The sequence below is a fragment of the Micromonospora sp. URMC 106 genome, from assembly GCF_051386395.1.
Lineage (GTDB): Bacteria > Actinomycetota > Actinomycetes > Mycobacteriales > Micromonosporaceae > Micromonospora.
In genome coordinates, this window is record NZ_JBPQTP010000041.1 from 1 (window position 1) to 50,923 (window position 50,923).

A 50,923-nucleotide genomic window follows, 5' to 3' on the forward strand; every position below is an offset into this window, starting at 1 on the left:
GTGCCGGTGCTCGCCTGGTTCATCCGGGAGATCCCGCTGCGCACCGCGAACGACCTCCCGCCCCAGGCCGCCGGCGCGGAGCCTCCGGAACGTCCGGCGGATCGTGGCGGCGAATCAGGGAGTGGGGGCCTTGGCCAGGGCGGTCTCGGCCTGCTCCTCGCCGGCGGCCTGGGGCGGGAGGTCGTTCGCGGTGCGCAGCGGGATCTCCCGGATGAACCAGGCGAGCACCGGCACGGCGACGCTGAAGAGCACCGCCCACCAGAAGACGTGCGAGACCGCGTCGGCGAGGCCGCCCAGCACCAGCTCACGGGCCTGCGCCGGCAGGTCCTTGAGCATCTCCAGGTCCATCGCGGCGCCGGCCTCCCCGCCGCCGCCGAACGCGCCACCGGCCGGCGAGTCCGCCAGTCGGTTGGCGAAGATCGCCCCGAACAGCGAGATGCCGAACGAGCCGCCGATCGACCGGAAGAAGGTGGCCGCGCCGCTCGCCGCGCCCAGGTCCTTCTGCTCCACGCTGTTCTGCGCGATCAGCATCGACGTCTGCATGAGGAAGCCCATGCCGACGCCCAGCACGATCATGTAGAGCGACGACTCGGTCTTGCTGGTGTCGACGTCCAGCCGGGTCAGCAGCGCCATGCCGGCGGCCATCACCACGCCGCCGACGATCGGGTACGCCCGGTAGCGCCCGGTCTTGGTGATCGACCGGCCCACGACCAGCGAGACCACGAGCATGCCGAACATCAGTGGCAGCAGCAGCAGGCCGGAGTTGGTGGCCGAGGCGCCCTGCACGGTCTGCTGGTAGAGCGGCAGGAAGTTCATCGCGCCGAACATGGCGAAGCCGAGCAGGAAGCCGATCACCGAGATCAGGGCGAAGTTGCGGTTGGCGAAGAGCCCCAGCGGCAGGATCGGCTCGACGGCGCGCCGCTCGACGAGGCCGAACGCCACCAGGGTGACCAGCGCGAGGGCGGCGAGGCCGAGGATCTGCCCCGAGGCCCAGTCGTACTCGTTGCCGCCCCAGGTGGTGACCAGCACGATCGCGGTGATGGCGACCGAGAGCAGCGCCGCGCCGAGCCAGTCGATGCGGTGCTCGGTGCGGTGCTTCGGCAGGCGCAGGGTGGCGACCAGCAGCGCCAGCGCGACCCCGCCCAGCGGCAGGTTGACGTAGAACGCCCAACGCCAGGAGAGGTGGTCGGTGATGAAGCCGCCGACCAGCGGGCCGGCCACCATGGCGAGGGCCATGATGCCGGCGATCATCCCCTGGTAGCGTCCCCGCTCCCGCGGCGGGACCAGGTCGCCGATGATGGCCATCACGCCGACCATCAGGCCGCCCGCGCCGAGGCCCTGCACCGCGCGGAAGGCGATCAGCTCGGCCATGCCGTCGCCCGGGCCGCCGAGCAGGTCGGAGCCGGCCATGCCGCAGAGCGCCGAGCCGACCAGGAAGACGACCACCGAGGTGAGGAAGACGGACTTGCGCCCGTAGAGGTCGCCGAGCTTGCCCCAGATCGGGGTGGAGACCGTGGTCCCCAGCACGTAGGCCGTGACGACCCACGTGAAGTGGTCCAGCCCGCCGAACTCGCCCACGATCCGGGGCAACGCCGTGCTGACGATCATGTTGTCGAGCATCGCCAGCATCATGGCGATCATCAGGCCGAAGAGCACGACCCGCACGTTGGGTCGCGCCGGAGCCTGGGTTGCCTGCGTCATGGGTAAGCTCCCCCCGAGATGTGCCGCACTTACTTGCCGGCCGGCTAGCTACCTTACTAGCCGGACGGTAAGTTTGGGGCCAGGGTCGGTCAAGCGAATTGGGTGGTGCGGGTGAGGGAGAGCACAGGCGGCACGCGGGAACGCATCAAGGCCGTCGCGCTGGAGCTCTTCACCGAGCAGGGGTACGAGAAGACCTCGCTGCGGGAGATCGCCGAGCGGCTGAACGTGACGAAGGCCGCGCTCTACTACCACTTCAAGAGCAAGGACGAGATCGTCACCAGCGTCGTCGAGGACCGGCTGGAGCGGTTGGACGCCCTCATCGCCTGGGCCGAGTCGCAGCCGGTCGGCCTGGCCACCCGGCGCGCCGTGATCGGCCGGTACGCCGAGGCCATGTTCGCCGGCGACCAGCCCTCGGTGATGCGGTTCTTCGAGCAGAACCAGACCGTGCTGAAGAGCCTCTCCGCCGGGCAGCAGATGCGCGGCCGGATGCTGCGGCTGGCCGACGTGCTGTGCCGGGACGACGACTCGCCGGCCGCCCAGCTCCGCGCCGTGCTGTCGATCTTCGCCGTGCACAGCAGCTGGTTCGCGGTCCGCGCCCCGGAGCTCACCGACGCGCAGCGGATGCGACTCGCGCTGGCGATGGCCGACGAGCTGCTCGCCCCCATCGGCGCGCAGCCCGACGCCGCCGCGCCCGGAGCACCCTGACGCCTGCCGGGTCCCCGCCGGAACGGGCCCGGCGAGCGCCGGGCCAGGCGCCCGCCACGAGGGCCGGCCGGGCCAGGCGCCCGTCACGAGGGCGGGGTCAGGCGCCCGTGAGATCCAGCCGGAGGCCGAGCAGCTCCACGCCGGCGAGGGGCGACCAGTCCAGCTCCGGCACGCGCACGAAGCCCCGCCGCCGGTAGAGCCGCTGGGCGGACGCGGCGAAGCCGCCGCGGACGCAGATCACCACCGCCGAGCAGCCCAGCTCGGCGGCCCGCGACACGCACGCCTCGACGAGGGCCGCGCCGACGCCCCGGCCCTGCGCGGCCGGGTCCACCGCCAGCATCCGGAACTCCGCCTCGCCGGCCCGGGACAGCTCGGCGTACCGGGTGCCGGGCAGGACGAACGTCACCGAGCCGAGCACCTCGCCGGTGGCCGGGTCGACGGCGACCAGCACCTCGCCGTGCTCCGCGCGGGCCGCCACGTCGGCGAGCACGGCGGCGTAGCCGTGCTCGCCCTTGAGCTGGCCGTCGGCCTCGTAGGCGGCGACCGTCAGCCGGGCCACCGCCGCGAAGTCGGCCGGGCCGGCCCGCCGTACCGAGACGCCGGTCAATCGATCACCGCGATGAGGTCACCGTCCTGCACGACGTCGCCCTCGTTGACCGCGAGCTGCTTGACGACACCGTCGGACTCGGCGACGACCGGGATCTCCATCTTCATCGACTCCAGGATCACCAGCGTGTCCCCCTCGGACACGGTGTCCCCGGCCGACGCGACGACCTTCCAGACGTTCGCCACCATCTCGGCGCGGATCTCCTCGGCCATCTCCACGGCCCCTTCTCTCGCGGTTGCCTGCCGACGTATCCAATCATGCGGGCCCCCCACGAGGGGCGTGGAGCGCCCCCGGGCGTCCGGATGATCCACCACCGGGTCGGACGCGCGGCGGCGTTCCTTGCCCGCCGGGCGCGGCGACGCCGGTGGTGGCCGGCGTGTGGGGTGGTGACGTCGCGGCGGCCGGCGTGAGGGGCGGCGCGGCCACGTCACCGCCGCCCCGGAGCACGGCGGGGCGGGGGGAGACGGCCGGCGTGTCGCGCGGCGCGGCGTACGGCGGGCCGCCCCGCCGCACGACGGGGGGTGCCGGCCGCACTAGCATCAGCGGGTCGGACCCGGCGCCGGGGCGACCGGTGCGCGCACCGGAGCCGAGGTCGTGCGCGGGCGGATCCGACCATCACGAGGAGGTCACCATGGCGAAGAAGGCCCGGAAGAAGAAGGCCCGGAAGAAGAGCGGCGCGAACCACGGCAAGCGCCCCAACTCCTGAGCGGCGGCCGGGCCTGCGGCCCGGCGTCGATCAGTCAGCGGAACGCAGGTGGCCCGGGTCGGAGACGACCCGGGCCACCTGCTTCACGTCGGTGCCGCCGACCTCAGTCGGCCAGCTCCCTCGACTCGCTGCTCTCGAAGACGACCAGCTCGGTGAGGCGCAGCCTCAGCCGCTCGCGCAACTGGTCCGGCGCGGTCTCGTTGCCGCAGCAGCGGGCGACCAGCGCCTTCACCTCCTGCTCGATGCCGTACTCGCGCAGGCACGGCCCGCACTCGTCGAGGTGGTGCCGGATCAGCGTCCGCCGCTCCTCCGCGCACTCCAGGTCCAGGTACAGGTAGACCTCGGCGAGGACCTCACGGCAGTCCGTCTCGTGCGGATCTCCACAGCTCACGTCACACCTCCCGGCCGGCCGCAGCGGTTGAGCCCTTCTTCGACGACGCGGGGGTGAAGCCCCGCTCCGCGGCGTACTGCTCGAGCAGCTTGCGCAGATTACGTCGGCCCCGGTGCAGTCGCGACATCACCGTGCCGATCGGCGTGCCCATGATGTCGGCGACCTCCTTGTAGGAGAAGCCCTCGACGTCGGTGAGGTAGACGGCCAGGCGGAACTCCTCCGGCAGCTGCTGGAGGGCCTCCTTGACGTCGCTGTCCGGCAGCCGGTCCAGCGCCTCGGTCTCGGCGGAGCGCAGCCCGCTGGAGGTGTGCGACTCGGCCTCGGCGAGCTGCCAGTCGGTGATCTCGTCGGTCGGCGCCTGGATGGGCTGGCGCTGCCGGCGACGGTAGGAGTTGATGTAGGTGTTGGTCAGGATCCGGTAGAGCCAGGCCTTCAGGTTCGTGCCCTGCTCGAACTGGTGGAAGGCGGCGTACGCCTTCAGGTAGGTCTCCTGGACCAGGTCCTCGGCATCCGCCGGGTTGCGGGTCATCCGCAGACCGGCAGCGTAGAGCTGATCGACGAAGGGCATCGCGTCCCGCTCGAAGCGGGCCCTGCGCTCGTCCGTCTTCTCCGTGGTCAACCGCACATCCCCTCGCGTCGGATGCTTTCCCGCCGAGGATACGCGCACGGACCTGCCCACAGATTCACTTCCGGCGGGTGTGCTCGTGCTCACCGCCGCCGCGCCGACCGGCGACGCCGTCGCGGGCCACTCCGGAGCGCCCAGCAACTGCCGTAGCTGCCGCGCTCCCCGCTCGTCCCGTTCCCGGGCCTGCGTCTCGATCGGCACCCGGTCACCCCCCCTCGCCAGAAATGTCGTCCCGGGGGGTGCAACGCGCACGGATGGGCACGGCATTCCGGCTGCGCCTCCCGTTCCTGGTCCCGGCCCCGGCGGAAGCCGACGCTGGGACCAGGAAGGGCCTGGGAGGACCGGCGCCGCCGCCCGAACCGGGCATCCGGCACCATCCGATGCAACGACCCGCCGCGGCCACCGGACACGGCCGGTCGGAGCGCGGGCGCTCCCCCGGCGCGCGCCGGCCGGCGCGCAGGAAGCGCCCCGTTGCGCCGCGACCGGACGTCGGGCGCCGGGGGTCAGGCCCGCGCCCAGCCCCGGTCGCGCAGCCAGTCGCGCACCACCGCGGCCGTGCCGGCCGGGTCGCCCCGCAGATCGTGCCGCTCCCCGGGGCGGGTCACCACGCGCACGGCGGGCCCCGGTTCCGGCACCCCGAACGGGTCGCGGTCGCCGTTGACCACGAGGGTCGGCAGGCCGGTGGCGAGTTCCGCCGCCCGGGAGCGCTCCGGCCGCCCGGGCGGGTGCAGCGGGAACGCGAGCGCGACCACGCCGGCGGCGCCCACCGCCCGCGCGGTGCGGCAGGCCACCCGCGCGCCGCTGGAGCGCCCGCCCACCAGCAGGGGTACGCCGGGATGCCGTTCCCGCAGCACGGCGAGCACGGCGGTCCACGCCTCGTCGAGATGCCCGGCCGGGGCCGGCGCGCGCCGCCCGGCGACGCGGTACGGCTGGGTCACCCGGGCCACCACCAGGCCCGCGCCGGCCGCCGCGTCGCGCAGCGCGACCAGGTCCGGGGCGTCGACGTCGCCGCCCGCGCCGTGGCCGAGCGCCAGCAGGGCGGTCGGCGGCCCGGCCGGCAGGTCGGCGGCGACCCGGGCGGGCCCCCGCGGGGTGGAGATCTCCTCGGTGCAGGACACCAGCCCATTCTCGGGCGTCCGGGACACGGCGCGGGGCCGACCCGCGTGGTCGCGGGCCGGCCCCGGCGGCTCAGTCGACGGTCAGCTCAACGGCACCAGCGTGAGCAGCCGGTCCCGGACCGGCGGACCCGCCTCGTCGGCGGCGTCCGGATCCGGTTGCACCTCGTCGCGCCAGGCGACCAGCATCGCCCGCCGCTCGCGCGGGGTCGTGCCGCCCCAGACGCCGTGGCAGTCACCCACGTCCAGCGCCCAGGCAAGGCAGGAGCCCTGCACGTCGCAACTTCGGCAGAGCGCTACGGCCGCGTCGGCCGGCTCGTTCGGCGCCGGAAAGAATGTTTCCGGGTCGACGTTCTGGCAGGTTCCTCTGGTCCGCCACGCCTCGTCCTGTCGCCGCTCGCGCAACGCCCGCAGCAGTCGCGGATCTCGTCGTGCGGCGGCCACCTCGTGCGGGCGGGGCATACGTGCCCGTGTCATCCACCCACCTCCCCCGTGGGACCGGCAAGATCGGTGCGACGTCGTCCGCCCCGTGCGAATCGGCGCCCACTACCGGCGCTGTGTTCTATCGCACTTCCGGACACGGAGACAAGACTCTACGGCAAATACGGTTAAACGACGGGGCGACGTTTCACCCGCAACTCTGGCAAATCACACCCGACAATGTGCCGGCGCTGTCAGAAGAGCGTCATTTCCTCCGCCGCCGTCACCCGGGCCACCGGAACCCGAGCGGTCAGCTCCGGCCCGTCGTTGCGCACGTCGCCCACCGCCGGTCCCACCGGGCGGATCTCCAGCCCGGCCAGCCAGTCGGGCGGGGGCGGGACGAGCAGCCCCGCCGGCTCGTCGGTCGACGCCAGCCACGTCCCCCACCGGTCCTCGGGCAGCAGCAACGGCATGCGGTCGTGCACCTCGGCCAGCTCGCCCAGCGCGGCGGTGGTGAGCACGCTGCAGGTCAGCAGCGGCCCGCCCGGCCCCTCCCAGACCGACCAGATGCCGGCGAAGGCGAGCACCGAGCCGTCCAGCGGAGTCATGTAGTAGGGCTGCTTGCGCCCGTCGGGCGAGCGGACCCACTCGTACCAGCCGTCGGCCGGGACGAGGCAGCGGCGGCGAGCGAAGGCCCCCGCGTACGCCCGGCTGGTGGCGACCGTCTCGGCGCGGGCGTTGATCATGCGGGCGGCGCCGGCGGGCGACCGCGACCAGGCGGGCACCAGCCCCCAGCGCCCCACCGACAGCGCGCGGTGCCCCTCGGGGGTCACCCGCACCAGCGGCACCGGGTCGGTGGGCGCGACGTTGTGGTCGGGCCCGAGCCGGCCGTCGGTCTCGTCGTGGGACTCGAACAGCGCGCTCAGGTCGCCCGCGCTCCGGGTCGTCGCGTACCTCCCGCACATGTGGCACACGCTAACGCGCCGGGCGTCGCCCGGCTGTCCCGCTGGCCGGGAGTGCGGGCGGTGGTCGACATCATCCACCACCGGACACGGCAGAATGTAACCGTGGGGAACCTGACCGCGACCCGGCCGCCGCAGCCGTGGACCGCTCCGACCGCCTCCGACCCGGTCTCGGCCACGCTGCGCCTGCCCGGGTCCAAGTCGATGACCGCGCGCGCCCTGGTGCTCAGCGCGCTGGCCAGCGGTCCCTCGACGCTCGCCGGGCCGCTGCGCGCGCGGGACACCGAGCTGATGGCCGCCGGGCTGCGCGCGCTGGGCGCGCACATGTCGATCAGCGACGACGAGCGCTGGCTGGTCCGGCCCCACCCGCTGGTCGGCCCCGCGCACGTCGACGTCGGCCTGGCCGGCACGGTGATGCGCTTCGTCCCGCCCGTGGCGGGCCTGGCCGACGGGCGGATCACCTTCGACGGCGATCCGCAGGCCCGCACCCGGCCGCTCGGCCCGCTGATCGGCGCGCTGCGCTCCCTCGGCGTACGCGTGGACGCCCCTGCCACCGGCAGCCTGCCGCTGACCGTGCTCGGCGCCGGGCGGGTCACCGGCGGCGAGGTGGTGATCGACGCCTCGGCCTCCAGCCAGCTGGTCTCCGGGCTGCTGCTGGCCGCCCCGCGCTTCGACCGGGGGGTGGTGGTCCGGCACGTCGGCCCGCCGGTGCCCTCCGCGCCGCACCTGCGGATGACGGTGCAGATGCTGCGGGCCGCCGGCGCGGCGGTCGACGACAGCACGCCCGACGTGTGGGTGGTCGAGCCCGGCCCGCTGACCGGGCGCGGCTGGGAGATCGAGCCGGACCTCTCGGGCGCGGTGCCGTTCTTCGCCGCCGCCCTGGTCACCGGCGGCGAGGTGACCCTCCAGGGCTGGCCGCGCAGCAGCGCGCAGCCCGTCGAGCAGCTCCGCGCGCTGCTGCAGCGGATGGGCGGCGACGTGACCCTCTCCACCGCCGGGCTGACCGTCCGGGGCACCGGCGTGGTGCACGGCCTGGACGCCGACCTCTCCGACGTCAGCGAGCTGACCCCGGCGCTGACCGCGCTCGCCATGCTCGCCGACTCGCCGTCCCGGTTCACCGGAGTCGGCCACATCCGGGGCCACGAGACCGACCGGCTGACCGCGCTGGCGCGGGAGTTCGCCGCGCTCGGCGCGGACATCACCGAGTCCGCCGACGGGCTGGAGATCCGGCCCCGGCCGCTGCGCGGCGGGGTGTTCGAGACCTACCACGACCACCGGATGGCGCACGCCGCCGCGGTCGCCGGCCTGGCCGTTCCGGGCATCGAGTTGAGCGACGTGGCGTGCACCTCGAAGACCATGCCCGAGTTCCCGGCACTATGGTCGGCAATGGTGACCGGCAAGAGCTGACACGACGGGGGGCGGGTCCTGGCGACCAGAAGGCGGGAGTACGACGAGGACGACGTCCGGGTCCGACCCGGGAAGTCGTCGCGCCCGCGTACGCGCACCCGCCCCCTGCACTCCGACGCGGTCGACGGGCTCGTGATCGCCGTCGACCGGGGCCGCTACACCTGCGTCCTGCCCGACGCGGGGCCGGACGCGCCGCTGGTCACCGCCATGCGGGCCCGGGAGCTGGGGCGCAAGTCGGTGGTGGTCGGCGACCGGGTCGGCCTGGTCGGGGACACCTCCGGCGCGGCCGGGGCGCTGGCCCGGATCGTCCGGATCGCCGAGCGGACGTCGGTGCTGCGGCGCACCGCCGACGACGACGAGACCACCGCCGAGGGGCGGCTGGAGCGGGTGGTCGTCGCCAACGCCGACCAGCTGGTCATCGTCAGCGCGCTGGCCGACCCGCCGCCGCGCACCGGGTTCATCGACCGCTGCCTGGTGGCCGCGTACGACGCCGGCATCGAGCCGCTGCTCTGCCTGACCAAGGCCGACCTGGCCGGCCCCGAGGCGGTGCTCGGCTACTACGCCGAGCTGGAGCTGCCGTACGTGCTGGTCCGCCCGGACTCCGACCTCGACGCCCTGCGCAGTCTGCTCGCCGGCCGGATCTCGGTCCTCGTGGGGCACTCCGGGGTGGGCAAGTCGACGCTGGTCAACCGCCTGGTGCCGGACGCCGCGCGGGCGGTCGGCACGGTCAGCGCGATCGGCCGGGGCCGGCACACCTCCACGAGCGCGGTGGCGCTGCGCCTGCCGCGGCTGCCCGACCGCGACGACGGCTCACGGCAGCTCCCGTCCGGCGCGGCGCGAACCGGAGCCGACCCGGGCTGGATCGTCGACACCCCGGGGGTGCGCAGCTTCGGGCTGGCGCACGTCTCCGCCGACAGCCTGCTGCACGGCTTCCCCGACCTGGTGGAGGGCACCGTCGACTGTCCCGCCAACTGCCCGCACACCCCCGACGCCCCCGGCTGCGGGCTGGACGCGTGGGTGGCCGCCGGCAAGGCCGACCCGCGCCGGCTGGCCTCGTACCGCCGGCTGCTCGCCTCCCGCGCCGGGGAGGGTGACGCGCGGGGGGAGCCCGACCAGCGGAATCCCGGCGACCCGCTCGCCGGCTCCTGACCGGGGCATCGCTACCGTTTGCGGCATGCCCGGGTACGCCGACGACATCGCCCTCGCCCACCTGCTCGCCGACGCCGCCGACGCCGTCTCCACGGCCCGGTTCCGCGCGCTGGACCTGCGGGTCGACGCGAAGCCCGACCTGACCCCCGTCTCCGACGCGGACACCGCGGTGGAGCGGGAGATCCGCGCGCTGCTGGCCGCGCACCGGCCGGCCGACGGCCTGCTCGGCGAGGAGTACGGCGAGCAGCCGGCCGGCGGCCCGGACGGCCGGCGTTGGGTGGTCGACCCGATCGACGGCACGAAGAACTTCATCCGCGGCGTGCCGGTCTGGGCCACCCTGATCGCGCTGCTGGAGTCCGACCGCCCCGTCGTCGGGCTGGTCTCCGCGCCGGCGCTGGGCCGCCGCTGGTGGGCGGCGCTCGGCGCGGGCGCGTACGCCGGGCCGGACGCCGCCGGCGGCGCCCCGATCCGGGTCTCCGGGGTCCGGGACCTCGCGGACGCCAGCTTCTGCTACTCGTCCCTGACCGGCTGGGAGTCCGCCGGCCGGTTGGACGCGATGCTCCAGCTCATGCGGGACACCTGGCGCAGCCGGGCGTACGGCGACTTCTACGGTTACATGCTGCTCGCCGAGGGCGCGCTGGACGTGATGGTCGAGCCGGAGCTGTCGCTGTGGGACATCGCCGCGCTGGTGCCGATCGTCACCGAGGCGGGCGGCGCGTTCACCGACCTGGCCGGCCGGCCGGCCCCCTCGGGCGACGCCGGCACCGAGAGCAGCGCGGTGGCCAGCAACGGCGCGCTGCACGCTGACATCCTCGCCCGGCTGGGTCGGCCAATCGAGCACTGACCTCCGGCAGCCTCTATCCTCGCCAGGTGGTCTCCTCCGGCTGGTGTTTCCTCGCGGCGATGATCGTCGCGTACGGCGTCGCCAACCTGCTCCAGTCGGTTGCCGCCGCCCGCACCACCGTGCACCACACCTTCGATCCGGGGCTGCTGCTGCGGCTGGCCGGCCATCGCACCTACCTGGTCGGGCTGGCCTGTCAGGTGGCCGGGTTCGTGCTGGCCTTCCTGGCCCGCCGGGACCTGCCGCTCTTCCTCGTCCAGTCCAGCGTCGCGGCCGGGCTCGGGGTCACCGCCCTGCTCGGCGTGCTGGTGCTGAAGTGGCGGTTACCCGCTGCCGAGGTGGCCCTGCTGGTGCTGCTCTTCGCCGGGATCTCCGCGCTGGTGCTCTCCGCCCGGCCCGCGCCGTCCAAGCCGCTCGGCACCGCCGGCATGATCGTCCTGGCGGCGGTGCTCGGCGTGATCGCGGTGGTCGGCTTCTTCGCCGTACGCCTGCACGGGGCGCCCGGCTCGGTGGCGCTCGGCTCGCTGGCCGGGCTGGCGTTCTCCGCCGCCGCGGTGGCCGCCCGGCCGCTGGCCTCGGCCCCGACGGCGGAGGAGTTCGTCCGGAACCCGCTGCTCTACCTGTTGATCGCGCACTCGATCGTCGGCCAGCTGCTGCTCGGCCTGGCCATGCAGCGCGGCTCCACCACGGCCGCCGTCGCGGCGATGGACGCCGCCGGGGCGGTGCCCGCGGCGATCGTCGGCCTGCTGCTGCTCAACGACAAGATCTGGCCCGGCCGGGAGTGGCTCGCCGCGGCCGGGTTCCTGGTCACCCTCGGCGCGGTCATCGGCCTCACCCGGTACGCCGAGCCCCAGCACCACCACGCGGTGGCCGGGGAACGGAACCGGGCCATCGTCGGCGTCGGCGCCCCGGGCCGCCCTCTCTGAGGAACGGCACCGGCGGGCCCCCGGTCAGGCCGCCTCGACCGGCTTGCGGCGGCGCACCACCCGCTCGTAGAGGCGCTCCAGCGCGCCCGCCGTCCGTTCCCAGGTGTAGCTGCACCGCACCCGGTCCACGGCGGCGTGCCCGTACGCGAACCGCCCGGCGTTGTCGGCGAGCAGCCGGCGCAGGGTCACGCCGAGCGTGCGGACGTCGCCCGGCGGCACCAGCCGCCCGGTGACCTCGTCGACCACCGCGTCGGCGATCCCGCCCATCGCGTAGCCGACCACCGGCACGCCGCAGGCCATCGCCTCCAGCGACACCCGCCCGGCGGACGAGTAGTGCGGGGTGCAGGCGACCACGTCCGCCGAGCGGTACCAGGTGGCCATCTGTTCGTGCGGGACCGCGCCGACCAGCTTCACCTGGTCGGCCACCCCGTTCCGCTCGGCCAGCTCGCGCAGCCGGCGGGCCTCGGCGTGCTGGGCGAGCTGCTCGGCGGGCGGGCCGCCGGCGATCACCAGCTCGGCGTCGCCGACCAGCCGCATGGCCCGGATCAGGTCCTCCTGGCCGTGCCCGGGCGAGAGCCCGCCGACGGAGAGGATCCGGGCCCGCTGGTCGCGGGGGGCGGCCTCGCCGTCGGGGTGGAACTGCTCGGTGTCGACGCCGGCCGGCACCATCGCCACGGAGGCGCGCTGCAGGCCCATCCGGGTCAGCTCGTCGACCTCGTCGTTGCACTGGGCGACCGCGATGTCCACCGCCCGGGTCAGCGCCCGCTCCAGCGGGATCCGCTCCCCCGGGCCGTCGTACTGCCGGCCGAGGTGGCGTAGCTGCTCGACACCGAGGGAGTGGAAGGTCTGCACCACCGGGATGTCGGTCTCGCGGACCGCGTGCGCGGCGGCGAGCCCGCCGATCCAGTAGTGCCCGTGCACCACCTCCGGCTGCCAGCCGTCCGTCCACCGCTGCGCCAGCCACGAGCCGAACCCGGCCACGTACGGGACCAGCTCGGCGGTGGGGATCGGGACGGCCGGGCCGATCGGCACCCGCTCCACCCGGTAGCCGTCGACCGACGCCCGCTCCGGCAGGTCCGGGTCGTCGCGGCGTTCGTACACCCGGACGTCGTGGCCTCGCGCGGCCAGTTCCGCGGCGACCCTCGCGATGTGCTGGTGGGTGCCGACGGTCGGGGCGTCGGCACGCCTGGGCGGGCCGGCGTGCGCGCAGACGAGGCCGACGCGCATGGGTCACCTCCATGCGATCTTCTCAAGCGGTGGTCCTCGGTCAGAGGGTCCCATTAACCAGACTCTCGGGAGCCGAAACCTGGCAGATCGGGAAGAGCCCGGCGGGTGCTTGCGCGACGGCAAGCGTCACGCCCCGCGGCCACCGCCCGCCCACCCATGGTTATCCGACGCAAAATTCCCGCATGACCCCTGTCAGCGGGGGTACGGGCTGACAATGCCTCTCACCCGCAGCCTCGCCGACGCCACCGTGGTGATCACCGGTGCCTCCAGCGGGATCGGCACGGCCACGGCGTACGCCCTCGCCCGCCGGGGCAGCGCCGTCGTGCTGGCCGCCCGCAGCGAGCAGGCCCTGCACCGGGTCGCGCAGCAGTGCCGTGAGCTGGGCGGACGCGCGCTGGTCGTGCCGACGGACGTGACCGATCCGGCGGCGGTCGAACGGCTCGCCGCCCGCGCGGTGGCCGAGTTCGGCCGGATCGACGGTTGGGTCAACAACGCCGCGGTCAGCGCCGTCGGGCTCTTCGACGAGATCCCGGTGGAGGAGTTCCGCCGGGTGTTGGAGGTGAACCTGCTCGGCGCCGCGTACGGCACCCGGGCCGCGCTGCCCCACCTCGGCGCGGCGGGGGGCGGGGTGCTGGTCAACAACGCCTCGGTGCTGGCCGAGGTGGCGATGCCCTACCAGTCGGCGTACAACGCCACCAAGCACGGCATCCGCGGCCTCGCCGACACGGTCCGCCAGGAGCTGCGGGTGACCGGGCGGGGCAACATCTCGATCTGCACGGTGCTGCCGGCCACCATCGACACGCCGTTCTTCCGGCACGCCGCCAACCACAGCGGGCGCGAGCTGCTGCCGCCGCCCCCGGTCTACCCGCCCGAGGTGGTGGCGGAGACGATCGTCCGGATGCTGCGCCGGCCGCGCCGCGAGGCGTACGCCGGCGGGGCCGCCCGGCTGATCGGCATGCAGTGGCGGCTCGCCCCGGCGCTGGCCGAACGGGCCCTCGGCTGGTACGCCCACCGCACCCAGTTCGGGCCCGCCCCGCGGCTGGACAGCACCGGCAACGTCTTCCACGCCGACGCGGCGGCCCGGCGCGAGGGCGGCTGGCACGGCCGGCGACGGCAGCTCGTGCGGATGACCGCCGCCTTCGGGCTGGCGGCGGCGGGAACGGCCGTCGGGACGATGGCCGCGATGACCCGCCGAGCGCGGACGGACCGCTGATGCGCCGGGCCGAACGGGCCGGTGCGGGGCCCGGGCCGGGGAGGCACAATGGGACGATCATGCCGACCGACGTGCGCTGCCGGGTGGAGACCGACCGGTCGTCCGGGGTGGTCCGGCTGACCGGCGTGCTCGACCGGGCCGAGGTCGGCACGGTGCGCGACGGGTTGCTGGCCCGGCTCTGCGACCGGCCCGGCCCGGTGGTGGCCGACGTGAGCGACCTGCGGATGACCGACCCGGCGGCGCGGGACGTCTTCGCCGACGTGCGCCGGGAGGTCCTCGACTGGCCCGCCGCCGACCTGCTGCTCTGCGACCCGACCGGCACCGTCGAGGGCGTGCCCGCCTGGCCGACCCTGGGCGGGGCGATGGCCGGGCTGGCCGCCGCGCCGATGGCCGCGGTGGTCAGCGCCGACTTCCCGCCCGCCGTGGAGGCCGCCCGGCAGGCCCGGCAACTGGTCACCGACTGCTGTCGCCGCTGGGGCCTGGCCGAGCTGGCCGAGCCGGGCTGCATCGCGGTCACCGAGCTGGTGGGCAACGTGATCGCCCACGCGCACACCGCGATGACGGTGCGGCTGGCCCCCCGGGACAGCACCCTGCACCTCGCCGTGCGCGACCACTCGTCGCGGCAGCCGGCCTTCACCGGGCCGGCGCCGCTGGACACCGTCGGCGGGCGCGGCCTGCTGTTGATCGACACCGTCGCCCGCCGCTGGGGCAGCAGCCCGGTGCCGGGCGGCAAGGTCGTCTGGTGCGTCCTGTACGCCGCCGACGAGGCCGGCCTCGGCGGCTGACCACCGCCCCGTTCCTCCCCGTCCGTCCCGGAGCGTGGCGTTTCCGCCCGGATGGCCACGCCCGGCACCGGTTACGCCGGGAGGGCAGTGGGTAGTGGTCAGCCATGCGCGACGACGAGTACCCGACCCCCGTGTCCGACCCCGAGGCGGAGGGCCTGCCCGACACCGCCGACGACGACTCGACCGCCAACGACGACGTCCTGACCGGGCGCGAGGCGGACGGCCCGCAGCCGGCACAGTTGCCGGGCGACCGGACGCCGGTGGCGGTGGACCGGTACGGGACCACCGCCGAGGAACAACTCGACGGCGAGTCGCTCGACTACAAGCTCGACCGGGAGCAGCGCGAGCGCCCCGCCGACGACCCGCTGGCGGGCCCCGTCGACCCGGACATCGCCGCCGAGGCCGACAGCGAGGAGGCCGCGGCACAGGCCCAGCTCGACGCGGACGTGCTCGAACCGGGGCCGACCTCCGACCCGAAGTCGCCGGTCTCCCTCTACGACCACGGCAAGCTCGGCAGCGTCGCCGACGCCCAGGTCGGCCGGCTCGTCGAACCCGACGAGGGGGCGCACACCGACCAGGAGACCGACTCGGTCGCGTACGACGCCGGGTCGGCCGGCGGCGGGGCGAGCGCCGAGGAGCTGGCGATCCACGAGACGCGGCCGCCGCACTCGGTCTGACGCGGGCCCGGGGGCTGGCGGGGAACCCTTCGGGGGAGGTTCTCCGCCAGCCCCTCAGTCGTCCAGGCCGCGCTCGATCGCGTACCGGGTCAACTCGACCCGGTTGTGCAACTGGAGCTTGCCCAGCGTGTTCTGCACGTGGTTCTGCACCGTGCGGTGGGACAGCCCGAGCCGGTCGGCGATCTGCTTGTAGGACATCCCCTTCGCCACCAGGCGCAGCACCTCGGTCTCCCGGTCGGTGAGCCGGGGCGCCGGGCCGGCGCCCGCCGCATCCCGGCCGGCCGTCGCGGCGGCGTCCGCCGGGGCCGCCGCCAGCCGGCGGTACTCGCCGAGGACCAGCCCGGCCAGGCCGGGCGTGAAGACGGGCTCCCCCGCCGCCGTCCGGCGCACCGCTTCCAGGAACTCGGCCGGGGCGGCGGACTTCACCAGGTAGCCGGTGGCGCCCGCCTTCACCGCGTCCAGCACGCTCTGCTGCTCGCCGCTGGCCGACAGCATCAGCACCCGCACCTGCGGCAGCACGGCCCGCAGCCCTCGGATCACCTCCACTCCGGACACGTCCGGCAGTTGCAGGTCGAGGACCACCACGTCGGGCCGGGTGGCGGCGGCGACCCGGACGGCCTGCCGGCCCTCGCCGCTGGTGGCGACGACGACGTGGCCGGCCTCGGTGAGGTCCCGGGCCACCCCCTCCCGCCACATCGGGTGGTCGTCGACCACCATCACGCGCACACCGCTCACGATCTCCCCCTCCGTCGCCTCGGCCGGGTACGGCCGATCCCCGGCCTCACCGCGCCGCCTCCCTCGGGACGGTCAACTCCACCTCCGTGCCGGCGCCCGGCGCCGAGGTGATCCGCACCGTGCCGCCGAGGTCGGCGAGGCGGCCCCGGATGGACCGGGCGACGCCGAGCCGGCCCTCGGCGGCGGCCTCGTCCAGCCGGCCGGCCGGGAAGCCCGGCCCCTCGTCGCGGACGGAGACGGTCACGGTCGTCCCCTCGTCCTCGATCAGCACCCAGGCCCGCCCGTCCGCGTGCCGGGCGACGTTGTCCAGCGCGGCGGCGGTCGCCGCGGCCAGCTCGTACGCCACCGGTCCGGGCAACGGCACCGGGGTGGCCGGCGCGGACACCGAGACCGTCGCGGAGGCGTACCGGCCGACCAGCGCCCGCAGGTCCGCCGGCCCGCTGTCGGCGCGGGCGCCGACCGGCGCGGCGCCCGCGATCAGGGCGCGCAGCGCGGCCTCCTGCTCCCCGGCCAGCCGGGCCAGCTCACCGGCCTCGCCGTCCAGGTGGGCGCCGCGCCGCTGCACCAGGGCGAGCACCTGCAGGACGCCGTCGTGGATGTCCCGGGCCAGCCGCTCCCGCTCCCGGGTGGCGGCCTCCAGCTCCACCGCCCGGTGCAGCCGTTCCTCGGCGGTCACGGCCAGCCGGGCGACGTGCCCGACGACCACCCCGGCGAGCAGCAGCAGGATCACCCCGGTGAGCGAGGACTGGCCGATCCGTTCGCGGGTGGCCAGGTCCGCCGCGCCGAGCACCAGGGCGGCCACCGTGCCCCGCCGCCGCCCGCCGGAGACGGCCCACGCCAGCACCGGGCCGGCCAGCCAGGCCACCGCCAGGGTGGGCACGCCGGAGGCGAGCGCGACGCGTCCGACCACCCACGGGTTGACCAGCAGGATGCCGAGGACGACCGCGAGGTCCGCGACGAGCAGCGGCCAGCCCCGTCGGGCCGGGCGGGCGTAGCCGACGGCGGTCACGCCGGTCCAGGCCACCATCAGCAGGACCACACCGCCGGCCGCGAGCGGGTGGGCGTACCGGTCGAGGTGCCGCAGGGCCAGCACGCAGACGTACGCCAGGGAGGCAACCCGGAACACGGCGATGGCCCGCCAGAGCGGGACCTCGAAACCTCCGGGCGGCGTCGGCACGGTCGTCACGATGCCACAGCCGTGCCGGCGGCCGGCGGGCCGGCGGATGCACGCCGGAAAACACTGACGTACGGTGGAAATGCCGCAAAAAAAGCTGTGATCCGCTGTCGGGACGGGGCCATGACGAATGCAGAATCCCCGGCACCGCGTACGGTTGTGCCCATCGAACCCTCCCTCCTGATCGCCGAGGCCTTCGACCAGGCTCAGGTGACCGAGCTGCGACACTCGGTCACCTCCTGCGCGCATGCTTCCGGGCTGGCTGGCCAGCGCCTGGACGACTTCGTGCTGGCGGTCAACGAGCTGATCACGAACGCGGTCCGGCACGGCGGCGGCCGGGGCTGGCTGCGGCTGTCGCGGCAGGCGGGGCAGCTCGTCTGCGAGGTCTCCGACCACGGCCGGGGCATCAGCGCGCAGCGGTTGGGCGACCGGAGCCGTCCCGCCCCGGACACCGCCGGCGGATGGGGGCTCTGGTTGGCCCGGGAGCTGAGCGACACCATGCAGGTCGACACCGGCGCCGCCGGCACGACGGTACGCATCAGCACCGCCGTCGGCGCCCCCGAACACATCGGCCGCCACCGCCGCGACTGACCCCCTCCCCTCCCTCACCCCGCCGCGATCTTGCAGTTTCGGCCCCCGGATCGGGCGCCGTCGTCCGGTTCGTCGGGGCAGAAAGTGCAAGATCGCGGGCGCGGTGCGGGCCGGGGTCAGGCGAAGAGGGTGCTGACGGACTCGCCGTTGTGGATGCGGCGCATCGCCTCGGCCAACGCCGGTGCCACCGAGAGGACCTCCAACTTCGGCACCCGCTTGTCGGCCGGGATCGGCACCGTGTTGGTGCAGACGATCTCCAGCACGCCGTCCTGCTCGCTGAGCCGCTGCAACGCGCCGCTGGAGAACAGGCCGTGCGTGCAGGCCAGCCGGATCGAGCGGACCTTCAGCTCGCGCAGGTGCTCCATCAGCTCGATGACCGTGCTGCCCTTGGCGATCTCGTCGTCCAGCACGATCACGTCCCGGTCGGCCACGTCACCGATCACCGCGCTGATCTTGACCCGGTCGTCGCTGAACCGCTGCTTCGCCCCGGCGGCCACCGGCGTGCCGAGCCGGCGGGCGAACGCCGCCGCCTCCTTCGCGTTGCCCAGGTCGGGCGAGACCACCACCGTGTTGCTCAGGTCGTAGCGGGTGAAGTGCTCGGCCAGCTCGCGCAGCGCGTGCAGGTGGTCGACCGGCACGCTGAAGAAGCCGTGCACCTGGGGCGAGTGCAGGGTCATCGCCAGCACCCGGTCCGCGCCCGCGGAGGTGAGCAGGTCGGCCACGAGCCGCCCGCCGATGGAGATGCGCGGCGCGTCCTTCTTGTCCGACCGGGCGTACGCGTAGTGCGGCAGCACCACGGTGATCCGGCCGGCGGACGCGCCCCGGGCCGCGTCGATCATGAGCAGCAGCTCGACCAGGTTCTCCTGCACGGGCGGGACCAGCGGCTGGATCAGGAAGACGTCCCGCTCCCGGCAGTTGGCCTGCAACTGCACTTCCAGGCAGTCGTTGGCGAACCGGGACACCCGCACCGGGTGCAGGGGCACCCCGAGGTGGGCGCAGATCTCGGCGGCGAGTTCGGGATGGGCGGTTCCGCTGAAGACGGCGATGTCACGCACGTCCGCACATCGTACGGACGGCATCCCGGGCCGAGACCGACCGGGGCCGCGCCGGTCGGCGAAGCCCGACCGGTCCGGGTACGGTGCTGCCGTGACCCCCCAGTACGTCGCCGCCATCGACCAGGGCACCACCTCCTCGCGGTGCATCGTCTTCGACCGCGCCGGAGAGATCGTCTCCGTGGCGCAGCGGGAGCACCGACAGGTCTTTCCCCGGCCGGGCTGGGTGGAGCACGACGCCGAGGAGATCTGGGACAACGTGGAGCTGGTGGTCCGGGAGGCGCTGCGGGCCGCCGGGACCGACGCCGCCGGGCTCGCCGCCGTGGGCATCACCAACCAGCGGGAGACCACCGTGGTCTGGGACCGGGCCACCGGCCGGCCGGTGGCCAACGCGATCGTCTGGCAGGACACCCGGACCGGCCCGCTGCTGCGCGAGCTGGCGCAGGCGTACGGCGAGGAGCGGTTCCGCGCCCGCACCGGCCTGCCGCTGGCCACCTACTTCGCCGGGCCGAAGCTGCGCTGGCTGCTGGAGCACGTCGACGGGCTGCGCGAGCGCGCCGAGCGCGGTGAGGTGCTCTTCGGCACGATGGACAGCTGGCTGATCTGGAAGCTGACCGGCCGGCACGTCACCGACGTGACCAACGCCAGCCGCACCCTGCTGATGGACCTGACCACCCTCGACTGGGACCCGGAGCTGCTCGACGCGATGGGCGTGCCAGCCGCGATGCTGCCGGAGATCCGCAGCTCCGCGGAGGTCTACGGGGAGGCGACCGGGGTGCTGGCCGGGGTGCCGGTGGCCAGCGCGCTCGGCGACCAGCAGGCCGCCCTGTTCGGGCAGACCTGCTTCCAGCCGGGCGAGGCGAAGTGCACCTACGGCACCGGCAGCTTCCTGCTGCTCAACACCGGCGCCAGTCCGGTCCCCTCCACCCACGGCCTGCTCACCACGGTCGCCTACCGCATCGACGGCCAGCCCGCCGCGTACGCGCTGGAGGGGGCGATCGCGGTCACGGGCTCGCTGGTGCAGTGGCTGCGGGACAACCTCGGGTTGATCTCCACCGCCGGTGAGGTGGAGGAGCTGGCGGGCACCGTCGACGACAACGGCGGCTGCTACGTCGTACCGGCGTTCTCCGGGCTGTTCGCCCCGCACTGGCGCAGCGACGCGCGCGGGGTCATCGCCGGGCTGACCGGCTACATCACCAAGGGGCACCTGGCCCGGGCGGTGCTGGAGGCGTCGGCCTGGCAGACCCGCGAGGTGGTCGACGCGATGAACGCCGACTCCGACGTGGCGCTGCGCCGGCTGCGGGTGGACGGCGGGATGACCGCGAACGGGCTGCTGATGCAGTTCCTCGCCGACGTGCTCGACGTGCCGGTGGTCCGTAGCCGGATCACCGAGACCACCTGCCTCGGCGCCGCGTACGCGGCCGGCCTGGCGGTCGGTTTCTGGCCGGACCTGGCGACGCTGCGCGCCCAGTGGCGCTCCGACGCGCAGTGGGAGCCGACCATGGACGCGGCGCACCGGGACCGGGAACTGCGCAACTGGCGCAAGGCCGTGCAGCGCACCCTCGACTGGGTCGACTGAGCGCCGCTCACTCCCAGCGGTTGCCGGTGAGCTTCTCGTAGACGTCGACGTAGCGGGCCCGGGTCGCCTCGACCACCTCGGCCGGCACCTCGGGCGCCGGGGCCTGCTTGTCCCAGCCGCTCTCCACCGCCCAGTCCCGGACGTACTGCTTGTCGTAGGAGAACTGCGCCCGGCCCGGCTGGTACGACTCCGCCGGCCAGAACCGGGACGAGTCGGAGGTGAGCAGCTCGTCGCCGATCATCAGCGTGCCGTCGGGCGCCCAGCCCAGCTCGATCTTGGTGTCGGCGACCAGGATGCCCCGGTCGGCGGCCAACTCGGCGCCCCGCCGGTAGACGTCGATGGTGATCTGGCGCAGCCGCTCGGCGGTCTCGGCACCGACCTTGTCCACCACCTCGGCGAAGGTGATCGGCTCGTCGTGCTCCCCCACCGGCGCCTTGGTCGACGGGGTGAAGATCGGCTCGGGCAGGATGGACGCCTCGACCAGGCCGCGGGGCAGCGCCACGCCGGAGACCGCGCCGGTGCGCTGGTATTCCTTCAGGCCGCCGCCGGTCAGGTAGCCCCGGGCGACGCACTCCACGGGGACCATCTCCAGCCGCCGGCAGCGGATCGCCCGGCCCGCGAACTCCGCCGGCACGTCGGTGGCGGAGATGACGTGGTTCGGCACCAGGTCGGACAGCTGCTCGAACCACCACAGGGACAGCGCGGTGAGCAACTTGCCCTTGTCGGGGATCGGCGTCGGCAGCACCACGTCGTAGATCGAGATGCGGTCGGAGGCGACCAGGATCAGGTCGTCGCCGTCGGCGTAGACGTCCCGGACCTTGCCCGAGTGCAGAAGTTCCACGCGGCCTATTACACCAGGCGACCTGCGTACGGCCGGCGGCGGTGGCGACCGGCATCGACGCGTACGCCCATGGGCGCGGCGGTGTGGCCGGACGGACGTTGACACCTCCCGCGCCGCCTGCGTGAATGATCCGGCCGCCCCGCCCACCCGGTCCACCAGGAGACTCCGTGCCCACCGTCCGCTCCCCGCTGCCCCGCGCCGGGGCGGATCCGGGCCGGCGGCGGGTGCTCGCCGCGCTGCTCGGGGCACCGGTGCTCGCGGCCGGCGGGCTGACCGGGTGCAGCGAGGAGCAGGCGGCGCCGACGGAGACCGGCCCGATCGAGCTGTCGGTCTTCTGGTACGGCGGGGCGCAGCGGGCCGAGCTGACCGAGCGGGTGCTGCGGCTCTACACCGACCGCAACCCCCGCGTCGGCTTCCGGATCACCTGGCAGGGCGTCGACGGCTACTACGACCGGCTGGCCACCCAGGCCGCGGGCGGCAACGTGCCCGACCTGATCCAGCTCGACGACGGTGTGCTCGCCGAGTACGCCCGGCGCGAGATCGTCCTCGACCTCAGCGGGTACGTCGCCGACCACCGGCTGGACCTGCGCGCCCTGCCCCCGGGTCTGGTGCGCTACGGCCAGGTCGACGGGCGCACGGTGGGCGTCGCCGCGGGGCAGACGGCCGCCGCGCTGGTGCACAACCGCACGCTGCTGCGCCGGCTGGGCGTGCCCGAGCCGGACGCCGGGATGTCGTGGCCGGAGTACGTCGCCTGGGCGCGGCGGGTCACCCGGGCCAGCGACGGACGGGTGGCCGGCACGATGGACGCCTCCGGTGACTACCGCGCGTTCTGGCACTGGCTGCGCGGCCAGGGCGGTGAGCTCTACCAGGGCCGGCAGCTCGGCTTCGACGCCGACGCGCTGGTCGAGTGGTTCGAGCTGTGGCGGCGCGCCCGGTCCGACCGGGCCACCCCGAGCGCCGCCCTGGTCGAGCAGGCCGACAGCGGCGAACCCGCCCGGCAGTTGGTGGTCACCGGCGCCACGGCCGCCTCCTTCGCCTGGTCACACCAGCTCCCGGAGCTCCAGCGGCTCACCGGCGCCGAACTCGGCCTGGCCGCCCTGCCCGGTCCGCCGGCGGCGCACTGGGCGCGGGCGTCGATGTACTGGGCGGGCTTCCGCGGCACCCGGCACCCCGCCGTGGTGGCGGACGTGATCAACTTCCTCACCGGCAACGGCGAGGCGGGCACCGTGCTCGGTCACGAACGCGGGCTCAGCCCCAGCCTCGCCGTCCGCCGCTACGTCGAGGGCACCATCACCGAGCCGGCGCAGAAGCGCGCGGCGGCGTTCGGCGCCGCGCTGGCCGACCGGTTGGGGCCGGCGCCCGGCCCGCCGCCGCGGGGCCACCCCCGGGTGCGCGCGCTCCTGCTGGAGGCGGCCGAGAGCGTCCGCAGCGGGGCGGCCGGCGCCCGGGCCGCGGCGTCGCGCTTCATGGGCCGGGCGGAAGCCGCGCTCGCCGGCTGACCGCCGACCCGGTCCGGCTCCACGCCGCAGGACCGGCCGGCACACGGGCGCGAGCGGCCGGACCCGCGTCGCGGGTCAGCGCGGCGGGCCGCCGCGGCGGTTGCGCATCATCCGCAGCACCAGGAAGACGATCGCCGCGACCACGACCAGGCAGCAGAGCAGGCCGAGAAACCCGAAGCCGCCGCCGCGACGCCGCCGCGCGGCCTCCACCACCAGCTCACCCGTGCCGGTGGACGCCCAGGCCGCGACGGGCACGAACACCGACAGCACGACCGCACCGAGGACGGCGCTGAGCCGGCCCCACCACTTTCCGAATGAAGACATACAGACATCCTCGCCGACAACCGCAACCCCGGCACGTCGGTCGGCCAGGAACGCGCCGGCCGGGTTACGGGCCGGCGGGCACGCGCGGGCGGGTTCCCCCCGGCCGGGAACCCGCCGGTGGGGTTCGCCGGCCACGGTTACGGGCCGGCGGAGGGCGGCTCGTGCGATCGGGCCCGGAGATGCCGAAAGACCCCGGAGATGATCTCCGGGGTCTTTCGCGGAAGTAGCGGGGACAGGATTTGAACCTGCGACCTCTGGGTTATGAGCCCAGCGAGCTACCGAGCTGCTCCACCCCGCGTCGGCTCGTTTACTCTATCGCATCCCTCGCCCCGATGATCAGGGGCCCCCGATCCCGGCCCGGATTCCCTCCCGGGCCAGCTCAAGCCGTCGCGGCGGCCCACCGCCGCCCGGCGCGGCCGCCGCGCACAGAGCGCCGCGACCCGGAGACGCGGAACGGCCCCGAGGACATCCTCGGGGCCGTTCCGACGTGGTAGCGGGGACAGGATTTGAACCTGCGACCTCTGGGTTATGAGCCCAGCGAGCTACCGAGCTGCTCCACCCCGCGTCGGTTCGTACACCGTATCTCACCGACCCCGGTCGCCGCAAAACGACCGCCGACCGGGGCGGTCCGGGCCGCGCGCCGCCGCCCGGACCGCCGTACGAACTCAACCCAGCCAGTCCTCGATCGCGTCGACCGCCCGCCGGCTGTCGGCGTCGACCTGGGACCGCTCGGCGGAGGTGCCCTCCCAGCCCTGCTCCCACAGCACGGTCACCACGTCGCCGACCCGGACCGCCCGGATCAGCCGGACCTCCTCGCCGCCGGTCGGGTTGCCCTCGACGTCCCGGCCCGGCGTCCGGATCTCGAACAACACCGCGTCGTCGCCGAAGCCGCCGTCGGCCAGCAGCCGCACCCGTGAGGTCGACGGGTTGCCGCCGCCCACCCCCGGTTGCTCCGGGCAGCCCCGCACCGCCGCCCGCAGCTCCCGCAGGAAGTCGTCGGCGCGGCCCGGCCGGTAGACGGTGATGCTGTGCGCGTAGCTGCCGTCGGGGACATACCCCCGCGGGGTCTGCGGCAGTTTGTAGGCCAGGTTCCGGGTGCGGCGCTGCACGATCCCGGCGTCGCTGCGGTAGCGGGCGTCGCAGAGACCCGGCAGCGCGACGGTGTCCCGGAAGACCGGCTCGATGCCCGTCCGGTTCGCGGCCGCCTGGACGAAGAACGCCCGGTCCGGGACCGAGGCGGGCGTACGCGGCGGCGCCGCGCCGGTGCTCCCCGCCGTCGCCACGGGCGTACCCGTCGCCGGGGGTCGTCCCGTCGCGGGCACGCCGGTCGGCGTGCCCGTCCCGGCCGGTGACGGCGACGGGGTCGGCGCCGGGGCGGTGGCCGTCGGCGCCGGGGTGCCGGCGGGCGGCGGAAGCGGGGTGGCATCGCCGGCCAGCACCAGCCGGGTGCCGGTCGCCAGCCCGCCGACGAGCAGCGCCGTCACGAGCGCGGCGCCGGCGAACCGGACCCGGGCCCGCCGGTCGGCGCGCCGCCGCACCTGCTCGGGGACGGCCAGGCTGCGGCCGTCGGCGGCCTCGGCGAGCGACCGGTAGAGATCGGACAGTTCACGCGACATCGTTCGCCTCCAGTTCCTCCGCGGCCAGGTCGGGCAGCAGCGTGGCCAGCCGCGCCCGCCCTCGCGCCAACCAGGACTTGACGGTGCCGGTGGGCACCTGCGTCTCCCGCGCGATGTCCTGCACCGACATGTCGAAGAGGTAGTGCAGGGCCAACGCCTGCCGCTGGGCGGCCGGCAGTTGGCGCAACGCGCCCGCCAACAGCACGCCGTCCAGGCTCGGCGGTGGCACCGGCTCCGGCGGCCCCGTACGGCTCAGCATCGAACGCCAGCCCTGCAACCGGCGCCACCGGTCGGTGGCCAGCCGCGCGACCACCAGCCGCAGCCATGCCTCCGGCGCGGGGTGGGTGGTGAGCCGGCCCCACTGCCGCCAGGCGCGGGCGTACGCCTCCTGCACCAGGTCCTGCGCCTCGGTGTGGTCGCCCGCGACGGCGTAGCCGTAGCGGAGCATCCGTCGTGAGGTGCTCCGGTAGAACTCGTCGAAGCTTGTCGCGTCCCTCATGTCCCGACCACGCTCCCCCCGGCCGTTGCGGCCTCTTGCAGGAAGGACGAGGTCAGGGCGGGGTGGGTTGCGGCGGCCGGGCCGCCGGTCGGGAAAGCGACAGCGCCCCCGGCGCCGGGACCTGGTCGGTCCGCGGGCCGGGGGCGCTGCGACGGTGGGCCGGGGTCAGCCGCTCGGGGTCGGTGCGGCGCTGCCGCTGGCCGCCGGGGACGCCGGCGGACTGCCGCTGGGCGTGGCCCCGGGCGTCGGGGCGGCCGCCGCCCGCTGGGCCTGCTGGAAGGCGGTGAGCGCCTCGTCCAGCGCCTTCAACGCGCGGCCGTACCGCTCGAAGTCGCCGGACGTCTGCGCGGCCCGGACCTCCGTGATGGCGGTCTGGACCCGGTCGGCCGCCGCGGCCAGCTCACCGGTCAGCGCGGGCGGCGTGCCGCCCGGCGGAGTGCCGCCCGGCGGCGGCGCGCCCGGGGTGGCGGCCTGCTTGCCCTGCTCGATGAGCTGCTTGATGCCGTCGGCCACGTTGTTGGCCAGCACCACGTACGAACCGCCGTCGCCGTAGGACATCAGCACCCGCTGCAGCAGCGGCGGGGCGTTCTGCGCGGCGGTCTTCACGTAGACCGGCTCGACGTAGAGCATGCCGTCGCCGAACGGCAGGGAGAGCAGGTTGCCGTACTGCACCTGCGCCTGCTGGGACTGGAGCAGGTTGAGCTGCTGCCGGATGTTGGCGTTGTTGGTCATCGACTGGTGCACCTGCACCGGGCCGGAGACCCGGGTCTGGTCGGGCAGGTCGAGCACCTCCAGCTTCGGCTGCCCGTCGACGTACGACCCGGAGACCAGCGCGGCGAGGTTCTCCCGGCCGTTCGGGGTGAGCGCCGAGGTGAGCTGGAAGCGCGGCGACTCCTGGCCGGGGAACTGCGTGAACAGGTAGTACGGCGGCTGCTTCTGGCCGGTGTCGGGGGCGTCCGGCACGTTCGGCACCTGCCAGAAGTCCTGGGCGGAGTAGAAGTCGCCCGGGTCGGTCACGTGGAACCGGGTCAGCAGGTTGCGCTGCACCTTGAACAGGTCCGCCGGGTAGCGGAAGTGCTCGGCCAGCTCCACCGGGATCTCCGACTTCGGCAGGACCAGGTCGCCGCCGAACGCCTTGTTCCACGCCTTGAGCACCGGGTCGGTCTCGTCGAACTCGTAGAGCCGGACGGTGCCGTCGTACGCGTCGACCGTGGCCTTGACCGAGTTGCGGATGTAGTTGACGTTCTCCCGGGCGAGCTGGAACGTGCCCCGCCCGGTCAGCTCGTCGGCCGTCTGCTCCTGGAGGTTGATCCGCTCGGCGTACGGGTAGGTCGCCGCCGTGGTGTAGCCGTCGACGATCCACTGGATGCGGCCGTCCACCACCGCCGGGTACGGGTCGCCGTCCAGGGTCAGGAACGGGGCCACCTTCTCCACCCGGTCTCGCGGGTTGCGCACGTAGAGCAGCTTGGAGTTCTCGTTGACGGCGTCGGAGAGCAGGAAGTTCGACTCCTGCTCCTTGATCGCGTAGAGCAGCCGGCGGGTGAACGAGCCGATCTCGACGCCACCCTCGCCCGTGTAGGTGTAGGACTCGCCGCCCTCGCCCACGGGGCGGTCGAACTCCGCCTTCCGCTCCGGGTCGGTCTGGCCCACGATCGCGTAGTCGCCCTCGTCCATCCGCTCGCCGTAGTAGACCCGGGGCTGCTTCGCCGGGACCTGCTCGGTCTGCGCGGCGCACTGCTCGTTCGTCTGCGCCTGGCCTTCCTGCTTCTGCTGCTCCTGCGGGTCGCCGAGGAAGCCGGAGACGAAGAACGGCTGGCCGCCGCAGACCACCCGGTTGCCCGGCGCCGCCACCAGCCCGTAGCCGTGGGTGAAGACGGTGTGCCGGTTGATCCAGGTGTTCTGCTGCGCGGTGAGCTGCCGGTAGTTGACCTCGCGGAGGCCGACCACGTAGTCCTGCACCTTGCCGTTGACCGCGTACCGGTCGACGTCCAGCTTCTCGCCGAAGTCGTAGAACTGCCGCACCTGCTGCCGCTGGGTGTAGGTCTCGGAGACGAGCTGCGGGTCGAGCAGCCGGATGTTCGGCACCACGGAGGTGTCCGTGGCGAGGCTCGCCGGCGGGGTCAGGTTGCTGGCCGCGTACGGCCTGGTGGTGGCCGCGTCCAGCCCGAACGCCGCCCGGGTGGCCTTGATGCTGCGCTCGATGTACGGCCCCTCCTTCTCCTTGGCGCTCGGCTTGACCTCGAAGGTCTGCACCGCCCAGGGGTAGATGCCGCCGATGGCGACGGCGGAGACGCCGAGCAGGGCCAGCGAGATGCCCGGCCAGACCAGGTTCCGCATCCAGGCGTTGGAGAAGACGATGATCGCGATGGCCACCACGATGGAGATGTAGGCGAGGATCTCCTTGGCCGGCAGCAGCGCGTTGACGTCGGCGTAGCCGGCGCCGTAGACGTTGGCGCCATCGTTGTACTCCAGCAGCATCGCCCGCCGGTCCAGCACGTACGCGATGGCCTTGAGCAGCACGAAGACCGCGACCAGCGTGCTCAGGTGGGCCCGGGCGGCGTTGGTCATCCGGTCGCCGACGCCTTGGAGGCGGACGCCGCCGAAGATGTAGTGCACGGCCAGTGCGCCGATCACCGACAGCACCACCGCGGTGAAGCCGACCCCGAGCAGGTAGCGCCAGAACGGCAACTGGAAGACGTAGAACCCGACGTCCACCCCGAACTCCGGGTCCTTCACGCCGAAGTCCCCGCCGTTGCGGAAGAGCAGCCACTGGTTCCACCGGCTCTGCGCCGACAGCCCGGCGAAGAGGCCGACCACGCCGGCGACCAGCGCGATCCACAGGCCGAGCCGGGGGCCCAGCGCCATCCGGTAGCGCTCGAGGGTGGCCTGTTCCGGTGAGTGCGGGCGCATCCGGGGCCGCATCCGGTGGGCCAGCCAGAGGTTGCCGCCGACGATCACGGCCATGCCGAGGCCGACGGCGAGGAAGAGCAGCAGCCGGGTCGCCAACACCCCCGTGAAGACCTGGGTGTAGCGGACCTCGTCGAACCACAGCCAGTCCGTCCACGCCTGGACACCCCAGCCGAGCAGGGTGAAGAGCACGAACACCCCGACCAGGACACCGATCGTGACGCGACCGCGTCGGCTCATCCTCGGCAGGGGGCTGCTGCTACGCATGACCACTGTTGGCTCCGCACGCTCGATGTGATCGGCTCCGACCAGGCACCCAGAGTACGGGGTGTTCCTGAACGTGTCGGTCCAAGGTCACGCGGCGGCCACGCGGAGCCGCCCCCGTGGTCCGCGCGGCGGGGTCAGCAGCGGGTCGGCTGGCCGCCGGCGCGCAGCGTCTCCAGGGCGGTCAGCGCCTCGTCCAGCGTGCCGACCTTCAGCAGCGGCAGACCGGGCTGCGGGTTGCGGACGGCCTCGGCGCAGTTGCCCGCCGGCACCAGGAACGCCGTCGCGCCGGCCTCCTTCGCACCCACCAGCTTCTGGGCGATGCCGCCGATGGGACCGACCCGGCCGGTGTCGTCGATGGTGCCGGTGCCGGCGATGATCTTCCCGCCGGTCAGGTCCTCCGGGGTCAGCTTGTCCACGATGCCGAGCGCGAACATCAGGCCGGCGCTCGGCCCGCCGATGTCCTCCAGGTCGATGCTGAGGGTGAACGGGTGCGGCTGCTGCTGCTCGATCTCGATGCCGATGCGGGGCCGGCCGTCCTGCTCCCGACTGGTCACCTTCGCCGTGGCGGCGGCGCCGCCGCGGGTGTAGCCGATCTCCAGCGCGGTCCCGGCGGGCTTGGCCCGGATCAGCTCGGTGAGCCGGGCGGCCACCGGCACCGGCTGCCCGTCCACCGACGTCACCACGTCTCCGGGCTTCAGCACGCCGGCGGCCGGGCCGTCGGCGGTCACGGTCTTGACCACCACCTGCACCGGGTAGCCCAGCTCGCGCAGCGCCGCGGTCTCGGCGCTGGTCTGGGAGACCTTGAAGTCCTCCGCGTTGCGCTCGTCGATCTGCTCGCGGCTCTCCCCGGGCGGGTAGACCAGCTCGCGCGGCACCACCGCCTCGTCGTCGGAGAACCAGCCCTGGATCGCCGAGCGCAGCTTGACCGTGGGCTGCACCCCGACCGTGGTCAGCCGGAGCTGCCCGGCGGACGTGGACGTCTCCCGGCCGGTGACCTGGATGACCTCCTTGCCGTTCTCCTTGCCCAGCGTGTTCACGGTCGGCCCGGGGCCGAGCACCACGTACGGGATGGGCGTGCCGAGCACGCCGATGCTGAGCAGGGTGGTGAGCAGAGCACCGAGCAGGACGGTCACGCCGCGACGTCTCATGCGGCAGAGCGTACCGACCGGGGTGGGGGGCTCCGGCGGGCGAACCGCGACTTCGCCCTCAGCGCAACGCCAGCGGCGGCGACCCGGGGTGCGGCGCGCGTACCGTAGACGTCGTGCCTGATATTCCGTTCGGTTTCGCGCTCCCGGGTGGGCAGCCACCAGACCCCAACGATCCCGCGCAGATGCAGCAGTTCATGTCGCAGTTGCAGCACCTGCTGTCCGCGTCGGGCAGCGGGCCGGTCAACTGGGACCTGGCCCGGCAGGTGGCCGCCAGCCAGCTCGCCGCCGCCGGTGACCCGGCGGTCTCGCCCTACGAGCGCAACGCGGTGGAGGAGGCGCTGCGGCTCGCCGACCTGTGGCTGGAGCCGGCCTCCGCCCTGCCCTCGGGGATCCAGACCTCGGTGGCCTGGAACCGCAACGAGTGGATCTTCAAGACCCTCGACGTCTGGCGCAAGCTCTGCGACCCCGTCGCCAGCCGGATGGTCGGCGCGATGGGCGACCTGGTGCCGCCGGAGGCGCGCGCCCAGCTCGGCCCGATGCAGTCCATGGTCGCCACCCTCGGCGGCGCGCTCTTCGGCGGCCAACTCGGTCAGGCACTCGGCTCGCTCGCCGCGGAGGTGCTCTCCGCCGGTGACATCGGGCTGCCGCTCGGCCCGGCGGGCACGGCCGCGCTGGTCCCGGCCAACATCCGGGCGTACGGCGAGGGCCTGGAGCTGCCGGAGGACGAGGTCCGCCTCTACGTGGCCCTGCGCGAGGCCGCCCACCAGCGGCTCTTCCAGCACGTGCCGTGGTTGCGCGGGCACGTGCTCAGCGCCGTGGAGACGTACGCCGCGGGCATCCGGGTCAACCGGGAGGCGATCGAGGAGGCGATGGGCCGGGTCGACCCGACCGACCCGGAGTCGATGCAGGCGATCGCGCTGGAGGGCATCTTCACGCCGGAGGACAGCCCGGCGCAGAAGGCGTCGCTCGCCCGGCTGGAGACGGCCCTGGCCCTGGTCGAGGGCTGGGTCTGCCACGTGGTGGACAGCGCGGCCGGCGGCCGGCTGCCCAGCGTCGTCAGCCTCGGCGAGGCGTTCCGCCGTCGCCGGGCGGCCGGCGGTCCGGCCGAGCAGACCTTCGCGGCCCTGGTCGGCCTGGAGCTGCGCCCGCGTCGGCTGCGCGAGGCGGCGGCGCTCTGGGCGGCGCTCACCGAGCGCCGGGGCATCGCCGGCCGCGACGCCCTCTGGGGCCACCCCGACCTGCTCCCCTCGGACGCCGACTTCGCCGATCCGGTGGCCTTCGCCATGGCCGAGCTCGACCTCAGCGAGCTGGAGAACTTCGACTTCAGCGCGCCGGGCGGCCCGGAGGAGAAGGCCCCGGGCGAGCCGGAGCAGCGACCGGACGACACCGAGGGCGGCGACGCCCGCCCCTGACCCGCCCGCGGCGACGGTGCCGCCCGCCCCGGACGGGTCGGGCGGCCCGGCCGGCGCCCCTCGGGCCACCCGGTCGGCGCCCCCCTTTGGCCGGTGCCCCTCGGGCGGCGGGTCAGCGAAGCCGGCCGGTGCCGGAGAGCAGGGCGCGGGTGGTCTCCCAGCCCTCCACGGCCGGGTCGAGGAAGGCCAGGTCGGCCGGCCCGCGCAGGCGACGCCACGCCGGGGTGACCGCCAGGTCGCCGGGGCGCGGTGCCGCCGCGCGCAGGGCCGCGGGTCGCGCGGTGTCCAGGTCCAGCGCCGGCAGCCACGCCGGTACGGGCAGCCGGGCGGCCACGCCGAGCAGCCCCGGTTCGCCGCCCTCGACGGGCGCGACCGCCACCGGCCGGGTGGTGAGCGGGCGGAGCAGCTTGCCGATCGTCAGGCCCGGCACGTCGGGCGCGTCCCCGGCGACCACCGCCACCTGGTCGTGACCGGTTTCGGCGAGGGCGGTGAAGACGGCGTTCGGGGTCGCCTCCGGCACCTCGTGGACGGCCGTGTCCGGCCAGACCACCGCGTCGGCCAGCCACCGGTCCCCCGGCGTGACGGCGACCGCCGTCTCCACCTCGTTGAGCGTGGCGAACAGGTCGACCACGTCCTCGGCGAGCGCGGTCCGCCAGTCCACCGGATCGATGCCGGGCGGCGACCAGGTCACCGGTCCGAGCAACGCCACCACCACACGTCGGGCCACCCCACGACCCTAGCCGGGTGCCACGCTCGCCACCGGCCCGACACGGCGTCGAGATCTTGGTGGGAACAGGCCCCTGGAGGGGTCGTTCCGCACCAAGATCTCGTCGGCTGCGGGCGCGCAGTCAGCGTCGGTGGGTGCGGGACGGGACCCGCGGGGTGGTGTGGGCGAGGGTCAGTCCGTCAGCGGGCCGCCACCGGCCGCGGCGACGCCCTCCAGGTAGCCCCGCGCCCGCTCGGTCTTCGGGTAGCGCGCGACGAGCGCCCAGAACCGGTCGTTGTGGCTGGGCACGATGAGGTGCGCGAGCTCGTGCAGGAGCACGTAGTCGATCACCCAGTCGGGCATGTCCTGCACCCGGTGCGAGATGCGGATCGTGCCGTCGGCCGGGGTGCAGGAACCCCACCGGCCGTTCTGGTTGGTGACCCAGCGGACGCTCGTCGGCACGGCCTGCGTGCCGTGCTCGGCCAGGTAGAGCTTGATCAGCCGGGTGGCCCGGGCGAGCAGCTCGGCGTCGGAGCGCGCCAGGCGCCCCTCCCGGGCGGCGAGCCGGGCGAGCATCCGGTCGACCCACTCGCTCTCCTCGGCCCGGGAGAACTGGTCCGGAATGAGGACGACGACCCGCTCACCGTCGCGGTACGCGGACACCGTCCGTCGCCGGCGCTGGCTGCGCCGTACCTCGACGACCGGCTTGCGCGCCCCTGCCATCAGTGGGCCGCGCAGCCTCGGATTCCTGCCACGAAGGCAAGCTAATGCGTACTGACCAGGGGTCCGCAAGAGTCAACACGGCGACACGCGCCCGGAAAATGGTGATTGGTCGGCGGAGTCCCGAAAAAACTTTGACCGGGTGGCCGAGAATCGCTCTCGTCACCCTTCGTGGCGGTCGGTGACGAGGGACGGGGACCCATCCCCACCGTAGGTGATCACCGCGCGGGGCGCAGCTCGGGGGGCCCCGCACGGGGCATTCGACCGGGTTCGGTCGGCGTGTCCCCGCCAAACTGACTTATCAGACGTAATTCGCCATGCACACTCTCGACGTCGACTTGCTCACAGTGGCGAAGCACAGCTGACATGGAACTGCCCAGACCTGGGTAGGGTCCGCGGACCAGCGGTCACGACGGTGGCCGCGGAGAACGACCCAGCGCCGGCGCCCGCGTGGCCCGCCGCCGGGAACCCCGCCGGGACGGCATCGGCCGGCGGACGAGACGAGGAGGGCACCGTGGCCGACCAGGCCCAGACCTACAACGGTTACTGCGTCAAGTGCAAGGAGAAGCGGGACTTCGAGGGCCGCGTCGAGGTCTCGAAGACCGGGATGAACATGGCCAAGGGCAAGTGTCCGGTGTGCGGGACAACAGTGAACCGCATCCTGGGCAAGGCGAAGGTCTGACCCGTACGGGTGCTTCGGAGGGGGTGGCCGCCGGCCGCCCCCTCCGGCGTCACCGCACCTGATCCGCACCGCCCCGCGCCGCCCCCGCGCCGGCCAACACCGCCTCCGAGCACCCGGCCGCCACTGTCGGCTCACCGACATGGTTACCGGCCGGTTGTGGATATCGCGGGATTTTCCTGTGGACAGCCCTGGACAGGGAACCGCGCACCTGTGGACAACGATCGACGGACAGCGCGGACACGGTCACGATTCGTGGTCATGCGCCGTGCCCCCTCGCCCCGTCCCACGCTGCTGCCGGGCCTCACCCGCCTGTGGCGGGACCGGCACACCCTCCAGCTCGGCGTCGAGCCGGGTCGCGCCGTCCTGCTGGAGATCGCCAACCCCCGGGCGGCCCGGCTGCTCGACCTGCTCGACGGCACCCGCAGTGAGCGGCTGGTGCTGGAGCACGCCGCCGGTGCCGAGGTGGCGCCGGACGAGGCCCGGACCCTGCTCGACGCGCTGCGGGCCGCCGGCCTCGTCGTACCCGCGCACACGCTGCTGCCGAGGGACCTGGCCGGCCCGGTCCGGGCGCGGCTCGCCGCCGAGGCCGGGGCGCTGGCGCTGGCGGCCGCCCGACTGACCGGCACGCCCGCCCAGGTGCTGCGTCGCCGGATGGCCGCCCGGGTACTGGTCACCGGCGCCGGGCCCCTCGGCGCCCCGGTCGCCCTCGCGCTGGCCCAGGCCGGCGTCGGACACGTGCGCCCGGACCTGGCCGGCCCGGTCCACCCGGCGGACCTGGTCGGCACCGGGATCCCGGCCGCCGCGATCGGACGCCCGCTCGCCGGGGCGGTACGCGACGCCATCGAGCGCGCCGCTCCGGGCACGGGCACGGGTTCGCTCCGGCGCGGCCGGGTCGACCTGGTCGTCCAGCTCGGTACGGACCGCCCGGCCGCCCTGCTCGCGGCCGGTCACGCCCGGCGCCGCCAGCCGCACCTGCTGGTCGGCCTGCGGGAGGGCGTGCCCGCGGTCGGGCCGCTCGTCCGCCCGCCCGCCGGCCCCTGCCTGAACTGCCTGGACCTGCACCGGACGGACCTCGACCCGGACTGGCCGGCGCTGGCGGCCCAGCTCGCCACCGGCGGCGTGGAGCAGGCGTGCGCGACCGCGACCCTCCTCGCGGCGGGGGCGTACGCGGCGGCGGAGGCGCTCGCCCAGCTCGACGGGGGCACCCCGGAGACGCTCGGCTGCGCCGTGGAGATCACCGGACCCGGCCGGATCCGCCGCCGGGTGTGGCCTCCGCACCCCGCCTGCGGATGCTCCCGTGGCCGCCGATGACCGCCGGTTACCCCTGCGACGCCCGTGACGGACGCCACGGGGGCGCCGTGCCGAGGGCGCCCGCGGGCCCGGCGGCGACCCCGCAAGGGCGGGGACCACCACCCAGCCCGGCGGCAGAGCAGCCGTGGACCCCCGAAGTCGGTAACAATGGCCGGGTGACCGACATCCCGCGCCGGGCCGTGTCCCGGACCGCCAAGCTCGCCGCTCTGCCGCTCGGCTTCGCCGGTCGGACCGTCCTCGGCATGGGTAAGCGCGTCACCGGGCTCGCCTCCGACGTGATCTCCGCGGAGATCCAGCAGCGCACCGCCGAGCAGCTCTTCAGCGTGCTGGGGCAGCTCAAGGGCGGGGCGATGAAGTTCGGCCAGGCGCTGTCGGTCTTCGAGGCCGCCCTGCCCGAGGAGATCGCCGCCCCCTACCGCCAGGCGCTGACCAAGCTCCAGGAGGCCGCGCCGCCGCTGCCGGCGGCCAGCGTGCACAAGGTGCTCACCGAGCAGCTCGGCCCGGACTGGCGGGACCGGTTCGTCGAGTTCGACGACACCCCCGCCGCCGCGGCCAGCATCGGCCAGGTGCATCGCGCGGTCTGGCGGGAGCCGGGCTACGGCCCCTCCGGCGCGCCCAACACCCGCGACGTGGCTGTCAAGATCCAGTACCCGGGCGCCGGCGACGCCCTGCTCGCCGACCTCAAGCAGCTCTCCCGGCTCGGCGGGATGTTCCGGGCGATCCAGCCCGGGCTGGACGTCAAGCCGCTCCTGGCCGAGCTGCGGGAACGGATCACCGAGGAACTCGACTACGAGCTGGAGGCGGAGTCGCAGCGCGCCTTCGCCGCCGCGTACGCCGACGATCCGGAGATCCACATCCCGGCGGTGGTCTCCGCCTCGCCCCGGGTCCTGGTCACCGAGTGGGTCGAGGGCACCCCGCTGGCGGACATCATCCGCGAGGGCACGGAGGAGGAACGCGACGAGGCCGGCCGGCTGATGGCCATCCTGCACCTCTCCGCGCCGCAGCGGGCCGGGCTGCTGCACGCCGACCCGCACCCGGGCAACTTCCGGCTGCTGCCGGACGGCCGGCTCGGCGTGATCGACTTCGGCGCGGTGGCCCGGATGCCGGAGGGCACCCCCGAGCCGATCGGCCGCATCGCCGCGCTGGCGCTGCGGGGCGACGCCGACGAGGTGGTGGCGGGGCTGCGGTCGGAGGGCTTCATCGGTTCCACCGAGGAGATCGACGCCCAGGCGGTGCTGGACTTCCTCCGGCCGATGCTGGAGCCCATCGCCGCCGAGGAGTTCCGGTTCACCCGGGCCTGGCTGCGCGCCGAGGCGACCCGGCTGGCCAGCCCCCGGTCCCCCGCCTACCAGCTGAGCCGGCAGCTCAACCTGCCGCCGTCGTACCTGCTGATCCACCGGGTGACGCTCGGGTCGATCGGCGTGCTCTGCCAACTGGAGGCGAAGGCGCCCTACCGGGGCATCCTGGAGCGCTGGCTGCCGGGCTTCGCCCCGGTCCCCTGACCCGACCGCCGGGGCGGCGGCAGCGCGCGGAACGCGCCGAGGGGGGGGGGGGGGGGGGGGGGCGGTGGCCGGAACCGGCCACCGCCCCTCGGGCATCAGTGGGATCTAGAGAACGCCCAGGTCGCGCGCCGATCGGTTACGGCCGTTCATGGCGACGGTACGGGCGGAACGGGTTGCCTCAGTGCTCGTGGTGGTACGACCGGCCTGAGGCCGGCGCATTCGAGCCCGGGACAACGCTTCGTGAAGTAGTTGCATTTCGGCGACTCCGTTAAGAACGTTCAGCATGGTGGTCAGCTCTCTCGTCGCCGGTGCGACACCGGCGTGGGTGGGACGGATCGGGAACATGTCAGGCCGCCAGCCGGACCGCGTTGCGCGACTCGGACAGCCCACTGGCCGCCAGCCGCGCCTCGGCCTCGACCCGGAGCGCCGCGTCGCGGGCGAGGTCCTCCTTGCGCGGGCGACCACGGGGCCGCTTGCGCGGGACGACCGCGCCACGCTCGAAGATCTCGCCGCCCCAGACGCCCCAGGGCTCGGCCCGCTCCACCGCCCCGGCGAGGCACTCGACGCGCAGCGGGCAGTCCCCGCAGAGCGACTTGGCCAGCTCGAGCTCGGCGGGCGAGTCGGAGAACCACAGGTCGGGGTCGAACTTCCGGCAGGGCAGGTTCGCCTCCATCTCGACGCTCACGTCGAGCGGGGCCAACGCCAGACTCATCGCCCGGTCACCTCTCTCTCGTTTCGATCTCGTGGATCGCACTTCCGACGTACTTGGCGGGCAAAAAAACTGAGGCCGCGGATCCCGGTATGCGGGTTCCGCGGCCTCGAGGTGAGCCGGTGGTCTGATGATCAGACCGGTCTACCTCGAGGTGGAACTCCGCGGACGTCCATGCGCTTGCTGGCGGCATCGACACCCTTGCCCGTGAAGCCACTGGTCCCCTGGATCCCGTTCGGCGCGGTGGCGAGGATCAGCTCGGCCTGAGCCTCGACCTGGTGCACCTGCGGGACCGACGGTCGCGCAGCGGCGAGGGCCACCCGGACAGCCGACAGCGGAGCGACGGCAGCGGGCAGTGCCGCCGGACGCTCGTTGATGTAGAAGATCACCATTGGAACCACCTCCCTGACGTCTCTCTCGATGCCGACACGGTCTCGACCCCTCGTGAGCAGCCCGAATGGCGCCGCTCGCGAGGTGTGCCATGAGGCTATTCCTCGTCCGGGGGCGAGGGCAAACGAATTTACGACGAGATTTCGAAAGTTTTCTCCGGGCAGACGTCGTCGACCGCCGCGCCCGCCACCAGCGCCAGCACCGCCTCCCCGTAGAGGCCCAGCTTGCGGGGGCCGATGCCGGCGATCGCGATCAGTTCCTCCGCCCGCGCCGGACGCCGCTCGGCCAGCGCGACCAGTGTGGCGTCGGTGAAGACCACGTACGCGGGGACCCGCTGGCCGCCCGCCACCCGCAGCCGCCACTCGCGCAGCCGCTCGTGCAGCTCCTCGTCGATGTCGGACGGGCAGGTGGGGCAGCGGCCGAGCTTGCGGTCCGGCCCGGCGAGCAGGGTGGCGCCGCAGATCCGGCAGGACACGATCTGGGTCCGCCGGCGCTCCGGCCGCCGCCCGGGGCCGGCGCCGGCCCGCTCCGTGCCGCCCGAGCGGTCCAGCTGGGGCAGGAACCGCGACGGCCGCCGGGCCCGCCCGCCCGGCGAGCGGGCCGAGGCGTACGACAGCCACAGCCACTCCCGCGCCCGGGTGATGCCGACGTAGAGCAGCCGGCGCTCCTCCTCGACCTGCTCGGCGGTCTTGGCGTACGTGGTGGGGAGGGTGCCCTCGGAGAGGCCGACCAGGAAGACCGCGTCCCACTCCAGCCCCTTGGCCGAGTGCAGCGAGGCCAGCGTCACCCCGTCGACGGTCGGCACGTGCTGCGCGGCGGCCCGGCGGGCCAGCTCGTCGTTGAAGTCGGCCAGGGTGACCGGGCGCTCGACCGAGGCGGCCGGCCCGATCGGCAGCACCTGCGGGGTGGCCGCGTACTCCTCGGCGAGCTGGACCAGCGCGGCGAGCGCCTCCCAGCGCTCGCGGGCGGCGCCACCGGCCGGGGCGGCGTCGCGGGCCCAGCCGACCGCGGCGAGCGCCTCGACCACGGCGACGGGCAGCGGGGTCTCCCCCGGGATCGAGCGGGTGGCGGCCCGCAGCGCGACCATGGCCTGCCGGACCTCGGCCCGCTCGAAGAACCGCTCCGCCCCCTGCACCACGTACGGCACCTGCGCCTCGGTCAGCGCCTTCTCGTACGCCTCGGACTGCGCGTTGGTCCGGAACAGCACGGCGATCTCCTTCGCCGGGGTGCCCGCGTCGACCAGCGCGCGGCAGCGGGCGGCGACCGCGTTGGCCTCGGCCGGCTCGTCGGTGAAGATCCGCAGCTCCGGCTCGGGACCGGGCGGGCGCTGGCCGACCAGCTCCAGCCGCAGCCGCGCCTCGGCGCCCCGCGCCTGCGAGATGACCGCGTTGGCCAGCCCGACGACCTGCGGGGTGGAGCGGTAGTCGCGGACCAGCCGGACCACCGTCGCCCCCCGGTAGCGGCGCGGGAAGTCGACCAGGTAGGACGAGGTGGCCCCGGTGAACGAGTAGATCGTCTGGCTGGCGTCGCCGACCACGGTCAGGTCGTCCCGCCCGCCCAGCCACGCCTCCAGCAGCCGCTGCTGGAGCGGGTTGACGTCCTGGTACTCGTCGACCACGAAGTGCCGGTACTGGGCGCGGACCTGCTCCGCGACGTCCCGGTGCTCCTCGATCCCCCAGACCGCGGCGCGCAGCATGTCCTCGAAGTCGATCACGCCGTTGGAGCGCTTGAGGCGTTCGTACGCGGCGAAGACGTCCGCGACCTTCGCCGGCTCGTGCGGGGTGTCCCGCAGCGCCTTCGCCGCCGCCACCACGTACTCCCCCGGCTCCACCAGCGACGACTTGGCCCACTCGATCTCACCGGCCAGGTCCCGCGCGGCCGCCCGGTCGGCACGCAGGCCGGCCTTCGCCGCGGCGAGGGTGACCAGCCGGACCTTGCTGTCCAGCAGCTCGGGCATGGCCCGCCCCTCCAGGAGCCGGGGCGCGAAGTAGCGCACCTGGCGCAGGGCCGCCGCGTGGAAGGTCCGCGCCTGCACGCCCGGCACCCCGAGCACGGACAGCCGGGCTCGCATCTCGGCGGCGGCCCGGGCGGTGAAGGTCACCGCGAGCACGTGCCGGGCGGAGATCTCCCCGGACAGCACCCGGTGGGCGATGCGGGAGGTGACGGCCCGGGTCTTGCCGGTGCCGGCGCCGGCCAGGATGCAGACCGGGCCGGCGGGGGCGGTCACCGCCGACCGCTGCTCCGGATCCAGACCGGCGAGCACGCGTTCGGACGCTGAGTGAACCACCACAGCGAGGAATTGTCTCAGCTCCCCCGGGCGTTGCAGCGGTTAGCCTGGGCTTGATCGGCAAGCCACCGGGCGGAGCGTTGGAGGATCTGACCATGCTGACGATGTATTCCACCCCCTGGTGCGGCTACTGCTACCGGCTGAAGTCGCAGCTCGACCGGGAGGGCATCGGGTACGAGGTGGTCGACATCGAGCAGGACCCGAAGGCCGCGGAGTTCGTGATGAGCGTCAACGGCGGCAACCAGACCGTCCCGACGCTGCGCTTCGCCGACGGCAGCGCCCTGACCAACCCCTCGATCACGCAGGTCAAGCAGCACCTGGCCAGCCTGTCCGCCTGACCTGACGCACACCCGCCGACGAGCGGCCGACCCACCCGGGCCGGCCGCTCGTGGCGGCACCGGGGCCGCGCCGGCCCGCCACCGCCGATGATCAAGAAATCATCGGCCGCGCCGTCGGCGTGTCGCGACGACGACCTCATGGTCGACGGGGCGGCGCGGGGCCGGGACGGTGGTGGGGCGGCGCGGGGCGGACCGGCGGAGGGCCGCCGCGCGGCGGGGGGCGGGAAGGTGCGGGGCCGGGGGACGGCTGAGGGTGCGGCCGTGCCAGAGGTAGCCGCCGGCGAGCAGGGTGGCCAGGCCGATCAGGGCGAAGAGCAGGCGGTAGTCCAGCGCCCCGACGAGCAGCGCCCCGGCGCCGATGGAGAGCGCCTGCGGGCCGCTCACCACGGCCTCCGAGGCCGCGGCGACCCGGCCGAGCAGCCGGGGCGGGGTGCGCCGCTGGATGAGCGTGTGCAGTCCGACCATGGTCAGCGGCAGCGACACCCCGGCCAGCAGCACCGCCACGAAACCGAGCCAGAGGTTCGGGTACGTCAGCGCCAGCGAGGCCGGCCCGAAGAACGCCACCCCGGCCGCGAGCGTGCCCAGCTCGCCGGCCCGGCGCACCACCGCCGGGGAGAGCAGGCCACCGACCAGCCCGCCGATCCCCTGCACGGTGACCAGCACGCCGACGAACGCGGCGTCCCGGCCGAGCCCCCGGTCGACGTACGCGAAGATCAGCGACTCGCTGAAGCCCATCGCCAGCGAGCCCAGCCCGTAGCCGAGCAGCGCCCGGCGCAGCGCCGGCTCCCCGGCCAGGTGCCGCAGCCCGGCGCCCACCTCGGCGGGCCAGCGCAGCCCCGGCCCCGCCGGTGGGGTCTCCGTCGTCCGCAGCGCCCCGACCACGGCGGCCGCCGAGAGGAAGCCCACCATGCCGATCGCGGCCAGCATCCATCCGCCGACGGCGGCGTAGAGGCCCGCGCCGGCCAGCGGGCCGATCAGCCGCAGCCCCTGGCGTACGGTCTGGAGCACGCCGTTCGCCTCGGCCAGCAGGTCGAGCGGCACAAGCTGCCGGATCAGGCCGCTGAGCACGGCGCTGAGCGTGATGTACGACAGGCCGTACAGGGCCGCCACCGCGTAGATGATCCACACGTCGGCCCGGTCCCGCACGGCGAACAGCGGGGTGAGCAGCACCGCCGTCACCAGGTTCGCCACCACGAAGAACGGGCGGCGCGGGTAGCGGTCGACGAACCACCCGACCAGCGGGGCCAGCGTCATCGGCGCGATGACCGCGAAGATGGTGGCGCCGGCCAGCCCGTCCGACCCGGTCAGGTCCTTCACCCAGATGGCGAGGGCGAGCAGCAGGATCGACTCGGCCGCCATGCTGGCGAGCAGGCCGCCGAAGAGCAGGCGGAATTCCGGGCGGCGCAGGACGGTACGCATGGGTCCCTCCGGCGGGGGTGGTGCGCGTCTCGGCGCGGTCGGGGGTCGCGCGGTCGGGTCGGGACGGCGCCGTACCGGCCGCCACGCCCTTCCACGGTCCTCTTTTCTGCGAGACACGCCCCCGCCGGGACCTCCGGCGGGGGTTGCGCCGTCCATACTGACCGTGGGGGGCGAATTTCATACAGTTACCGTCGCGTCTGCGGCGGCCCACGGGAAAAGAGGACGTCGTGCCTCCTGCCTCACCCAGCCCGATCCTGCGCCGCCGCAGGTTGGGCACCGAACTGCGCCGGCTGCGCGAGGTCAGCGGTCTCACCGGGGACCAGGTCATCGAGCGGATCGGCTGGGCCTCCGCGTCCAAGTTGTCCCGCCTGGAGAACGGCCGCAGCCGTCCGGACCCGGACGACGTCCGCGTCCTGCTCGACCTCTACGGCGCCGACCGGGCGCTGCGCGAGGAGCTCCTCGGCATCACCCAGGAGGCCGGCGACATCCGCGGCTGGCTGAAGAACTTCCCGGTGATGACCCAGCAGCAGCGCGGCTTCGCCGAGCTGGAGGCGGGCTGCGCGGAGATCTCCGAGTACAACCCCGTCCTGGTCCCGGGCCTGCTCCAGACACCGGGCTACGCGTCGGTGCGGATCGCGTCGGCCCGCCAGGTCGGCGAGGAGGCCGGCGACCCGGAGGCCGGGGAGGACATCGACACCGAGGTGCGGGCCCGGCTGGCCCGCCAGTCGCTGCTGACCCGCACCCCCGACGCGCCGCGCTACACGGCGGTGCTGGAGGAGGCGGCGCTCGGCGGCCGGGCCGGGCCGCCCGAGGTGCTGCGCGAGCAGCTGGTGCAGCTCTGCGAGCTGGCGACGCTGCCGAACGTCACGCTGCACGTCCTGCTCCGCGACACCCAGATCGGCGACTGGTACCTCCCGCCGACGGCGTTCTCCGTCTACCGGTTCGCGGACCCGCTCGATCCGGAGACGCTGGCCATCGAAGGTGGCTTCACCGACGTCATGTCGACCGAGGTAAACGCACTAAATCGCTATAAAGTGGTGTTCGAGTGGTTATGCACGGCGGCACTCTCCGCATCGGACACCCTCTCCTGGCTGATCGAGGCGACGGGACGGCTGCCCGGTACGGCGGCCGCGTCCACGGTGGCGTACGGCTCGGCAACGGCGCCGACCCAGCGCCGCCGGCACTCCGGGCGTCTGACGGAACGGTGATCACGGGGGACCACCGTCGGGCCGTGCGCCGCCACTCGTTCCATCGGTGCAGTTCACCTCAGGAGTGAAACGATGAACGAGATCCGCAACACGCCGTCCCTCCGTACGCACCTCGCCGACGCCCCGTGGCGCAAGAGCACGCGCAGCCAGACCTCGAACTGCGTCGAGGTCGCGCCACTGGGGACGGGGCCGGCCGCGGTGGCCCTGCGGGACAGCAAGGACCAGGGCGGCCCGGTGCTGCTGTTCAACCGGGCGGGTTGGCTGGGCTTCATCGCCGGCGCGAAGAACGGACAGTTCGATCTGAACTGATCCCCCGACCGTCGCGGGGCCGCCGGCACGCCGCCGGCGGCCCCGTCGCGTTCCCGCCCCGACGCCCGCGCTGACCAGGCATCCGCTGATCGGACGAGGCTCCGGACCGATAGTCGCGTTTCACTTGCTGAGACCCTCGCGCGGCGTAACATGACGGCAGAGTGACGTGGAACTTCCACCCGTTCTCAACCGTCGCGGTTCATCCGGAGACCCAGATGCGTTTCCTGATCGTTCGCACCGACATCCGCGCCGCCTGCGACGTGGACATCGCCGCCGCCTGGGCGCGCGGTGGCCACCTGCGGGACGAGACCACCGCGCCCGAACCGCGCCGGCAGATCGTGCACGCCGAGGACCGCGACGCCGCGCTGCTGCTGGCCCGCGCACTGTCCACCGTGGGCTCGGTCCGCTCCGGAAAGCAGCGGGTCAAGGTGCTCCCGCTCGACGAGCCGACCCGCCGTTGGCGGGCCGCGCCCGACGACCGCGGCAGCTGACCCGCGCAGGGACGTCCGTCGTGGCCGGACCGGCTCCCCCGCCGCGTTCCATGCCCCAGCCGACCACGACGGCCCGTGTCCCCGGCCCGTGACCGTCGCGGCAACGGCGGCCACGGGCCGGGGCCGCACGACGGCCCCGGTCCACCGGCCGGGCCGGCCTGACGGCGGACGGGTCAGCAGTGCCCGTCGAGCCAGCGGTGGATCAGGAACAGCGCGATCGACGACGGCGGCGGCAGCACCAGCCGGGCGCCGCCGACCTCCACCGGCCGCCCCGCCAGGGCGGCCCCGATCTCGTTGCGGCTGAACCACCGGGCGTACGCGATCTCCGCCGGGTCGACCTGCACCGGGTGCTCGGGGTCGGCGGTGGCGAGGAAGCCCAGCATCAGCGAGCCGGGGAACGGCCAGGCCTGGCTGCCCGCGTACGCGATGTCGGCGACCGGGACGCCGACCTCCTCGCGGACCTCGCGCAGCACGGCGGCCTCGGCCGACTCCCCCGGCTCGACGTAGCCGGCGAGGCACGAGAAGCGGCGCTGGCCGGGGGTCTGTGGCCAGGTGGCGTTGTTGCCGAGCAGGCACCGCCCGGCCGGGCCCGGCACGCCGTCGTGCACCAGCACGATCATCGCCGGGTCGGTACGCGGCCAGATCCGTTCCCCGGCCCGGTCGACGCGGCTCCAGCCGGCCTCGTCAACCTCGGTCGGCTGCCCGGTGACCGACGAGTAGCGGTGCCGTAGGTGCCAGTTGACCAGCGCCAGCGCGGTGGTGAACAGCCCGGCGTCCCGGTCGCCGAGCAGGTGGCCGACCTCGCGCAGGTGCGTCGGCCGGGCCCCGGGCACCGTCGGCAGTGGGGCGTCCACGGCGAAGACCGGCACCCCGTCCGGCTCGACGCCGAGGAACATCGGGGACGCCCCCTCCGGCAGGTCGGCGGAGTCGACCAGCACGAGCGCCGGCGGTGACGTGTCGGCGCGCACGAGCGCCCGGCCCTCGTCGCTGGAGTCGAGCACCAGCACCCGGGCCCGGGCCCACGCCTGCGCGAGCCACCCCGGATCCGTGCGCCGGTGCGCCGCCCGGTCCAGCGTGGAGCGGGCCAGCGGCGGCGCGGCCTCCCCGCTCACGGCCGCGCCGGCTCGGTGACGACCGGCGCGAGCGCCGCCAACTGGGGGGCGACCCGCTCGGCGTCACCCAGCACCACGGTCACCGCCCGGGCCGGGGCGAGGTAGCGGGCCGCCGCCTCGGCCACGTCGGCCACGGTGGCCTTCGCCAGCCGGGCGGCGTGCTCGGCCAGGAAGTCCAGGCGCAGCCCGTTGCCGGCGTACGCGCTGGTCAGCGAGGCGAGCCCGGCCTGGGTGGACATGCCGAGCTGGAGGGTGCCGAGCGCGTACTGGCGGGCCTGCTCCAGCTCGTCCTCGCGGGGTGGGAGGGTGGCCAGCCGGCCCAGCTCGTACGTCGTCTCCAGCAGCGCCGGCCCGGTGACCTCGGTGGCCACCTCGGCGGCGGCGACCAGCACCGACCCGGCCACCGAGTGCTCGACCAGCGAGTGCGGCCCGTACGTGTAGCCCTTGTCCTCGCGGATGTTCTCCACCCAGCGGGAGGAGAAGTAGCCACCGAAGACGAGGTTGACCAGTTGCAGCGCGGCGTGGTCGGGATGGGTGCGGGGCACCGCCGGCAGCGCGATCCGCAGCGAGGACTGCACCGAACCCGGCCGGTCGACCAGCAGCAGCGGCCCGGGCTCCAGCGGCGGGGCGGGCGGCAGGTCGGCGGTGTGCCCGGCGCCGTTCCACCCCGACAGGGCCTTCTCGGCGGCGTCCAGCGCCCGCTCCGGCTGCACGTCGCCGACGAGCACCAGCACCGCGTCGGCGGGGTGCACCCGCTGGGCGTGCAGGGTACGCAGCGCGCCCGGCCGGACCGCGCGGACCGCCTCCGGGTCCGGGGTCTGCACCGCGTAGGGGTGCTTGCCGTAGACCCGCTTGAGCAGGGCGGTGCGGGCCAGGTGCCCCGGTTGGCTCCGCGCCACCTGGATCCGGTCGACCAGCCGGTCCCGCTCGGTGGCCACGTCGTCGTTCGGGTAGGTCGCGCCGGTGAGCACCTCGGCGAGGAGCTCCAGCATCCGGTCCAGCCCGGTGACCAGGCCGGCGCCGGAGAGCATCAGCCGGTCCGGGTCGATCCCGGCGGAGAGCCCGCCGCCGACCTTCTGCAGTTCGGCGGCGAGCTGCACGCTGGTCATGGCCTCCGTGCCGGAGAGCAGGGTCTGCGCGAGCATCGCGCCCCGGGCCAGGTGGGCCCGGCCGAAGGGCATCCAGAGCCGCAGCTCGACCAGGGGGACCGCCGGCCGGCGTACGGCGATGACGGTCAGCCCGTTGCCGAGCGTGCGCTCGGCCTGCTTCGGCAGCTTGAGCCTGCGGTTCGGGCCGAGCGGGGGCAGCGCCCGCGGCCCGGCCTGTGCGGTTGCCGTCACCTGGCCACCCTTCGTCCGCGACCGCGCGGCGCGCGACCCCGGCTCGCTCCTCGCGCCCACTGGTCTTCCTTCGTTCGCGACTGCGCGGCCCGCGACCCCGGCTCACTCCTCGCGCTCACCTGGCGCCTCCGGCGATGACCTCGATGGACGCGCGGCGCTCCGGCCGCAGGGTGGCGGCGGCCGCCCGGACCTGCTCCTCGGTGACCTCGCCGACCAGCCGGGGCAGCTCGTTGAGCAGGCCCGGCTCGCCGCGCTGCTGCTCCAGCACGGCCATCCGCAGCGCCCGGGTGAGCACCGCGTCGGTGTCGCGCAGCAGGTGGGTCGCCATGCGGGCCTGGGTGCGGGCCAGCTCCCCCTCGGTCAGCCCGTCGGTGGCCAGCCGGTCCAGTTCCTCGTCGATGGTGCGCAGCACCTTGTCCACGTCCCCGCCGGGTGGCAGGTGCGCCTGGAGCAGCAGGGCCGTCGGGTCCCGCACGTCGAACGGGTCGCCCATGAAGCCGAGGTACCCGCCGAGGCTGGTCACCGCCCGGTCCCGCTGGACCAGCCGCTCCACCAGCCGGGAGGCGTCGCCGTCGGTGAGCACCTCGGCCAGCACGACGTACGGCAGGTAACCGGCGAAGTCGGTGACCGGGTCGGGCACCCGCCAGGCGCCGGCCACCGCCGGCAGCGGGGCCAGCTTGTCGGTGTACGAGGTGCGCCGCTCCGCGGTCAGGTCGGGCTCGGCGAAGTCGGGCCGCTCCGGCGCGGGCCGGGCCGGCACGTCGCCGAAGTGCCGCTCGATCAGCGCGGTCGCCTCGGCGACGTCGATGTCACCACTGACCGCCAGCACCGCGTTGCCGCTGGCGTAGTAGCGGCGGAAGAAGTCGGCGGCGTCGCCGACGGTGGCCGACTCCAGGTCGACGAAGGAGCCGTAGCCGTCGTGCGCGTTCGGGAACGTGTCGAACATGACCGGTGGCAGGGTCAGCCAGGGGAAGCCGCCGTACGGCCGGTTGAGCACGTTGACCCGGATCTCCTCCTTGACCACGTCGACCTGGTTGCGCAGGTTCTCCTCGGTCAGCCGGGGGCCGCGCATCCGGTCGGCCTCCAGGAACAGCGCCCGCTCCAGCGCGTTGCTCGGCAGCGTCTCGAAGTAGTCGGTGTAGTCGAGGTGGGTGGAGCCGTTGAAGGTGCCGCCCGCCCCCTGCACGTGCCGGAAGTGGGCCAGCTTCTCCAGGTTCTCCGAGCCCTGGAACATCAGGTGCTCGAAGAGGTGGGCGAAGCCGGTGCGCCCCTCGGGCTCGGAACGGATGCCGACGTCGTAGACCACCGCCACCCCGATCACCGGGGCGCTGCGGTCGGGGGTCAGGACCACCCGCAGGCCGTTGTCGAGGGTGAACCGCTCGACCGGGTACTTCGTCGCTGGAATTCTGGATCTCCGCGCCGCCACGGGATCGACCCTAGCGCGTCGGCACCCGTGCCACCGCCGACCTTCCGCCAGCCGCCCCGACCGGCGTCCCCGCCCGTTCGACCGCCGCCCCCGACGACCGGGGACGACGCCGGCCACACAGGCCGCAAAACCCATTGAACCAGTAGAGGTTGCCGACTTTCCCGGGATGCGGATCCCGCCATGTGGTTGGGCCTTGACGCAAGCTCACCGCCTGACCCACTCTTCCTACCAACTAAGTAGGAATACTGCGGATTGGATGGACGATGAGACGGCTCCCCTTGCGTCGGTTGGTCTCCCTGGCCACCCTCGCCGTCGTCGGCGCGGCGACCCTGGGCACCGCCGCCGCCTGCGGCGACGACAGCGACAGCGCGGGTGGCGGCTCCGGCCCGGTGACCCTGCGGCTCGGCTACTTCCCCAACATCACCCACGCGCCGGCGGTCGTCGGCGTGGAGAAGGGCATATTCGCCGAGAAGCTCGGCACCGGCGTCACGTTGGAGACGAAGACCTTCAACGCCGGCCCCGCCGCGATCGAGGCGATCTTCTCCGGCGCGCTCGACGCCACGTACATCGGCCCGAACCCGACCGTGAACGCCTTCTCGAAGTCCAAGGGCGAGGCGGTCCGCGTCGTCTCCGGTGCGGCCTCCGGCGGCGTGGCGCTCGTGGTGAAGCCCGACATCACCTCGGTGGAGCAGCTCCGGGGCAGGAAGATCGCCACCCCCCAGCTCGGCAACACCCAGGACGTGGCGATCCGCTACTGGCTCAAGGAGAAGGGCCTCACCACGACCAAGGAGGGCGGCGGCGACGTCAAGATCATCCCGCAGGAGAACGCCCAGACGGTGGAGACGTTCGGCAGCGGGGCCATCGACGGTGCCTGGGTGCCCGAGCCGTTCGTCTCCCGGCTGGTCAACGCCGGGGGCAAGGTGCTCGTCGACGAGCGGGACCTCTGGCCGGACCGCAAGTTCGTGATCACGAACCTGATCGTCAGCACGAAGTTCCTCAAGGCCCACCCCGACGTGGTGAAGAAGCTGGTGGAGGGGCAGGTGGCGGCGAACGAGTTCGTCAACGGCAGGCCCGACGAGGCGCAGCAGGCCATCTCCGACCACATCGGGAAGATCAGCGGCAAGCCGCTGGACCTCAAGCTGATCAAGCAGGCCTGGCCGACGCTGGAGTTCACCAACGACCCGATCGCCTCGTCGCTGAAGACCGGGCTCGACCACGCCGTCGCGGTCGGGCTGACCCAGCCGGTCAGCCTCGACGGGCTCTACGACCTGACCCACCTCAACGAGGTGCTCAAGGGCCAGGGCAAGACCGAGGTCGTCCAACCATGACGTCGACCGCGACGACGCCACGCGGCGCGACCGGCCCGGTCGCGCTGCACGGCGTCACCAAGGTGTACGGGCGCGGGGCGAACGCCGTCCTCGCCCTGGACGGGGTCTCCCTCGACGTCGCGCCCGGCGAGTTCGTCTGCCTGGTCGGGGCCTCCGGCTGCGGCAAGAGCACCCTGCTCAACCTCGTCGCCGGCCTCGACCGTCCCAGCGGCGGACGGATCGACCTCGACGAGGGGGTCGAGCCGGGACTGATGTTCCAGGAGCCGGCCCTCTTCCCGTGGCTGACCGTCGAGGGCAACGTCGAGGTGCCGTTGAAGCTGCGCCGGCTGTCCCGGGCCGCACGCCGCGAGCGGGTCGCCGAGTTGCTGGGCACGGTGCACCTGGCCGACTTCGGCCGCAAACGCCCGCACGAGCTCTCCGGCGGCATGCGCCAGCGGGTGGCGCTGGCCCGCACCCTCGCCCTGGACACCCCGGTGCTGCTGATGGACGAGCCGTTCGGCGCGCTGGACGCGATGACCCGGGACATCCTGCACGACGAGTTGGAACGGATCTGGGCCGAGCGTCGACTCACCGTCCTCTTCGTGACGCACAACGTCCGGGAGGCGGCCCGGCTCGCCGACCGGATCATCCTGCTCTCCAGCCGGCCCGGCCGGATCATCTGGTCCACCCCGGTCGACGTGCCCCGGCCGCGACGCATCGACTCCCCCGAGGTCGCCGCGATCGCCGCCGAGGTCACCGACCGCCTGCGTACGGAGGTGGGCCGCCATGGCCGGTGACACCCTCGCCGCCGTCGGCCGCACCGACGCGGAGATCTCCGGGCTGGACGCCCTCGATCTGGCCGGCCGGGAGGAGAGCCGGCCACGGGCCGCCCGGCTCTGGGCGGCGGCCTGGCCGAAGCTGGCCGCGCTCGGCATCGCCGTCGGCGCCTGGCAGGTCGTGGTCTGGACCGGCTGGAAGCCCGAGTACGCGCTGCCCGGCCCGGTCGCCGTGGGGCAGGAACTGCTGCGGCAGGTCAGCGGCGTGCAGCTCTGGGACGGGCTCGCCACCACCCTGCGCCGGGCGGCCGTCGGCTACCTCTTCTCGGTCGCCGTGGGCCTGCTGCTCGGGCTCGCGGTGGCCCGGTCGCGGATCCTGCGGGCCGCGATCGGCTCGATGATCACCGCGCTGCAGACCATGCCGTCGATCGCCTGGTTCCCGCTGGCGATCCTGCTCTTCGAGCTGAGCGAGAAGGCGATCTTCTTCGTGGTGGTGCTCGGCGCCGCGCCGTCCATCGCCAACGGCGTGATCGCCGGAGTGGACTACGTGCCGCCGCTGCTGCTGCGCGCCGGGCGCAACCTCGGCGCGCGGGGACTGAACCTGTACCGGTACGTCATCGCGCCCGCCGCGCTGCCGGCCATCGTGGCCGGCCTCAAGCAGGGTTGGGCGTTCTCCTGGCGCAGCCTGATGGCGGGCGAGCTGATCGTGGTCGGCATCTCGCAGACCTCGCTGGGCGCGCAGCTGACCTACTCGCGGGAGCTCTCGGACTCCCCCTGGCTGATCGCCACCATGATCGTGATCCTGGTGCTGGGCCTGGTGGTCGACGCCGCGTTCGGCGCCGCAGACAAGGCGATCCGACGCCGCTGGGGCGTACTGGACCAGGCCGGTCAGTGACATGTACGTCTCCGCGCGCAGCGACTACGCGCTCCGGGCCATGCTCGCCGTCGCCGCCACCGACCCGGTGGGCGGCGGCGGGCTGGTCAAGGCCGCCACCCTGGCCGGCCGCCAGGACATCCCGCTCAGCTTCCTCCAGGGCATCCTGGTCGACCTGCGCCGGGCCGGCCTGCTGCTCAGCCACCGCGGGACGGAGGGCGGGTACACCCTCGCCCGCCCCGCGACCGAGATCAGCGTCGGCGACGTGCTCCGGGCGGTCGGCGGATCACTCACGACCGTCCGCGGGCTGCCGGCCGAGCGGGCCGGCTACCAGGGCGCGGCGACCGGCCTGCGGGACGTCTGGCTGGCCGTGCACGGGGCGGTCGCCCTGGTGGTCGACGGGACCACCCTCGCCGACCTGCTGGGCGCGGAGCAACCGGCGCCCGGCGGGGAGCAGCTCCCCACCCGCTGACCCTCGACCCTCGACAAGGGTGGCCCGGCCGGCTCAGCCCGCGATGCTGGTCGGCCCTCCGGTCGGGCTGCGCAGCTCGACGGGAGCGGCCGGCGCCGCCCCGTCCGGGGTGGCGTGCCACGGTGTGAAGACCGCGACCATGGCGAGCAGCAGCCCGACGAACGCGACCGCGAGCACCAGCAGCAACTCACGCACCGCGCCCGAGCCGACGTCACCCGCCATGGTCACCCCTCCTGCGCCGGGCGGTCCCGCCCGGGTCTTCCCCCGCCGTCAGCTTCCACCACGACCGGCCGCCGGAACAGTCGCCGATCGGACGCAACGTCTGCTGATTCCGGACTCAGCCGGCGAAACTGTGCGGCAAATGCTCACACACGGTCACGGCCGCCCCGGCGCAGGAGGGGTGACCATGGCGGGTGACGTCGGCTCGGGCGCGGTGCGTGAGT

Annotated in this window: 51 protein-coding genes, 2 tRNA genes and 1 pseudogene; 24 read left to right on the forward strand and 30 right to left on the reverse strand. The window is 74.2% G+C overall.

The window, feature by feature from the left end; all coding sequences use genetic code 11:
- Positions 1-114: 114 nt before the first annotated feature.
- Positions 115-1,701, reverse strand: coding sequence for an MDR family MFS transporter (locus ACSNOB_RS15100; RefSeq protein WP_436687209.1), 1,587 nt, complete (start codon positions 1,699-1,701; stop codon positions 115-117).
- Between the two features lie 111 nt (positions 1,702-1,812).
- Here ACSNOB_RS15100 and ACSNOB_RS15105 point away from each other — a divergent pair, with 111 nt between their 5' ends.
- Entirely contained in the window at positions 1,813-2,406 is a 594-nt protein-coding gene (locus ACSNOB_RS15105) for a TetR/AcrR family transcriptional regulator (RefSeq protein ID WP_436687210.1), read from the forward strand.
- 97 nt (positions 2,407-2,503) lie between these two features.
- Here the strand turns inward: ACSNOB_RS15105 and ACSNOB_RS15110 are convergent, their stop codons facing one another.
- Positions 2,504-3,013: a GNAT family N-acetyltransferase gene (locus ACSNOB_RS15110; RefSeq protein ID WP_436687211.1), complete on the reverse strand. Its 510-nt coding sequence runs from the start codon at positions 3,011-3,013 to the stop codon at positions 2,504-2,506.
- Positions 3,010-3,231 (reverse strand): biotin/lipoyl-binding carrier protein, encoded by a 222-nt coding sequence (locus tag ACSNOB_RS15115; RefSeq protein ID WP_176737378.1) that lies wholly within the window; start codon positions 3,229-3,231, stop codon positions 3,010-3,012. Before ACSNOB_RS15115 ends, ACSNOB_RS15110 begins: the two co-directional genes overlap by 4 nt.
- Positions 3,232-3,644: 413 nt before the next feature.
- On the opposite strand from ACSNOB_RS15115, the gene ACSNOB_RS15120 reads away from it, so the two are divergent.
- A complete protein-coding gene (locus ACSNOB_RS15120) occupies positions 3,645-3,719 on the forward strand; it encodes a 50S ribosomal protein bL37 (RefSeq protein WP_369700219.1) in 75 nt (24 codons plus the stop codon).
- A gap of 103 nt (positions 3,720-3,822) precedes the next feature.
- Here the strand turns inward: ACSNOB_RS15120 and rsrA are convergent, their stop codons facing one another.
- From rsrA to ACSNOB_RS15145, 5 genes are all read right to left on the reverse strand, one after another.
- The gene (gene rsrA, locus ACSNOB_RS15125) at positions 3,823-4,110 is read right to left on the reverse strand and encodes a mycothiol system anti-sigma-R factor (protein ID WP_393109372.1); all 288 of its coding nucleotides are present in this window, start codon (positions 4,108-4,110) and stop codon (positions 3,823-3,825) included.
- Between the two features lies 1 nt (position 4,111).
- The gene (locus ACSNOB_RS15130; protein ID WP_436687212.1) at positions 4,112-4,936 is read right to left on the reverse strand and encodes a sigma-70 family RNA polymerase sigma factor; all 825 of its coding nucleotides are present in this window, start codon (positions 4,934-4,936) and stop codon (positions 4,112-4,114) included.
- 302 nt (positions 4,937-5,238) lie between these two features.
- The gene (locus ACSNOB_RS15135; RefSeq protein ID WP_436687213.1) at positions 5,239-5,853 is read right to left on the reverse strand and encodes an alpha/beta hydrolase family protein; all 615 of its coding nucleotides are present in this window, start codon (positions 5,851-5,853) and stop codon (positions 5,239-5,241) included.
- An 81-nt stretch (positions 5,854-5,934) separates the two neighbouring features.
- Positions 5,935-6,327 (reverse strand): WhiB family transcriptional regulator, encoded by a 393-nt coding sequence (locus ACSNOB_RS15140; protein WP_357087957.1) that lies wholly within the window; start codon positions 6,325-6,327, stop codon positions 5,935-5,937.
- Between the two features lie 197 nt (positions 6,328-6,524).
- On the reverse strand, positions 6,525-7,235 hold the full coding sequence (locus tag ACSNOB_RS15145; RefSeq protein WP_436687214.1) for an SOS response-associated peptidase: 711 nt from the start codon (positions 7,233-7,235) through the stop codon (positions 6,525-6,527).
- Positions 7,236-7,337: 102 nt separating this feature from the next.
- On the opposite strand from ACSNOB_RS15145, the gene aroA reads away from it, so the two are divergent.
- The 4 genes and pseudogenes from aroA (at position 7,338) to ACSNOB_RS15165 (ending at position 11,625) form a co-directional block, all read left to right on the forward strand.
- Entirely contained in the window at positions 7,338-8,639 is a 1,302-nt protein-coding gene (gene aroA, locus ACSNOB_RS15150) for a 3-phosphoshikimate 1-carboxyvinyltransferase (protein WP_436687215.1), read from the forward strand.
- 18 nt (positions 8,640-8,657) lie between these two features.
- Positions 8,658-9,788, forward strand: a complete 1,131-nt coding sequence (gene rsgA / locus ACSNOB_RS15155; protein WP_436687242.1) for a ribosome small subunit-dependent GTPase A — start codon at positions 8,658-8,660, stop codon at positions 9,786-9,788.
- A 25-nt stretch (positions 9,789-9,813) separates the two neighbouring features.
- Entirely contained in the window at positions 9,814-10,632 is an 819-nt protein-coding gene (gene hisN, locus ACSNOB_RS15160) for a histidinol-phosphatase (protein WP_436687216.1), read from the forward strand.
- A 59-nt stretch (positions 10,633-10,691) separates the two neighbouring features.
- A pseudogene (locus ACSNOB_RS15165) lies at positions 10,692-11,625 on the forward strand (hypothetical protein).
- Here ACSNOB_RS15165 and ACSNOB_RS15170 read toward each other — a convergent pair.
- Positions 11,580-12,782 (reverse strand): glycosyltransferase, encoded by a 1,203-nt coding sequence (locus ACSNOB_RS15170; RefSeq protein ID WP_393109360.1) that lies wholly within the window; start codon positions 12,780-12,782, stop codon positions 11,580-11,582. The pseudogene ACSNOB_RS15165 and the gene ACSNOB_RS15170 overlap by 46 nt on opposite strands.
- A gap of 214 nt (positions 12,783-12,996) precedes the next feature.
- On the opposite strand from ACSNOB_RS15170, the gene ACSNOB_RS15175 reads away from it, so the two are divergent.
- From ACSNOB_RS15175 to ACSNOB_RS15185, 3 genes are all read left to right on the forward strand, one after another.
- Entirely contained in the window at positions 12,997-13,995 is a 999-nt protein-coding gene (locus ACSNOB_RS15175) for an SDR family oxidoreductase (protein ID WP_436687217.1), read from the forward strand.
- 59 nt (positions 13,996-14,054) lie between these two features.
- Positions 14,055-14,780: an ATP-binding protein gene (locus ACSNOB_RS15180; protein ID WP_436687218.1), complete on the forward strand. Its 726-nt coding sequence runs from the start codon at positions 14,055-14,057 to the stop codon at positions 14,778-14,780.
- A 104-nt stretch (positions 14,781-14,884) separates the two neighbouring features.
- Positions 14,885-15,457 carry a DUF5709 domain-containing protein gene (locus ACSNOB_RS15185; protein ID WP_436687219.1) on the forward strand — a complete coding sequence of 191 codons (573 nt, stop codon included), beginning with the start codon at positions 14,885-14,887 and terminating at the stop codon, positions 15,455-15,457.
- A gap of 54 nt (positions 15,458-15,511) precedes the next feature.
- Here ACSNOB_RS15185 and ACSNOB_RS15190 read toward each other — a convergent pair whose 3' ends face one another.
- Together ACSNOB_RS15190 and macS are read right to left on the reverse strand one after the other, a co-directional pair.
- Positions 15,512-16,174, reverse strand: coding sequence for a response regulator (locus tag ACSNOB_RS15190; protein WP_436687243.1), 663 nt, complete (start codon positions 16,172-16,174; stop codon positions 15,512-15,514).
- Positions 16,175-16,238: 64 nt separating this feature from the next.
- Positions 16,239-17,369, reverse strand: coding sequence for a MacS family sensor histidine kinase (macS, locus tag ACSNOB_RS15195; RefSeq protein WP_436687220.1), 1,131 nt, complete (start codon positions 17,367-17,369; stop codon positions 16,239-16,241).
- 120 nt (positions 17,370-17,489) lie between these two features.
- On the opposite strand from macS, the gene ACSNOB_RS15200 reads away from it, so the two are divergent.
- The gene (locus tag ACSNOB_RS15200) at positions 17,490-17,957 is read left to right on the forward strand and encodes an ATP-binding protein (protein ID WP_436687221.1); all 468 of its coding nucleotides are present in this window, start codon (positions 17,490-17,492) and stop codon (positions 17,955-17,957) included.
- A gap of 116 nt (positions 17,958-18,073) precedes the next feature.
- On the opposite strand, the gene ACSNOB_RS15205 is transcribed toward ACSNOB_RS15200, so the two are convergent.
- Positions 18,074-19,012 (reverse strand): ribose-phosphate diphosphokinase, encoded by a 939-nt coding sequence (locus ACSNOB_RS15205; RefSeq protein WP_393109346.1) that lies wholly within the window; start codon positions 19,010-19,012, stop codon positions 18,074-18,076.
- 91 nt (positions 19,013-19,103) lie between these two features.
- On the opposite strand from ACSNOB_RS15205, the gene glpK reads away from it, so the two are divergent.
- Entirely contained in the window at positions 19,104-20,588 is a 1,485-nt protein-coding gene (glpK, locus tag ACSNOB_RS15210) for a glycerol kinase GlpK (protein WP_436687222.1), read from the forward strand.
- A 7-nt stretch (positions 20,589-20,595) separates the two neighbouring features.
- Here the strand turns inward: glpK and ACSNOB_RS15215 are convergent, their stop codons facing one another.
- Complete coding sequence (locus tag ACSNOB_RS15215; protein ID WP_436687223.1) at positions 20,596-21,429, reverse strand: phosphoribosylaminoimidazolesuccinocarboxamide synthase; 834 nt, start codon at positions 21,427-21,429, stop codon at positions 20,596-20,598.
- A gap of 167 nt (positions 21,430-21,596) precedes the next feature.
- Here ACSNOB_RS15215 and ACSNOB_RS15220 point away from each other — a divergent pair, with 167 nt between their 5' ends.
- Positions 21,597-22,928: an ABC transporter substrate-binding protein gene (locus ACSNOB_RS15220; RefSeq protein ID WP_436687224.1), complete on the forward strand. Its 1,332-nt coding sequence runs from the start codon at positions 21,597-21,599 to the stop codon at positions 22,926-22,928.
- A 75-nt stretch (positions 22,929-23,003) separates the two neighbouring features.
- Here the strand turns inward: ACSNOB_RS15220 and ACSNOB_RS15225 are convergent, their stop codons facing one another.
- From ACSNOB_RS15225 to ACSNOB_RS15255, 7 genes are all read right to left on the reverse strand, one after another.
- Entirely contained in the window at positions 23,004-23,252 is a 249-nt protein-coding gene (locus ACSNOB_RS15225) for a hypothetical protein (protein WP_393109338.1), read from the reverse strand.
- Positions 23,253-23,476: 224 nt separating this feature from the next.
- Positions 23,477-23,550, reverse strand: a tRNA-Met gene (locus ACSNOB_RS15230).
- A gap of 190 nt (positions 23,551-23,740) precedes the next feature.
- Positions 23,741-23,817: transfer RNA gene (locus ACSNOB_RS15235), tRNA-Met, on the reverse strand.
- Between the two features lie 100 nt (positions 23,818-23,917).
- Positions 23,918-24,868 carry a hypothetical protein gene (locus tag ACSNOB_RS15240; RefSeq protein WP_436687225.1) on the reverse strand — a complete coding sequence of 317 codons (951 nt, stop codon included), beginning with the start codon at positions 24,866-24,868 and terminating at the stop codon, positions 23,918-23,920.
- A complete protein-coding gene (locus ACSNOB_RS15245) occupies positions 24,858-25,367 on the reverse strand; it encodes an RNA polymerase sigma factor (protein WP_436687226.1) in 510 nt (169 codons plus the stop codon). The genes ACSNOB_RS15240 and ACSNOB_RS15245 overlap by 11 nt, the downstream gene beginning before the upstream one ends.
- 165 nt (positions 25,368-25,532) lie before the next feature.
- Positions 25,533-28,541 carry a UPF0182 family membrane protein gene (locus ACSNOB_RS15250; protein ID WP_436687227.1) on the reverse strand — a complete coding sequence of 1,003 codons (3,009 nt, stop codon included), beginning with the start codon at positions 28,539-28,541 and terminating at the stop codon, positions 25,533-25,535.
- A gap of 134 nt (positions 28,542-28,675) precedes the next feature.
- Positions 28,676-29,689, reverse strand: coding sequence for a YlbL family protein (locus ACSNOB_RS15255; RefSeq protein WP_436687228.1), 1,014 nt, complete (start codon positions 29,687-29,689; stop codon positions 28,676-28,678).
- A gap of 113 nt (positions 29,690-29,802) precedes the next feature.
- On the opposite strand from ACSNOB_RS15255, the gene ACSNOB_RS15260 reads away from it, so the two are divergent.
- The gene (locus ACSNOB_RS15260; protein ID WP_436687229.1) at positions 29,803-31,101 is read left to right on the forward strand and encodes a zinc-dependent metalloprotease; all 1,299 of its coding nucleotides are present in this window, start codon (positions 29,803-29,805) and stop codon (positions 31,099-31,101) included.
- 112 nt (positions 31,102-31,213) lie between these two features.
- Here ACSNOB_RS15260 and ACSNOB_RS15265 read toward each other — a convergent pair whose 3' ends face one another.
- Both ACSNOB_RS15265 and ACSNOB_RS15270 read right to left on the reverse strand, forming a co-directional pair.
- Positions 31,214-31,828 carry a hypothetical protein gene (locus ACSNOB_RS15265; protein WP_436687230.1) on the reverse strand — a complete coding sequence of 205 codons (615 nt, stop codon included), beginning with the start codon at positions 31,826-31,828 and terminating at the stop codon, positions 31,214-31,216.
- Positions 31,829-31,999: 171 nt separating this feature from the next.
- Positions 32,000-32,530 (reverse strand): M48 metallopeptidase family protein, encoded by a 531-nt coding sequence (locus ACSNOB_RS15270; protein WP_393109324.1) that lies wholly within the window; start codon positions 32,528-32,530, stop codon positions 32,000-32,002.
- Positions 32,531-33,041: 511 nt separating this feature from the next.
- On the opposite strand from ACSNOB_RS15270, the gene ACSNOB_RS15275 reads away from it, so the two are divergent.
- From ACSNOB_RS15275 to ACSNOB_RS15285, 3 genes are all read left to right on the forward strand, one after another.
- Positions 33,042-33,209, forward strand: a complete 168-nt coding sequence (locus tag ACSNOB_RS15275; protein ID WP_012014940.1) for a DUF5679 domain-containing protein — start codon at positions 33,042-33,044, stop codon at positions 33,207-33,209.
- Positions 33,210-33,467: 258 nt separating this feature from the next.
- Complete coding sequence (locus tag ACSNOB_RS15280) at positions 33,468-34,520, forward strand: hypothetical protein (RefSeq protein ID WP_436687231.1); 1,053 nt, start codon at positions 33,468-33,470, stop codon at positions 34,518-34,520.
- A 155-nt stretch (positions 34,521-34,675) separates the two neighbouring features.
- Positions 34,676-36,022, forward strand: coding sequence for an ABC1 kinase family protein (locus tag ACSNOB_RS15285; protein WP_393109320.1), 1,347 nt, complete (start codon positions 34,676-34,678; stop codon positions 36,020-36,022).
- 346 nt (positions 36,023-36,368) lie between these two features.
- Here the strand turns inward: ACSNOB_RS15285 and ACSNOB_RS15290 are convergent, their stop codons facing one another.
- The 3 genes from ACSNOB_RS15290 to ACSNOB_RS15300 all read right to left on the reverse strand — a co-directional run bounded on the left by ACSNOB_RS15290 (position 36,369) and on the right by ACSNOB_RS15300 (position 39,411).
- The gene (locus ACSNOB_RS15290) at positions 36,369-36,734 is read right to left on the reverse strand and encodes a WhiB family transcriptional regulator (RefSeq protein ID WP_091103169.1); all 366 of its coding nucleotides are present in this window, start codon (positions 36,732-36,734) and stop codon (positions 36,369-36,371) included.
- Positions 36,735-36,865: 131 nt separating this feature from the next.
- Positions 36,866-37,123: a hypothetical protein gene (locus ACSNOB_RS15295; RefSeq protein WP_393109318.1), complete on the reverse strand. Its 258-nt coding sequence runs from the start codon at positions 37,121-37,123 to the stop codon at positions 36,866-36,868.
- 128 nt (positions 37,124-37,251) lie between these two features.
- Complete coding sequence (locus ACSNOB_RS15300; RefSeq protein WP_436687232.1) at positions 37,252-39,411, reverse strand: ATP-dependent DNA helicase UvrD2; 2,160 nt, start codon at positions 39,409-39,411, stop codon at positions 37,252-37,254.
- 92 nt (positions 39,412-39,503) lie between these two features.
- Here ACSNOB_RS15300 and ACSNOB_RS15305 point away from each other — a divergent pair, with 92 nt between their 5' ends.
- The gene (locus tag ACSNOB_RS15305; protein ID WP_350682269.1) at positions 39,504-39,746 is read left to right on the forward strand and encodes a mycoredoxin; all 243 of its coding nucleotides are present in this window, start codon (positions 39,504-39,506) and stop codon (positions 39,744-39,746) included.
- Positions 39,747-39,845: 99 nt separating this feature from the next.
- Here the strand turns inward: ACSNOB_RS15305 and ACSNOB_RS15310 are convergent, their stop codons facing one another.
- Complete coding sequence (locus ACSNOB_RS15310) at positions 39,846-41,165, reverse strand: MFS transporter (protein ID WP_436687233.1); 1,320 nt, start codon at positions 41,163-41,165, stop codon at positions 39,846-39,848.
- Between the two features lie 227 nt (positions 41,166-41,392).
- Between ACSNOB_RS15310 and ACSNOB_RS15315 the strand changes: the two genes are divergently transcribed.
- The 3 genes from ACSNOB_RS15315 (at position 41,393) to ACSNOB_RS15325 (ending at position 43,173) form a co-directional block, all read left to right on the forward strand.
- On the forward strand, positions 41,393-42,373 hold the full coding sequence (locus ACSNOB_RS15315; protein ID WP_436687234.1) for a helix-turn-helix domain-containing protein: 981 nt from the start codon (positions 41,393-41,395) through the stop codon (positions 42,371-42,373).
- Positions 42,374-42,445: 72 nt separating this feature from the next.
- On the forward strand, positions 42,446-42,682 hold the full coding sequence (locus ACSNOB_RS15320) for a DUF397 domain-containing protein (RefSeq protein WP_393109310.1): 237 nt from the start codon (positions 42,446-42,448) through the stop codon (positions 42,680-42,682).
- 215 nt (positions 42,683-42,897) lie between these two features.
- Complete coding sequence (locus ACSNOB_RS15325) at positions 42,898-43,173, forward strand: hypothetical protein (RefSeq protein WP_436687235.1); 276 nt, start codon at positions 42,898-42,900, stop codon at positions 43,171-43,173.
- A gap of 173 nt (positions 43,174-43,346) precedes the next feature.
- Here the strand turns inward: ACSNOB_RS15325 and nudC are convergent, their stop codons facing one another.
- The 3 genes from nudC to ACSNOB_RS15340 form a co-directional block, all read right to left on the reverse strand.
- On the reverse strand, positions 43,347-44,285 hold the full coding sequence (gene nudC, locus ACSNOB_RS15330; protein ID WP_436687236.1) for an NAD(+) diphosphatase: 939 nt from the start codon (positions 44,283-44,285) through the stop codon (positions 43,347-43,349).
- On the reverse strand, positions 44,282-45,625 hold the full coding sequence (locus ACSNOB_RS15335) for a M16 family metallopeptidase (RefSeq protein WP_436687237.1): 1,344 nt from the start codon (positions 45,623-45,625) through the stop codon (positions 44,282-44,284). Before ACSNOB_RS15335 ends, nudC begins: the two co-directional genes overlap by 4 nt.
- Before the next feature lie 115 nt (positions 45,626-45,740).
- Positions 45,741-47,051: a M16 family metallopeptidase gene (locus ACSNOB_RS15340; protein ID WP_436687238.1), complete on the reverse strand. Its 1,311-nt coding sequence runs from the start codon at positions 47,049-47,051 to the stop codon at positions 45,741-45,743.
- Positions 47,052-47,314: 263 nt separating this feature from the next.
- Here ACSNOB_RS15340 and ACSNOB_RS15345 point away from each other — a divergent pair, with 263 nt between their 5' ends.
- From ACSNOB_RS15345 to ACSNOB_RS15360, 4 genes are read left to right on the forward strand one after another with little or no spacing between them, the layout of a single operon-like run.
- Entirely contained in the window at positions 47,315-48,379 is a 1,065-nt protein-coding gene (locus tag ACSNOB_RS15345; RefSeq protein WP_436687239.1) for an ABC transporter substrate-binding protein, read from the forward strand.
- Positions 48,376-49,155, forward strand: coding sequence for an ABC transporter ATP-binding protein (locus ACSNOB_RS15350; protein WP_393109298.1), 780 nt, complete (start codon positions 48,376-48,378; stop codon positions 49,153-49,155). The genes ACSNOB_RS15345 and ACSNOB_RS15350 overlap by 4 nt, the downstream gene beginning before the upstream one ends.
- Positions 49,145-50,029, forward strand: a complete 885-nt coding sequence (locus ACSNOB_RS15355) for an ABC transporter permease (RefSeq protein WP_436687240.1) — start codon at positions 49,145-49,147, stop codon at positions 50,027-50,029. Before ACSNOB_RS15350 ends, ACSNOB_RS15355 begins: the two co-directional genes overlap by 11 nt.
- Before the next feature lies 1 nt (position 50,030).
- Complete coding sequence (locus ACSNOB_RS15360) at positions 50,031-50,480, forward strand: RrF2 family transcriptional regulator (protein WP_436687241.1); 450 nt, start codon at positions 50,031-50,033, stop codon at positions 50,478-50,480.
- A gap of 33 nt (positions 50,481-50,513) precedes the next feature.
- Here ACSNOB_RS15360 and ACSNOB_RS15365 read toward each other — a convergent pair whose 3' ends face one another.
- Entirely contained in the window at positions 50,514-50,702 is a 189-nt protein-coding gene (locus ACSNOB_RS15365) for a hypothetical protein (RefSeq protein ID WP_393109292.1), read from the reverse strand.
- Positions 50,703-50,923: the final 221 nt, after the last annotated feature.

What these genes read in the sequence shown, in the direction of transcription:
- ACSNOB_RS15295 (WP_393109318.1), bottom strand. Translation starts at nt 37,123, where the DNA reads ATGGTGATCTTCTACATCAACGAGCGTCCGGCGGCACTGCCCGCTGCC.
- ACSNOB_RS15240 (WP_436687225.1), bottom strand. Translation starts at nt 24,868, where the DNA reads ATGTCGCGTGAACTGTCCGATCTCTACCGGTCGCTCGCCGAGGCCGCC.
- ACSNOB_RS15180 (WP_436687218.1), top strand. Translation starts at nt 14,055, where the DNA reads ATGCCGACCGACGTGCGCTGCCGGGTGGAGACCGACCGGTCGTCCGGG.
- ACSNOB_RS15345 (WP_436687239.1), top strand. Translation starts at nt 47,315, where the DNA reads ATGAGACGGCTCCCCTTGCGTCGGTTGGTCTCCCTGGCCACCCTCGCC.
- ACSNOB_RS15185 (WP_436687219.1), top strand. Translation starts at nt 14,885, where the DNA reads ATGCGCGACGACGAGTACCCGACCCCCGTGTCCGACCCCGAGGCGGAG.
- hisN (WP_436687216.1), top strand. Translation starts at nt 9,814, where the DNA reads ATGCCCGGGTACGCCGACGACATCGCCCTCGCCCACCTGCTCGCCGAC.
- ACSNOB_RS15170 (WP_393109360.1), bottom strand. Translation starts at nt 12,782, where the DNA reads ATGCGCGTCGGCCTCGTCTGCGCGCACGCCGGCCCGCCCAGGCGTGCC.
- ACSNOB_RS15140 (WP_357087957.1), bottom strand. Translation starts at nt 6,327, where the DNA reads ATGACACGGGCACGTATGCCCCGCCCGCACGAGGTGGCCGCCGCACGA.
- ACSNOB_RS15290 (WP_091103169.1), bottom strand. Translation starts at nt 36,734, where the DNA reads ATGAGTCTGGCGTTGGCCCCGCTCGACGTGAGCGTCGAGATGGAGGCG.
- ACSNOB_RS15325 (WP_436687235.1), top strand. Translation starts at nt 42,898, where the DNA reads ATGCGTTTCCTGATCGTTCGCACCGACATCCGCGCCGCCTGCGACGTG.
- ACSNOB_RS15175 (WP_436687217.1), top strand. Translation starts at nt 12,997, where the DNA reads ATGCCTCTCACCCGCAGCCTCGCCGACGCCACCGTGGTGATCACCGGT.
- ACSNOB_RS15245 (WP_436687226.1), bottom strand. Translation starts at nt 25,367, where the DNA reads ATGAGGGACGCGACAAGCTTCGACGAGTTCTACCGGAGCACCTCACGA.
- ACSNOB_RS15320 (WP_393109310.1), top strand. Translation starts at nt 42,446, where the DNA reads ATGAACGAGATCCGCAACACGCCGTCCCTCCGTACGCACCTCGCCGAC.
- ACSNOB_RS15250 (WP_436687227.1), bottom strand. Translation starts at nt 28,541, where the DNA reads ATGCGTAGCAGCAGCCCCCTGCCGAGGATGAGCCGACGCGGTCGCGTC.
- ACSNOB_RS15200 (WP_436687221.1), top strand. Translation starts at nt 17,490, where the DNA reads ATGACGAATGCAGAATCCCCGGCACCGCGTACGGTTGTGCCCATCGAA.
- ACSNOB_RS15255 (WP_436687228.1), bottom strand. Translation starts at nt 29,689, where the DNA reads ATGAGACGTCGCGGCGTGACCGTCCTGCTCGGTGCTCTGCTCACCACC.
- ACSNOB_RS15355 (WP_436687240.1), top strand. Translation starts at nt 49,145, where the DNA reads ATGGCCGGTGACACCCTCGCCGCCGTCGGCCGCACCGACGCGGAGATC.
- ACSNOB_RS15365 (WP_393109292.1), bottom strand. Translation starts at nt 50,702, where the DNA reads ATGGCGGGTGACGTCGGCTCGGGCGCGGTGCGTGAGTTGCTGCTGGTG.
- ACSNOB_RS15225 (WP_393109338.1), bottom strand. Translation starts at nt 23,252, where the DNA reads ATGTCTTCATTCGGAAAGTGGTGGGGCCGGCTCAGCGCCGTCCTCGGT.
- ACSNOB_RS15280 (WP_436687231.1), top strand. Translation starts at nt 33,468, where the DNA reads ATGCGCCGTGCCCCCTCGCCCCGTCCCACGCTGCTGCCGGGCCTCACC.
- ACSNOB_RS15100 (WP_436687209.1), bottom strand. Translation starts at nt 1,701, where the DNA reads ATGACGCAGGCAACCCAGGCTCCGGCGCGACCCAACGTGCGGGTCGTG.
- ACSNOB_RS15360 (WP_436687241.1), top strand. Translation starts at nt 50,031, where the DNA reads ATGTACGTCTCCGCGCGCAGCGACTACGCGCTCCGGGCCATGCTCGCC.
- ACSNOB_RS15350 (WP_393109298.1), top strand. Translation starts at nt 48,376, where the DNA reads ATGACGTCGACCGCGACGACGCCACGCGGCGCGACCGGCCCGGTCGCG.
- ACSNOB_RS15270 (WP_393109324.1), bottom strand. Translation starts at nt 32,530, where the DNA reads ATGGCAGGGGCGCGCAAGCCGGTCGTCGAGGTACGGCGCAGCCAGCGC.
- ACSNOB_RS15190 (WP_436687243.1), bottom strand. Translation starts at nt 16,174, where the DNA reads ATGGTGGTCGACGACCACCCGATGTGGCGGGAGGGGGTGGCCCGGGAC.
- ACSNOB_RS15310 (WP_436687233.1), bottom strand. Translation starts at nt 41,165, where the DNA reads ATGCGTACCGTCCTGCGCCGCCCGGAATTCCGCCTGCTCTTCGGCGGC.
- ACSNOB_RS15145 (WP_436687214.1), bottom strand. Translation starts at nt 7,235, where the DNA reads ATGTGCGGGAGGTACGCGACGACCCGGAGCGCGGGCGACCTGAGCGCG.
- ACSNOB_RS15305 (WP_350682269.1), top strand. Translation starts at nt 39,504, where the DNA reads ATGCTGACGATGTATTCCACCCCCTGGTGCGGCTACTGCTACCGGCTG.